Raw genomic sequence first — 57671 nt, 5'->3', positions numbered from 1 at the left:
CAATAATAAAGGCAACGGCCAGCCCGATAATGGCTGTTACTATTATAATCAGTGGCCATTTTTTCATAAGCCCGCCCTCCATAAGATATTTTTACCAAGCTTATAATCCATCACCCATATTTCATGAGGAGTGTTAGTCATCCAGATGAAAAACAAATATTTGTGATTTAAGCTTCGCGAATTAAAAGTTACACGACTGTCATCTAGTATAGGGTAGCGGGTAACATTGTGATATTGTGGAAAACCACATTATAAATAAGGTTTTCATTTATAATGCAAGTTTGGGCGGACAAACGGAAAGCGAAATTTATGCATAGAAGGCTTAAAAGCTTGGTGACCTTAAACGCTTTTCGCGTTATTTTTGCAGCGCTTCTTGCTTGGTCAATCTTGTCCAAGGCAAACGCACAAACTTACTATTTAGGTGTGTTGGCACCTCAAGGTGAGACTGCCGCGCAAAATCGCTGGCAGCCATGGCTCGATGAGCTCAATAATCAGTTGTCAGATGACACCGTGATATTGGTACCCTTAGCGCTGGAAAATTGGCAACAGCAAATTGGTGCCCAACAGTTTGCTTTGGTGCTTGGTCCTCAAGTACAGTTTATAAAAATGAATACCACGAGATGGCGCTGGTTGGCTACCCTCCAAGCAGATACTGCCCAATCGGACTTAATTGCTCCCGCGAATGACAATGCTCAAAGTTTTGATGCGCGCAAATATGAGAATCAGCTTTCTACCACTGTCATTCTCGCCAATGAATTTAATAAATTAAATGAGCGTGTATCACTAAAACAGCCTAGTGCGATGGAAGAAGTCGCTAGTGCACTATGGGTTGCCGCTGACAGCGATATTTATCGGCTGCAAGATTTACAGCAACGTAGTGTTGCTGCGGTTGATGCCGATGCATTTGGTGGTTATTTATTAGGAGCGCATTTATTACAGAAAAACGGCCTAGCACCCAATCGTTATCGAGTACAGTTTGTCGGTTATCCGATTGAGAATACTTTGCATACCTTGGCTAGCGGAAAAGTAGACGCTGCAATCGCGCCGCTTTGTTTAATGGAAGAGATGGCGCGGCAGGGTAAAATTAATGAAAGGCAGTACCGGTTGATTCATCCAGTCGCGACAGTATCAAGTTGTCAGTCTTCAACGGGAATATATCCAAATTGGACGTTAGCAGCGACAGAGCAAGCACCTGCCAATTTAATACGGCAAATCAATCAGAGTATTTCTGGTGTAGTACGACCAGTCAATGATAAAAACAGTTTAAGGCAACGCTGGCTACCACCAGAGTCTAGTACTGATGCTGAACGCATACTATATGAGATGAATCAGCATCCAGCGCAAAAGCCGCTTGGAGCACACATCGTAGATTGGATAAAGTCGCATCGATTGTGGATGGGTATGATCATTTTTATTATCGTGATATCGGCGATTAATTATGGCTGGATGAGCTGGCTGGCATGGCGGCAGCGTCAAAAGATACTGAAACAAAATAGTCTGATCCGAGGTTATGAACAGCAGTTGCGTCAAACAGAGCGCTTTGCTGTCATCGGCGAAATGAGTGGCTCAATCGCCCATGAGATTAATCAGCCACTAGCGACTATACAGAATTATGCGCAAGGGCTGTTGATACGTAGTCAGCAAGCAAACTCGCCTAAAAAGGCTGATGATATAGTGCCAAATGATAATGCACTGACAGACAATGCATTGCAGCAAATCGTTAATGAGACCGAGCGAGTCGCCGCTGTAGTAGCTAATATCCGAAGCTGGGCGGGCCAGTCGCAAGCCAATGAAGTCAAAGTCGATATCGCAGCAACGTACCAACAATGTATCTTGCTATTGGGTGAGCAAGCAGTAGGTATTCACTTTTGGCTAGCAAGTGATTATCAGCACTTAACTTTGCCAAATTTATTGCTAGATCAGTTACTGATAAATAGCGTAACTAATGCCGCGCAGCAAGGGGCGACCAATGTCCTGCTACGCTGTCAGGCAGAGGAGTATAATGATAAGCAATGGTTGGTATTGCATCTAAGCGATGATGCTGGCGGCTTTGACCAAGCCCAGCTTAAGGCGCGGCACCTACCAGAAATCCTGCCCAGTCAGTACGCTACCCAATCAACGAAAGCAGATGGACTAGGGTTGGGACTAATGATATGTCAGCGATTATGCAAGTCGCTTGGCGGTGTGATGCAGCTGAATAATGTGAACGTAGGTGATGAACTTGATAAAATTCATGCGATAGATGGCAAACATCTGCAGCGTTTCAAACGTATCCTAAATGGTAAAATCCAACTGACGCAGACCAGTACTGCCCACCAGCCTTTAAACTTCATAGGTGCACAAGTATCTTTTTATTTGCCTTTACCTGTAACGGATAGAGATGCTGATAGTGGCATGAGTCACAAGTATCTGAAATGAGGCACCTTGCTTTTTGAGATCCAACTGATATAGCCAATAAGGTAGTGTATGACCTCTGATCAAGTAGCAAGCACACATTCTGACAACGTATCTAATAAAGTACCGGAAATACTCCCTGAGCAGTTAATAATTCATATCATCGATGATGAAGAAAGCGTTCGTACCTCGTGTGACTTTCTAATTAGTAGTTTGGGAATGCCGACTCGAGTATGGTCGAGTGCCACGGTGTTCTTGCAGCAAGTAGATATTCATAGACCCGCAGTGATTGTCAGTGACTTGATGATGCCTGAGATGAGTGGTCAATCCTTACAAGCAAATCTTGACAAGTGCGGTAGCCCTATGGCGCTCATTGCGTTAACCGGTAATGGCGAGATTGCTGATGCAGTCAATATGCTTAAACAAGGGGCAGCCGATTATCTAGAGAAGCCTATCAAGAGCAGCCGCTTACAAGAGGCCATAGCATATGCTCAACAGCTAACTATTAAACGTGCTAAGCGTTACGAGATTCGCCATCTATACATGCAGCTGACTGATAAAGAAAAGCTGGTAGCCAATGAATTGTTAGGGGGTAATCTGAATAAGAATATAGCTGATCATTTAGATATATCAGTTCGCACGGTAGAAGTGCATCGCTCACAAGTCATGAAAAAAATGCAATCACAGCATGTCAGTGAGTTGATTCAAAAATTAGTTATGCTTGAGTCTTAACAGTTAGTAAAAAATTGATGCTTAACCATTTTGCCTGACAATAAAAAACGCCTGTTATTAGACAGGCGTTTTGCACTCTCTGTTTTCATTTTAAGGCAGTGAGTTTATATGAGCTAGCTCAAAATCAAGCTGTCATCTTCAACTTTTTCACCGCGAGTTTGTTCAAACATGTCGAGCAAATCATGCACGGTCATGCCGCGACGAGCTTCACCAGCCACGTCTAGTACGACTTGGCCTTGATGTAGCATAACGGTACGCGTGCCATGTGCCAAAGCCTGCTGCATCGAGTGTGTGACCATCATGGTGGTAAGCCCATTGTCCGTGACAATCTTATCGGTTAACTCTAAAACAAAAGCGGCTGTTTTAGGGTCAAGTGCCGCAGTGTGTTCATCAAGCAATAAAATCTTGGAGGGTTGCAATGATGCCATCAGCAAACTAACCGCTTGACGCTGTCCACCGGATAATAACCCCATACGGTCAGTCAGACGATTTTCTAGTCCTAACTTTAGGACGGACAACTTTTCTCGAAATAAGTCACGGTTACTCTGGTTTAGGGCAAAGCTTAAACCACGCTTGCTGCCGCGTTTATAGGCCAGAGCCATGTTTTCTTCGATAGTGAGCGCCTCACACGTGCCAGCCATTGGATCTTGGAACACACGCGCCACCCAATGAGCACGCTGATGGGCACTTTTTTTGGTGACATCAATACCATTTAACAAGATTGAGCCACTGTCGACACGCGTGGTACCACTGACCGCATTTAAAAAAGTCGACTTACCAGCACCATTGGTACCGATTACAGTCACAAACTCACCATCCGCAATGTTCAGATCGATACCGCGTAGGGCAGGGTTTTCAATGGGTGTGCCAGGATTAAAGGTCAACCGTAAATCTGTGGCTTGCATCATAATAACTATTCCTTATGTTTGCCTCAAGCTTGGTGAGCACAGTCGCTGTTTACGACGTTGTTGTTCGTTAACGTTGAGATCGTAATTTGCGGCTCAAAATCTCGTTTTTGGCTTTGGGTAACACCAACGCTAATACCACTAGCAAGGCGGTAATCAAGTTCAAATCTTGCGGGCCAAAGCCAATACTGCGTAGCGTATCGCTTGACAGAGCCACCTGAATGAATAGCTTGTATAACACGGCACCCACGACCACGGCAAAGGTAATCAGCCAAATTCGCTTGGCAGGAATGATGGTCTCACCGATGATGACGGCTGCCAGACCAATGACAATCGTACCGATACCGATTGAAATATCGGCGCCGCCTTGAGTCTGGACAAACAGCGCACCCGCTAGCGCAATCAAACCGTTCGAAACAGCCATACCGACGATGGTCATCCATGAGGTATGGATACCTTGTGCCTGTGCCATTCTTAAGTTTGAGCCGGTAGCACGCATGGATAAGCCCGTTTCGGTACTATAAAACCAGTCTAAAAACAACATGGCAAGTAGCACGACCGTACCAATGATAAGACAGCGCATCCAATAGCCGTTGCCATCGGTTACCAAGGTACTAAAGACCGTTGTTTCACCCAGCAATGGCAAGTTTGGCGCACCCATGATGCGTAAGTTGACAGAATACAATGCTACCATCACCAAAATACTGGCAAGGAGTTGCAAAATACCAAGTTTGACGTGTAGCCATGCAGTAACGATACCGGCGACTGCCCCTGCTAGCATACCAAAGGCACATGCCAACCATGGGTTGATACCAGCAATGATAGAAATACCAGCGACTGCGCCGCCTAATGGGAAACTACCATCAGCGGTTAAGTCGGGAAAGTCGAGCGTGCGAAATGAGATCAGCACACCAAGTGCGACTAGGCCATAAATCAGACCACTTTCAAGCGCACCAAAAAAAGCAATTAAGGACATAAGAGATCAGTAAGTCATAACCAAGCGTTTAGTAAATAACTGTCTATCCATAGTGTAAGTGAGCGGTACATACCTCCGTTATTTTACCTATGGTTTGTCAGTCAATGTTAGCTAAACGGCTAAGCGGTGAATTTAACAGATTAAGCAATCTGCGGTTAGGGTAAACCAAAACATGTCACGATGAACAACGATCATAAGCCACCTTGGTTCAAAGCTTCGATTCAAAAATTTATCAATCTAAAATACGTCAATACTTTATACTTAACCAGTGTCTTATCAGCAATGAGCCACCGTAAAGTAGTAAATAACTCTCGCTTAAATAAGAAGCCCAGCCTACTGATTCATAGCTGGGTTTCTTAGGTTAAACACTTGGGCTCATAGCGAAAAGCTAAATGACGCATAATGATAAATTGGTCAAAACAGTCGTTTATCGGGTGACTGCTATGATAAGACAACTATAAAAGTGCGTTATTCTACCACTTCTTTTGCTTTATCGATAACCGCTTGTGACAAAGTAATGCCTTGTTCTTTGGCGTGTGTTGGGCTGACATATAGATCGAGGTTTTGTGGGGTATAGACAGGGATAGCGCCTGCTTTTTCACCGTTTAAGATACGCACAACGATTTTGCCAGTTTCGCGGCCAAGATCGTAGTAGTTTACCCCCAATGCCGCAATTGCACCACGCTCAACTGAGCTGGTATCTGAGGCAATGAGTGGAATCTTACTTTCTTTAGCAATTTGATATAGCGACTCATAAGCGGAAACCACGTTGTTATCGGTCGAGGTGTAGATCATATCGACTTTACCTTCAAGGCTACGTGCTGCCATCGCGATATCATTACTACGCTGCGCAGGTGCCTCATGCACATTGATACCTAGTGGCGTCAGTTTCTCTTTGAGGTTTTGTAAAGTGATGGTTGAGTTTACTTCACCTGGACTATAGACATAACCGACGTTCTTTAAATCTGGAATGATTTGACGCATCAATTCGATTTGTGGCTCATAGGGTAGTGCGTCTGATGCCCCCGTCACATTGGTACCAGAACCATCTAGTTTAGGTACTAGCTTGGCTGCGACTGGATCAGTGACGGCTGAGAATACCAACGGAATACTGCTAGTAGAAGCGGCGACAGACTGGGCCGATGGGGTTGCAATAGCGACGATAACATCGGGTGCATCGGCAACGAATTGTTTGGCAATCTGGCCAGCAGTGGCCGTGTTACCCTGTGCACTTTGGAAGTTAACCGTTAAGTTTTCACCATCTTTAAAGCCGGCCTCATTTAACTCATCGATGACACCTTTGCGTACATCATCAAGCGCTGGATGTTCAACGATAGCGGTGATGGCAACGGTCTTCATATCAGTTGCGGCATCGCCAGTTGCACTGTCCGTGGTACTCGCATCTTGTGCTGACTGGTTACAACCTGTCAAGAGGGCGGTACAAACGCCGCCTAACAATAGCGCCTTACTAAAATTGAAACGACCAAAAAGATTTTGATACAACATGGGTCTCACTCCTGAAAACAATAATGTGTCCGTACATTATTTAATAGATGGATAAAAGGTAAAGCGCGCCATATAGATGGCCAAATATTTTGTGTTAGTACTGTTTGTCAGTACTACTTGTTAGAGCTATTTATCCGCACTCTGTGCTTGTTTGTCGACATTGATGGCATTTTTTAACAGGTCATCTGACAAGCTCACCCCTTGTTCAGCCGCGTGTTTTGGGCTTGCGTATAAGGTGAGGGTATTCATCACTTCAGGCTTAATCGTGTTTACCGCCTCGCCACTTAACACCCGATAAACCATTTTGCCTGTGGTACGACCAAAGTCATAATCGTTGACACCAAGTGCAGCAGTGGCACCGCGTCTGACACTAAACTCATCTGAGGCGATGATTGGAATATCAAGCTCGTTTGCGGCACCAGCCATCGCTTCAAATGCTGATACCACGTTATTGTCTAACGAGGTATAAATAACATCGGCGCGTCCTGCAAGGCTACGAGTCGCCATGGCAACGTCAGTGGGGCGATTGGCGGTGACGTCTAGTATTTTTAGGCCACGTGCGGGTGCGGCTTTCTTAAGTTGATTGAGCACCACAACCGAGTTGACCTCACCTGGGCTATAGACGTAACCAATCGTCTTGGCATTGGGCACAATTTTTTGAATATTGTCTAACTGTGGCTCGATCGGTAACTCGCTAGACAAACCTGTCACATTGGACTGGATAGGCACGTCATTTTCATCGATAAGCTTTGCTGCTACCGGGTCTGAGATGGCGGTATAAATAACAGGAACCATCTTAGTTGATGCGACAACAGACTGCGCAGATGGCGTCGAGATTGCGACGATAGCATCTGGGTTGTCACCGGCAAACTGTTTTGCAATCTGACCCGCTGTCGCTGTGTTGCCTTGGGCGCTTTGGAAATTGACGGTGAGGTTTTGACCTTCAACATAGCCTTTATCAGCCAGCTCATCAATAATGCCGCGACGCATCTCATCTAATGAAGGATGTTCGACGATTTGCGTGATGGCCAATGTTTTGGCAGGCTTGTCAGTATCGGCAGCTGTATTTTCATCAGTCGTGGCAGCGGTGTCTGTGGTATTTGAACAGCCAATTAATCCAAGGGTGGCGCTGATAGCAGCACCGTATAGGCTCAAGCGTAAGGTAGAAGCAATAGTCATTATCAGGTTAACTCATAGGTTATATCCGTCTCAAAACCAAGCGCACGTTATTACTTACTCAGCCTAATTGTTGTAAGGCTTACGCTCGTTTTCGTTAACGTTGGTTCTTAAGAATGATATTGGAAAGTGCAGATTAGCCGAGTCAATGCTATGTTGATGCCAAGATAGCAGGCTAACAATAAAGTAATCGTTCCATCGATCATTATGGTCATATTATGACAGTAATGTAACTTATCGCAATAAAAAATTAAAGCGTATTCGTCATAGGGTGCATTAAGGCATGTGCTGAGGGTTTTATCAGAGAAGGTTTCACGGGTTTTGATCACAAAAAATGCCGCTTAAGGCGTGTTTTTATCTAATAAAACCGTCGTTCAAAAGCATACAAGCCAGCAACGCATTCATTACGTAGCCACTTTATAATTAACATAAGCTAATTTTCATTAAAAAGTAACGTTAAAGAGAGTCTAAAATTCATAGGATATCGATTTAATGAATGTTCGATAGACTCTGGTATTTAGCTAATCTTTCATAACCGAATATCCTAAGGATAACACCATGAACACTGCTAATTTTAAGTTATTAACCATTGCTGGTATTACGGCCGCCTCGTTGACTTGTTTGCCTGCTATGGCAAAAGACCATCATGGGCACAATGGCAATGGTCATGGAAATGCCAAAAACAAATCCGTTTATGTCGGTAATAACCATAGGGGCAATGCCTATCCGAGTATCAATGCTTATCGCAATGCTAGCCCTAATGCTTCATTTAAGCGTGATCTTGATAAATACGGCTATAGAGTAGTCGGCAATCTCGATAGAGATATCTATGATCGGTCAGTCATTTTAGATCGTTATGACGACCGCTATGTTCGTATTCGTACGCCAGAAAATAACATTGTGACGGTGATTAATGACACGTTGCAGATCATTGATATCTTGAGTAGATAAGGGTAAGGCTTTATTTTTATTCATTTTATAAATCAGGCACAAAAAAAACGGTCTGTTTAGACCGTTTTTTTATGGCGATAGTTTTATTCGTGTCTAGAGTCTACTGAATAATCATCCTATCATGACAGTATTGACCCCAACCTCATAGGGTTAGGCCAACGTATCACCAACTACGCAAGCATCCGGTAAGGTAACGACTGTTAAGCCAGTCTTTGGCTCGCCAGTTGACAATACCATTCCTTCTGAAACACCAAACTTCATCTTACGTGGGGCAAGATTGGTGACACAAATCACCTTTTTGCCTTGCAGTTGCTCAGGCTCATAAAACTTACGGATACCGCTAAATACATTACGTGGTTGGTCTTCGCCGACATCTAGGGTAAATTGTAATAGCTTATCAGCGCCTTCGACATGATTGCATGCTAAAACGTGTGCCACTTTCATCTCAACTTTGGCAAAATCTTCGATACCAATATAGTCTGTTTGCTCGGCACCTGTATTAGCCTCTGCTGTTGAAGACGTTTGATTTTTTGCATCTGGTTTGTGGCCTTCGCTAGGTACGGGCGTCTCTGTTTGCGTTAACGAGGCTTTTGAGTCTTCAACCATGGCCGTGACATCTTTTTCTTCGATACGCTGCATCAGTGGCTTGAACTTATTGATTTTATGTCCAAGCAGCCACTCATTACGGCTGGCAAAGCTTAAGTCATCAATGTTTAAGAATGCTTTGGCATTGGCCGTCAGTTCAGGCAGTACAGGCGCAAGATAGACCATCAACTGACGGAATATATTAATCGCCACCGAGCAGACGTCTTGGACTTCTTGCTCAGTGCCTTCCTGTTTAGCCAATGACCACGGTTTTTTAGCGTCGATATATTCGTTGGCTTTGTCCGCGCACTGCATGATTAAGCGCATGGCACGTGAGAATTCACGGTTTTCATAAGCGGCAGCAATCTCATCGCCCGTTTTGGTAATATCTTCTAACAGCTCAGACTCTACGCAAACATCCGAGAGTATACCGTCATATTTTTTCACCAAGAAACCAGCACTGCGACTGGCGATATTGACCACTTTACCGACCAAATCAGAGTTAACCTTTTGCATGAAGTCTTCTAAATCAAGGTTGATGTCTTCAACTTTGTCAGACAACTTGCTGGCAAAGTAATAACGCAAATATTCAGGATGCAAATGCTCAGCGTAAGTTTCAGCCTTGATAAAAGTGCCGCGTGATTTACTCATTTTTTCGCCGTTGACCATCAAGAAGCCGTGGGCAAAGACACCCGTTGGCGTGCGGAATTCACTACCCGCAAGCATGGCTGGCCAAAATAAAGCGTGGAAATAAACGATATCTTTACCAATGAAGTGATAAACCTCGGTTTTGTGCTCGTTTTCTTGCATCCAATAACGGTCGAAATCGAGCGCTTGCTCTGTCCCTTCGCGCTTATCGCACAGGTTTTTAAAGCTTGCCATGTAGCCAACTGGGGCATCAAGCCACACGTAAAAGTATTTATCTGGCTCATCGCTTGGGGTGTCTGGAATCTGGAAGCCAAAGTAGGGCGCATCGCGTGAGATATCCCAGCTGGCAAGTCCAGCATCAAACCACTCTTGTAGTTTGTTGGCGACCGACACTTGCAAGCGATTGTCACTGCGCGTCCAATCTTTTAAGAATTGCTCAAATTCAGGCAAGTCAAAGAAATAATGCTTAGAGGTTTTGAGGACAGGTGTGGCATCAGATAACGTTGAATGTGGGTCTTTTAGATCTGTTGCATCATAAGTGGTACCGCAAACTTCGCAATTATCACCGTACTGGTCTGGCGAGTCACATTCAGGGCAAGTGCCTTTGACAAAACGGTCGGCCAAAAACAACTGCTTTTCAGGGTCAAAAAGCTGCTCGACGTCTTTTGTACTAATGTGCCCTGCATTATTTAGACGACGATAAATCATCTCAGAGAATTGTTTGTTTTCCTCTGAGTGAGTGGTGTGATAGTTATCAAAGTTAATCAAAAACTTCGAAAAATCTGCTTCGTGAGAGGCTTTCACTGAGGCAATTTGCGCCTCTGGCGTTACGCCATTGGCTTCTGCTTTGAGCATGATTGCCGTACCGTGTGCATCATCCGCGCAGACATAAGTGACCTGATGACCTTGCGCTTTCATCGCGCGTACCCAAATGTCTGTCTGAATATACTCTACAAGATGCCCCAAATGGATATAGCCATTGGCGTAGGGCAGCGCACTGGTTACTAGAATCTCACGCACTTTTATCACCTATATTTTTATATAAACGGGTTGGTTATCTAACGTCTCAAGCGACTTATAGTCAACAGACGCGATATTATCAATATTAAAAACTTCTAAAAATAATAAAAATTTAAAAAGTGTGCCTATGATACCGTAATTCGACTAAATTTGTGATATTCCTTAGTAATTACTTCTCGTTTGTCAGGCGTCTTTTCACCATAAACAGTAGGCCTGCACCCCATTTGATGGTGATAGGTCAGACATAAAAAACCCACCAAGCTACTCGCTCAGTGGGACTTTTAGTTGCTCAGGACGCTTCGATAATGAAAAACGAAAGTCTCAATAGGCCTTAGAATGAACCAAACATCGTCCCTAAGAATGAACCAAACATCGTCCCTAAGGTAATAACGGCGACCACAGCGATGAGGGGAATCACCATCGTGACCATTGCTAAGTTTAAGTACGACTGCTTATGTGTTAAGCCGCAGATAGCCATACGTCAATGCAGCAGAACGGTTGAATGTGTTCTGTTAAGTATAAACTGATGGGGATACTGACTTCACATATGCTGTATTACTGCGCTGGCTCGTGCGTTCTTAATGTTATTCTCTAGTCGCTGCTAGAATAATATGCTAAGTTAGCATAAGTATCTAATATATGATATATCGATAGGGAGTGTATTGGTATAATGTCTAAAAACCATATGTTAGTAATGTATCAGTCAGCAATAACTTAGATAGCTAGTATCAGCGTCTTAAAAAAGCAAAGATCAATGATGATTAATAAACCTGGATAACAAAAAATAGACTTGCAAGGAGATAAGCATGAGTCGCTCAAAAGTATACAACAGCGCGGAAGCGGCGTTAAAAGATGTCGTTAGTGATGGCCAAACGCTCGCTATTGGCGGTTTTGGTCTGTGCGGTATTCCAGAAGCACTGATCGAAGCGCTGCGTGATAGTGGGGTTAAGGGCTTGACCTGTATCAGTAACAACGCGGGTGTCGATGGGTTCGGTTTAGGATTATTACTACAAACGCGCCAAATCAAAAAAATGATCTCCTCTTATGTAGGTGAGAACAAGGAGTTTGAGCGCCAATACTTGGCAGGCGAGCTAGACGTTGAGCTGACACCGCAAGGCACCTTGGCCGAAAAACTTCGTTCAGGCGGTGCTGGTATTCCAGCGTTTTATACCGCAACTGGCGTGGGCACCCTCGTCGCTGAAGGCAAAGAGACACGTGATTTTGATGGTCGCACTTATGTGCTTGAGCGTTCATTGCGTGCGGATGTGGCACTTATTAAAGCGCAAAAGGCCGATAAAGCCGGTAATTTGATGTTCAATAAAACCGCGCGTAACTTCAATCCAGACTGCGCGATGTCTGGCAAAATCACCATCGTTGAAGTAGAGGAAATCGTAGAGACGGGCACCCTTGATCCCGATGAGGTGCATCTGCCCGGTATTTTTGTACAACGTATTGTGTTAAACAGCAACCCTGAAAAACGCATCGAAAAAACCACCACTAAAACGGTAGAAGGTGCTTAAATCAGAGCGTTGTAGACGCTTAAGTGTATTTAAAAGTAATGGTCAGTTTTTGGATGGATGATAATTTAGATAGCTAATTGTTTACATAACTGACTATGTAAGTGAATAAAAATAGAATATCGTAAAAAATAAGGAAATCAACATGGCATGGACAAGAGAACAAATGGCACAGCGTGCCGCAAAAGAGCTACAAGACGGCTATTATGTCAATTTAGGGATTGGTCTACCAACGCTTGTGGCCAATTATATTCCTGAAGGCGTGGATGTCTGGCTACAATCAGAAAATGGCTTGCTAGGTATTGGCGAGTTTCCAACCGCAGAAAACGTCGATGCTGACTTGATTAATGCAGGTAAACAAACCGTAACAGCAGAGGCGGGTGCCAGTTATTTTAGTAGCTCAGAATCGTTTGCGATGATTCGCGGTGGACATGTCAACCTTGCGATACTAGGCGCAATGGAAGTCTCAGAAAACGGTGATCTTGCCAATTGGATGATTCCGAAAAAAATGGTCAAAGGCATGGGCGGTGCCATGGATTTGGTCGCTGGCGTACAGCGCGTCATTGTACTGATGGAGCAAGTCAATAAACATGGCGATCCAAAAATCCTTGCCAATTGTGAGCTACCATTGACCGGTAAAGGGGTGGTCGATCGTATTATCACTGAGCTTGCGGTATTAGATGTGACGGATAATGGGTTGACGTTGGTTGAGCTGGCGGATGGCGTTAGTTTTGATGAGCTGCAAGATAAAACACCAGTCAGCATTGCTCGCTAATTTTTACACGCCCATAATCTTAATCATTTTATACAGTAGCCGCACTATTTTAGCGGCTTATTTATCGACTGGCTTCACCATTTTTTAAATGATTAAACCCTCACTTTAGATCACTGTTAAGGAACGTACATGGCGACCCAATTACAACAGGATTTGTCAGAAAGAGTGGCCTTATTTTTAGCAGCGTTTCCAAGTAATGTCTTTACTGGCCAGTCTATCGTCGCCAGTCATGGTTGGTTTATGAATTAAAACGTGATCACTAAGCGGCTATGAGGGGTACAAAACCACACGCTCAATCCTACTGGCGTTGTGGTTTTTTTATGCCTGTAATTGAGCTACACTGTCACGATAAAAGGTTTGGACAAAAGGCTTATCTGCTACGGTATTGATCGATTCGCCTTACCATACCAATCCACTTATATAGGTAGTAACGGTAGCTATGTTTAACTTTATGAAGAAAAAATCCAATACAGCATCTGAAACGCCGCAACAGCGGGCTGAACGTGATAGTGCGGTCGATAAGGTGCTGCTTGGCTATGAAGTCGGCACCCTCAGTATCGCAACCATGGTCACAGGTTTAGAGCGGGATGGAGACCAGCTCACTCTAGATTTGCGCTTGCCACAAGGTAGCAATCCTGAAACCATTCAACAAGAGCTTGGTCAGCTTCTGCATCCGCACGGTATCAAAACCATCCATATGAATGTGCGTTTACCTGCCCCAGAGAAAGGCGCTGGCTCAACCTTACCAAAGCCAATGCCCGAAACGACTAATGCCATGGAAGCTCAGCCTAAATCATCATCAAGCGCTGATAATCATTCTAATGGTAACAATGCCGAGCCGCCAATCACCAAAGCCGCACCGACACAAGCATCATTAGCAGCGCATCCCCGTATTCGTCATATCATCGTGGTGGCGTCCGGCAAAGGCGGCGTTGGTAAGTCAACCACGACAGTCAATATTGCGTTGGCGTTACAAAAGCTTGGCAACCGTGTTGGTGTATTGGATGCCGACATTTATGGTCCGAGTATGCCAACCATGCTAGGCGTAGACAACGTCAAGCCTGAGCTGGAAAATGAGCAGTTTGTTCCTGTGAATGCCCATGGCATGGCGATGTTGTCGATTGGTAGCCTGCTCGATGGCGATAACACGCCGGTTGCATGGCGCGGTCCTAAAGCGACAGGCGCTTTGATGCAGCTATATAATCAAACCAACTGGCCGCAGCTAGACTATTTGGTGATTGATATGCCACCAGGGACAGGTGATATTCAACTGACATTAGCACAGCGAATTCCCGTCACTGGAGCCGTTATTGTCACAACACCGCAGCATGTGGCGTTACTCGATGCGCAAAAAGGTATCGAGATGTTTAATAAAACCAATATTCCTGTACTTGGGGTGGTTGAAAATATGGCGCTGCATACTTGTAGCAACTGTAATCATACCGAAGCGATTTTTGGTACGGGCGGCGGTGAGCGCATCGCTGAGCAATATCACGTGCCGTTATTAGGGCAATTGCCGTTAGCAAGTGGTATACGTGCGCAAGTAGATAAAGGGGAGCCAAGTGTATTGGCTGATGATGAGTTTGCCACTTATTATTTGGACATTGCTAAAAATATCGAAACCAACATTGATAAGTTCGCTAAGCCTGTCGATGATAAACGTATTTTTTGATAGTTGAGAAAACTGTTTATGGGGAATGCTTTTATACTGAGATGCTTACCTAAAAAGAGTGCTATGACTTTATCTGGTTATGAAAGATAGTGTTTGAAAAGCCTCCCCATAGACATATATCCGCTATTATCGAGTTTCTCAAATAGCCAGATAAGTGATTGAACTATCAAAAAACCGTTAACTGTTGATTGCTATGATAAAGATGGTCATAGCAATCAGCTTTAGAAAGTGCAAATGTGACACAAGCGTGTGGAGAGGGATTAACCAATTTGGAATTTAGGGTTATCACTGCCGCACTTTTGAGGGTTTTACACAGACGAGAAGAAAAGTAGTACTTACCACCGTGTACTGTCAAGGACAGATAGTGCGTTTAGGAAAATTTGGCTAGGATGCCGCAATGATGAACCAACACTATAGTGAGCAAACCGCGAAAGACAGTAAATCCGCTGTGCTCGAGCAACTTATCCAAAACGGCCAACCGGTTTTTGGCGTTTTCTCCCACGTTAAAAACATCAATTATCTCGATTATCACAGCCATCTTATCTCACAAAAGCCACTACCCACTTGGCGTAAAGCGTTAAAGGCCAATCAATTTTGTTTTATCCAGATCATCGAACCCCCTTATCGAATCTGCTTAGCGCTTGCGACTATTAAGCTTGCGACCAGTGCTTTTGTCTATATTTATAACGAGGATACTGAGCAACTAGAGATATGTGAAGCGCTACAGCCGTTGACTCTCCAGACACAGCTAGAAGGGGATTGTTATCAAGGGCGTATGGCATTTACTCATGCCAAACTGTCGATGACGTTGAGTTTTACGCCGTCGCAAGTCAGCGTTTTATTAGACAGTCACTGTATTGGCGTAAAGGCCACGCTTGTGCGACAAGCGCAGCCTTTAGTCGTATGTACACCAACTGGCAGGCGCGGCTGGACTTTCACGCAAAAGGAGCCACTGACAGCGCTATCTGGCCACTTATTCATTAAAGCGCATTCAAAATTTGCTGTTGAGGCGCAAGCCCAGCATATAGATTTTACGGCTAGTAGTGTCGCCAACCTAGATTGGACGCTTGGTTATATGCGCCACGAGACCAATTGGTTTTGGGCATGTATCAATCATTATTTGGCTGATGGTCGACATTTTGTGCTGAACCTAGCGATGGGGGTAAATGAGACGGGCGCAAGTGAAAATGCCTGTTGGCTTGATGGGCAGATATCCTACTTACCGCCTGTTATGTTTGTTCGTGACGAGTGTGAACCATCAGTAGGCCAGCAAGCTGCGTCTGCCCAAACGACAGAGACTAATGTCCCAAAACCTTGGCGGATATATCATCAAAACTTGGGTTGGAGCACGGTACATATTAACCTAACCTTTACGCCCATCAGAGCCTATAAAAAGACCGATAACTTCGGCGTGTTTGCCAGTATTTTTGAGCAGTGGATTGGGTTTTATAGTGGTGAGATACATCTAGGAGAAAAAGTGATTTCGCTTGATAAAGTGCTTGGGCTGGCGGAAGACCATTTTGCCAAATGGTGACTCATCAAGGATGGCTTACTCACAGTAGTAAGCACTTAAATAGTCGCTTTGATTTAAAGTGGGCGCTCCACTATAAATTAAGCCATCAATTCCGTATAATCGTCGCTATCAAAAAATCATCGCTATTCAATATTTGCTAAGGAACAAAAATGTCTATCAAATCTGACCGCTGGATTCGTAAAATGGCTGAAGAGCACGGCATGATTGAGCCATACGAGCCGGGTCAAGTACGCTTTAATGATGCAGGCGAGCGTTTGGTGAGCTACGGTACCTCAAGCTATGGTTATGACGTACGCTGCGCACCTGAATTTAAAGTCTTTACCAATGTGCATTCAGTCGTCGTTGATCCTAAAAACTTCGATGAAAAAAGTTTTATCGATATCGTCGGTGACGAGTGCATTATTCCACCAAACTCATTTGCATTAGCACGTACGATGGAGTATTTCCGTATTCCACGTGATGTATTGACCATCTGCCTTGGTAAGTCCACTTATGCGCGCTGCGGTATCATTGTCAACGTCACACCGCTTGAGCCTGAATGGGAAGGGCACGTCACTTTAGAGTTTAGTAATACCACCAATCTGCCAGCGCGTATTTATGCTGGTGAAGGGGTTGCACAGATGCTGTTTTTCCAAAGTGATGCGGACGATGTGTGTGAAACCAGCTATAAAGATCGCGGTGGTAAATACCAAGGTCAACGCGGCGTGACACTACCTAGAACTTAGTAACAGTTTTAACAGTCCAGTTCAGCTCAAACACCAGTAAAAAAGCCAGTCATACATGTGATATGACTGGCTTTTTTTACGACTCAATTTTTTATTTTAACACTTTTAAGCCCGCTTTATTATCGCGCTTAGGTTTAGACGTCGTATTGGTTTTCTTAGGAGCCGTGATCGAATCGTCTTCAGGCTGATAGTGATCATACTCTTTTGGATCAAAGAACATCCCTTGTGAGTTTTCTTTGGCGTAGATACCCATCACCGCAGTGAGTGGTACCCAAATCTCTTGTGAGACCCCACCAAAGCGGGCACTAAAATGTATATAGTCGTTTTCCATACTCATGTTGCCCGTTGCCCGACTGGCAATATTGAGAACGATGCGTCCATCTTGGACGTGTTCCGTTGGAATTTGTACATTCTCAGCAGTGGCATCAACCATCAGATATGGCGTGAGCGCATTGTCTTCTATCCATTGATATAACGCGCGTACCATATAAGGGCGGGTTGGGGTAATAGACGTGGTTTCGCTCATCTGATGATTTCCTATACGAATGGTTTTTAATGATTAAAAGATATTTGTTCAGCAGTCTACCGAACGTTCTGGGTAAAAGGGTGACATTTGCCCTCTATTTATTTGTATCTATTTTAAGGCAGCGAGTCATACTTGTCTAATTAACGCACGCTTTTTTGGAAGCTTGCACGCTCAAAGACACGTGTTTGATAGTCAAACAGTGGGCGACTAATCGCGCGCGGTAATTCGATGCCCATTTCTTCTAACCGCCATAAGAGGGGCGCTAATAGCACGTCACACCAGCCAAATTCGTCAGCCATAAAGTAAGGCTTGTGAGCAAATAGGGGCGATAAGGTAATCAAAGAGTCGCTCAGCTGCTTTTTAGCGACTGCTGCTTGGCTTTTATTAAAGCTGTCTGGATGCATGAGTAGACGCTTACCAAGGGCTAGCCAATCGTGCTGAATGCGCCAAGCCAACTGTCGAAACTGTGCCCGCTCTTGCGGGGTATCGGGCAGTAACTTATTTGTGTGGTAGCGCTCCTCAAGATACTCAAAAATCACGTTGATTTCATAGAGCGCAATTTCACGCTGCTGTAACACAGGTAGCGTGTGATAAGGGTTTAGCTCAGTCAAATCTTCAGGACGCTCAGAGTGCAAGCGTGACAAATAGTAAGCGAGCTTTTTTTCTTCAAGTAACAGGCGTACCACATGACTGTCGTAGCCGTCATCAGCGTATAAAATTAGCTGACTACTTGGAATGTCATTCGCATCAATCATGAAAGCCTAATGGTAATAGTGAAGACTGTCATCGTAAACAAAGTCGCCTTGTTTATCAAGGTAACGTACGTAAACATTGCTTGTGAGGACCTTATTTGTCTGGTTTTTAGCACTTGCTTTGATATCAAAGCACAAAAAAAGCACTACCGAAGTAGTGCTTAATATTGTATGGTTATTTTACGTTCTAAACACGACGTTATTTGACATCTTTCCAGAATTCTTTGTTCAATAAGTACACTGGAATCAGCAGTACTAATAAGAATAAGATCACAAAGAAACCGATTACTTGACGGTCATGACGTGCAGGCTCTGCCATCCATGCCATAAAGTTGACCAAGTCACCCACTTCAGACTCAAACTCTTCTGCACTCAATTCTTCTTGCATATTATGCAAGACATGAGGCATAGCAGCATTTGCTAGCACCAAGTTGTTAGAGCCCCAAGGACGGCTTGGGTCTTCATAAAACGACAGTAGGTAGGTGTATACCCAGTCATCACCGCGTAGTCTTGTCTCAAGTGACAAATCTGGCGGTGCCGCGCCAAACCAAGCGGCTTGGACATCAGGATCAATCTCAGCTGTGATATGGTCACCGATTTGATCGGTAGTGACCATCAGATACTTTTCAACCAATTCAGGCGGTATGTCCAAATCTTTGGCAATGCGCGAATGACGAACGTACTGTGCTGAGTGACAACCCGCACAGTAGTTCATAAAGATTTTTGCGCCGTTTTGTAGTGAGCCCTTATTGGTAAAATCAATAGGAGCAGTACTACAAGCCAAATGTTCTTCTACGCCCTCAGCATTAGTGAACGTACCACATCCGCCACCGCCAGCTGCCAGTGCAGTCCCAGCAGTCAACGTTAATGCCGCGCCTAAGCCTAGACCAGCTAGGGATTTAATTAGCGTGTTCATTAGTGACCTCCGGTAACGCGTTCTGGTGGCTGTTTACACTTCTCGATGGCAGTGTAGAACGGCATCAGTAAGAAGAACAAGAAATATAGAATGGTAAACACACGTGCCATGATAGTGGCGGTTGGTGTTGCAGGTGTTGCACCCAAGTATCCCAACACAACAAAGCTAATAGCAAAGACAGTCAGCGCGATCTTAGACAAGATGCCTTTGTAGCGAATAGAGCGTACAGGCGATCTATCAAGCCATGGAATCAAGAACAATACGGCAATAGCTGCACCCATCGCGATAACACCACCAAGCTTATCAGGAACCGCACGTAAGATGGCATAGAATGGCGTGTAGTACCATACTGGGGCAATATGCTCTGGTGTTTTTAGTGAGTTCGCTGTCTCAAAGTTTGGTGGCTCAAGGAAGAAGCCGCCGCCTTCGGGGAAGAAGAACACCACTGCAAAGAAGCAGATAAAGAATACGACGATACCCACCATGTCATGCACAGTATAGTACGGATGGAATTCGATACCATCTAATGGCACACCATTTTTGTCTTTTAGCTTCTTGATGTCGATACCATCTGGGTTGTTTGAACCCACATGATGCAACGCCACAATGTGCATAAATACCAAGCCCACAAGGACTAATGGAATCGCAACGACGTGCAGCGCAAAGAAGCGGTTTAGGGTAATACCTGAGATGATATAGTCACCACGTACCCACTCAGCAAGGCCATCACCGATTACAGGTAGAGCAGCAGGAAGGTTAAGAATAACCTGTGCACCCCAAAATGACATGTTGCCCCAAGGAAGCAGATAACCAAAGAAACCTTCAGCCATAAGCGCTAGGTAGATACCCATACCGATGAGCCAAATTAGCTCACGAGGTTTTTGGTATGAACCGTACAGCAGTGCTCTAAACATGTGTAGATACACCACGACGAAGAACGCAGATGCGCCAGTCGAGTGCATATAACGGATGAGCCAGCCACCTTTTACGTCACGCATGATATATTCAACAGACGCAAACGCCCCTTCGGCACTTGGGTTATACATCATCGTCAGCCATATACCGGTCACCAACTGGTTGACCAATACAATCATTGACAATACGCCAAAGAAGTACCAAAAGTTAAAGTTCTTTGGTGCATAGTACTTTGACATGTGGTATTCATAGGTTTCGGTCGCTGGGAAACGTGCGTCCACCCAATGCATTAACTTTTTACCCATACTCATATTAAGCCTCCCCAACCGTTAAGATGGTACCATCCATGCTATATTGTGGAATAGGTAAGTTAAGCGGTGCAGGAACGCCACTATAAACACGACCTGCTAAGTCATACTTAGAACCGTGACATGGGCAGAAAAATCCGCCATACCAGTCATTACCACCTAGATCAGCTGCGCCAACATCAGGACGGTAGTTTGGTGCGCAGCCCAAATGTGTACACACGCCTTCGACCACCAACACGGTTGGTTCTAAAGAGCGCGTAGGATTGGTACAGTATTCAGGTTGCACTGAGGCACTAGAATCAGGATCAGACAGTAGCGGCCTAACTGCATCAAGAGTGTCCAGCATATCATCGGTACGTTTAACCACATAAATGGGTTTACCGCGGTATTTGACAACAATCATCTGTCCGGCTTCGATAGCACCAATATCTTGGGTTACTGCAGCCCCTGCAGCCTCAGCTTTAGCGCTTGGGTACCAAGAACGGACAAAAGGGGTTGCCACAGCAGCTACCCCAGCTGCACCAATCGCGGCAGTTGAGGCAATAAGAACTCTACGGCGTTGTACATTAACGCCTTCGGCTTGGCTCATTAATACTTCCTCCAGGTGAATGAAATGGGATTATCCCACACTGGGTTTGTGGCTTAGAAAATATACAATATCAAGCCACTTTGGCTGTGCCTAATTTTGCTAATTGTTGCTATTCTAAGCTATTTCGGTGATAAAATAAATTATTGCGTTAAAAATAAAGCAACCTTTATAGGCCATATTATAAGGTTGAACACGGTAACCACAGCAAAACAGCTGGATTATCAATGTCTAACATCCGTTTTTTTTGTTGAGGATTGTAAACGCGATGACCTTATAATTAATAAGGATATTTAGCAATAGCGAATGATACTTGAAATTAAGGCAATGTTCACTAACTTTCAGTACCTAACTACTTTGTAATCCGCTATAAACCAATAATCACCCCTCTATACGATAGAGTGGTGATTATTGGCTGTCTTTCACGGCTTACTTAAAAAAATGAGAAACGAGCATTGAATACTGATATAAAGACAATAGTTTAGTTGTGGCTACTAACCCTCAAGCGTACTCCAACGCTCAAGTTTACTCATCATCTCTTCTTCAATAGCCAGTAATCGCGCGCTAGCGGCAGTGGCGGCATCAACGTCTTTGTTGAACCATGAGCCATCGGCCAGCTTCTCTTCTAGCTGCTTTTGCTCGGCTTCAAGCGCTGCAATCTCTTTGGGTAAGTTATCGAGTTCACGTTGCTCATTATAATTGAGTTTTTTGGCTGCTTTTGTAGGTTTAGCTGCTGTTGTTTTATGAGCCGTCTTGTTACTTGTGGCATTGTTAGCAGGCGCTTTGGCAGCGCGGGCGGCCTCTTCACGGTTTTTTTGCACCAAATATTCTTGGTAGCCGCCGACATACTCTTTCACAATACCTTTGCCGTCGTCATCTTGGTCAAACACCCAAGTAGAGGTGACCACGTTGTCCATAAAGGAGCGGTCATGACTGATGAGCAATATCGTGCCGTTAAAGCTGCTGACAGATTCTTCTAATAACTCAAGGGTGGCCATATCCAAATCGTTGGTCGGCTCATCTAGTACCAAAATGTTGGCAGGTTTTAGTAATTGCTTGGCAAGCAGTACGCGGTTACGCTCACCACCTGATAAAGCCTTGACCGGTGTGCGTGCCCGCTCTGGCGCAAACAGAAAGTCTTGCAAATAACTCATGATGTGGGTCTTGCGGCCACCGACTTCGACAAAGTCTGAGCCTTCTGAAACGTTTTGAGCCACACTGGCTTCAAGATCTAACTGGTCACGTAGCTGATCAAAGAATGCAATTTGCAAATTGGTACCGAGCTCAACATGACCAGTTTTGGTCACTTCAGCATCAGACATATCGAGTAGGGCTTTGATCAATGTGGTTTTACCAGCACCGTTTGGCCCCACAATACCAATCTTATCCCCACGCATAATCGTGGTGCTAAAATTATCAACCAAGACATTGCCATCGTATTCAAGATGCAGGTTTTTAACTTTACAGACCAGCTTACCGCTTTTTTCGCCTTCACCCATGGTGATATTGACATTACCCACTTGCTCACGGCGACCACTACGCTCTTCGCGCAAGGCTTTTAGTTCACGTACGCGGCCTTCGTTACGGGTGCGGCGTGCTTTGATACCTTGGCGAATCCATACTTCTTCTTGCGCCAGCTTTTTATCGAAGTTGGCGTTGTTTTTTTCTTCCGCCAGTAGTTGCTGCTCTTTTAGCTCTTGATAGCGCGCGTACCCTTTGGCGCCTTGAGTGACGTCGTAACTGGTCAATTGACCACGGTCGAGCTCAACGATACGGGTGGCCAATTTGTTCACAAACGCTCTATCATGGGTCACAAACAACAGAGTCAATCCTTGCCAGTCAAGTAAGAAGCGCTCTAGCCACTCGATACTCTCGACGTCCAAATGGTTGGTTGGCTCATCTAACAGTAGGACATCAGGTTTAGTAACCAAGGATCTGGCGAGTAGGACACGGCGCTTACGACCACCCGATAAAGAGGACAGGTCGTCTTCTGGGTCAAGTCCCATGGTCGTAATCAGGCGCCTAGCGTCACGCTCTAGATCCCAGCCATGCACCGCATCAATATCATGCTGTAGCGTTGCCATGTGCTCACAGGCATCCATGTCGCCATTGGCACAAAGATCAACTTGTTTATTATAGTTGATCAGCAAGTCAGCCGTCCGGCGACTGCCGCCCATAACGATGTCCAAGATGCGTCCGCTGGTTTCAGGAACATCTTGTTCTAACATCGCGACACGCATGCTGCTGTTGGTAATGATCTCGCCACTGTCAGGTTGCAATGAGCCATTAATCAGTTTAAATAAGGTGGATTTGCCTTCGCCGTTGCGGCCGATTAAGCACACACGCTCACCTGCATTGATAGCAAAATCAATACCATCAAGAACAGGTGCGACGCCAAAGGCTAAGTGAATATCTTTTAAATGTATCAGTGCCATAGAGTATCTTAAGCTTATATAATAGAGAGATAAGGGTTGTTGCAAAATTGCCAGCAGTATAACATGCCACCACGCAACAGTAGTGAACGTAAATGGTTTTATAAGCACTATTTATCGCTTCTATTGTTAGCCGCTGCTTTAGGGCTATCATCGTAGATGTATTACTACTGTTTAGGGGTTACCCATCTATATCATAAACAAACCTTGCTAGCCCTGTATTTACTAAATGTAGAGAAGAATATGAATCAATCTAACGCTCAAAACGACGCTTCGACCGGACAACATGACTTACAGACACAACACGTTATTGATCTACAAATGAGCATGGCACACCTTGAGCTGACAGTAGAGCGACTCGATGAGGTGATTGCGCGACAAGACAAAGACATTCAGACGCTACAACGACAGTTGCAGCTTATTTATAAGCAAGTTGAAAGCCAAGACACCGAAGGGGGGATTGCTCCATTTGATGTCATGGCCGATAGACCCCCTCACTACTAATGACTAAAAACGCCATCAGCCTAAGTTCTAGGTAAAAAAATCATATTTTTATTGTTAAATGAATGTACTGTCTGGTGACTGTTTGGTCATAATAAGGAAATAATGTATTTTTGCAGTTGTTTTACCGTTCGAAAATCTTTAATATCCTCCACCTCGGATACTGCTTACCCATAAAAATTGGGTAAACAGTAAAACAATGCGGATGTTTGGAGATATATAATGCGCGCCACTTTTCATTTAAAAACTCTCACAGTAGCTGTTGCTGCTCTTTCTGTTGCTAGCGTTGCTAGTGCTGCTGGTCTAGATCGTTCTGGTCAAGATATCACCGCATTCTTACAAGATGGCACCTATGCCGAAGCTGTCTATACTTATATCGATGCCGATGTAAGTGGTAAAGACTCGTCAGACAATAAAATTGATGATATCGCCGAGTCATATGATTTTTTCCGTTATGGCGTAAAAGCAGATATCAACGAAACTTTTAGCGTTGGTGTCTTATATGATGAGCCTTTTGGTGCAGCGGCTGACTATACTGGCGACATTGGCGACAATAATTTTATAGATGCAAATGGTGAAGGTACTAACGTAGAAGTACGTACTGAGAGCATTACCGGCATCCTCGGTGCCAAACTTGGTGAAAATAAGAGCTTCCAAGTATACGGCGGTCCAGTTGCTCAACGTGTAAAAGCTGATGTAAAGCTACGTGGTACTGCTTATGAAGCTGCTAATGGTTACACTACCCACATCAGTGCGGATCAAGATTACGGTTGGTTAGCAGGTGTTGCTTACAGCAAACCTGAAATTGCATTAAAAGCTGCGTTGACGTATCGTTCTGAGATTGAGCACAATGCCCCAGCAGCTGAAGTATATCCTTTTGTCGGTAACCTACCGCCTGCTTTAGGGCTTTCAGTAGATAGAAGTAGTACTATTGAAATCACTACCCCTGAGTCAGTAAACTTTGATTTCCAGACTGGCATTAATCCCACGACATTAGCAACGGCAAAAGTACGCTGGGTACCATGGAGCGACTTTGCGATCGTACCATCACTGTACAATGATGTTAGTAAGTTGTCGACAGAAGATGACGAAGGCTTGTCACTAGTAAGCTATGATAAAGACCAGTGGCAAGTTGAGCTAGGGTTGGCCAAGCGTTTAACGCCTGCACTAGCAGTAACAGGTAACGTCGGTTGGGACAGTGGTGCGGGCAATCCAGTGACTTCATTAGGTCCTATCGAAGGTTATTACAGTGCTGGCCTTGGTGCAAAATACAATGTGACTGAAAATTGGGCAGTATCTGCGGGCGGTAAATACCTATGGTTCGGTGATGCTAAAGGCCAAATCCCAACCAAAAACGTAGTCAGCAACTTTGAAGACAATGATGGTTTCGTACTGGGTATGAAGCTTTCTTATCAAGCGCAGTAATAGGTAAACCAGCTATGCTGTTGAGCTTATAGCTTATAGCTTATAGCTTAGCAGCGTTGAGAAGCGATCCTTAATGGGTCGCTTTTTTATTGCTTAAATTATACAAAACGTTTAAATACTAAAATATAGTGTGTTATTTGGCTTTTGTATTAGGTATAGCGAGATAGATCCGTCAAGTTATAAAAGAAAAGACCAGTATCTTGTTTACATATTATGTGTACTGTTCAGTCATATTTGGGAAATAAAGTGCTTTAATTGTTGTTTTAGTGTCAAAAAGGCATTAGTATTCAACTTAGGGAACGACTTTGATAGTCTCAATGCTGAGCATAGCAATGCTACGTGTTGATTATTAGAGTGGTAATACAACAAGGACCGTTGGAGATACACAATGCGCACTACCTTTCACTTAAAAACCCTTGCAGTGGCAATTGCCGCTCTTTCTGTCGCTAGCGTCACCAACGCTGCTGGTCTTGATCGTTCTGGTCAAGATATCACCGCATTCTTACAAGATGGCACCTATGCCGAAGCTGTCTATACCTATATCGATGCTGACGTAACGGGTGTAGATAATGATGGCAATAAGAGTGGTGATATCGCAGAGTCTTATGACTTCTTCCGCTATGGTGTTAAAACAGATCTAAATGACAAATTTAGTGTGGGCGTTCTATATGATGAGCCTTTTGGGGCAGCGGCTAAGTACAGTGGTGACAATAACTTTACAGGCGTTGCTGATATAACAGGAGCAGGAGCTATTCAACAAGTGGCTAACCGAGCCATTGAGAATACACAGGAAAAAATTGCTCAAGTTGAAGCACTACAAGCTGCAGATAATCCGAATGCAGGCGCTATCGATAGTCTTGTTTATCAGACAGCGTTACAAGGCTTAAATAGTACTTTAGAAAGATATCAAAATTTAGCTCAACAACCATCTTTGGATGAGTACAATAATATTATAAATAGTACTAACGAGACTCTGGCTAGCACGGAAGCGACTCTTGATGCGATAGGTTCGTTTTTGAGTGAGGAAGCTCTTCAAAATGCACGAGACCTTTTAGCTGCTAATCAAGGAGATGCTCAGGCTGCTGAAGCAGCCCGTGATGCAGTGCAGAATTTATTGAGTATTGATGAAGCAACTAATGTAGAAGTGCGCTCTAATACTCTTACACTGATTGGTGGCATGAAGTTTGGTGCTGAAAATCAGTTTCAAGTTTATGGTGGGCCAGTTGCTCAGCGCTTAGAAGCGGATGTTAGATTAAGAGGTAATGCCTATAAAGGTGCGGCTGGATACACTTCACATAGCGGACCAGATCAAGACTATGGTTGGTTAGCAGGTCTATCATATAGCAAGCCAGAAATTGCGTTAAAAGCTGCTTTGACATACCGTTCTGAGATTGATCACTCTTTAGAGTTGTATGAAAACTTTCCAGCACTGGCTATTCAAGGCGCAAACCCTATTAGCGTCAGTAATTTTGATGTAACTACCCCTGAATCATTTAACTTTGATTTTCAAACAGGTATCAATCCAACCACATTAGCAACGGCAAAAGTACGCTATGTACCATGGGGTGACTTCTCAATTAGACCAACTAAATATAGTGAAGTTTCAAACTTACCTCTAGTGGATTATAGTGATGATCAATGGCAGGTAGAGCTTGGATTAGGTAAACGGCTTGCTCCAAAGTTAGCAGTTTCAGGTTCTGTTGGTTGGGATAGTGGCGCTGGTAATCCAACCACATCACTCGGTCCGATCGAAGGGTACTACAGTGTCGGCCTTGGTGCCAAATATAACGTTACTGAAAACTGGGCAGTATCAGCTGGTGGTAAGTACTTGTGGTTCGGTGATGCTGAAGGATCATTGCCAGATGGTACAATTGTCTCTAATTTCGAAGACAATGATGGCTATGTTGCTGGTTTGAAGCTGTCTTATCAAGCGAAATAATCTCCTTATATAACTGTTAGATAATAAAAAAGCGACCTATAGCAGGTCGCTTTTTTAATGGGGTTCTAGTGCCGTAGTTACGATAAAACGCTGTATATAAAAGACAGTAATTCAACACCTTTATAGCGTGTGCTTTTACATGGAACCGCTAGATTTTGTCACTTTAAAGTTCACAGGCTCCATCTGTCTCTCAGTTCCTTGAGAGGTAGGTAGACCATTCGTTTGGTGTAAAGTGCGAGGTAGGTAGGTGTTGGTAAAATAAGGAAGTAATAGAGCCGCAGTTAAGTATTAAGTAAGGAGTCGTATCTAGTTCTACAGATACATGGAGGTTATTAATGAATGTTAAGGTACGGAGTAAGAGTCGTTTAAGCTTATAACTTATCAAGTCTGCATAGAGATAGTAAGTCACCTTCCATAAAAAACCTCGCCAACAATGACGAGGTTTTTTTATAGCGATAAGATAGGGTATCAACTTACTTGTTTAGGTTTAGCTCCATCTCTTTGTACTTAGCAGATACTGAAGGTTTTGGACCGCCAGTCATGATACTAACTGCAAAGATAGCAATGGTACTTAAGATAAAGCCTGGAACGATAGCGTATAACCAGCTATTAAGTGCCATACCATTCATCTCGAAAGGACCATAGATCCATAGGATAACAGTCAATGCACCAACGACCATACCGGCAACTGCGCCATTACGGTTCATACGGCGCCATGTGAGACTGAAAATCACCAACGGTCCGAAAGCTGCACCAAATCCTGCCCAAGCGTTAGACACCAAGTTCAGTACTGAGCTGTCTGGATTAGAAGCCAATAAAATAGCAACGAGTGCAACGATGATAACGGATATACGACCGACCAGTACTTGACGAGCTTCTGGTGCGTCTTTATCAAAGAATAACTTATAAACATCTTTGGTTAGAGAGCTTGATACCACCAACAGCTGCGATGAGATGGTACTCATAATGGCTGCCAAAATTGCCGCTAATAAGAAACCTGAAACCAATGGATGGAATAAGAATTGAGTAAAGACTAAAAAGATGGTCTCAGGATCATCTAGCGTCATGGCGGTTTTTTGTACGTAGGCGCGACCAGCAAAACCAGTCATCAGTGCACCAATCAGACTCACGATCATCCAGCTCATACCAATGTTACGTGCAGTAGGAACGTCTCTTACTGAGCGAATCGCCATAAAGCGTACGATAATATGCGGCTGACCAAAGTACCCTAGACCCCATGCCATTAATGAGACAATACCAAGAATACTCATACCACTAGTGATATTGAGCAAGCTTGGATCAATGTTTCTAACAGCTTCCGAAGTGGCTGAAACCCCGCCAAGATCCGTAAAGGCGACCACAGGTACGATTACCATGGCAAACAGCATGATAATACCCTGTACAAAGTCAGTCATTGATACGGCTAAGAAACCACCGAAGAGCGTATAAGCAACGACCACACCAGCAGTAACCCAAAGGCCGGTACTATAAGATAGGTTGAGCGAGCTTTCAAAGAGTTTACCACCACCTACTAAGCTTGCTGCCGTGTAGACGGTAAAGAATAGAATGATAACCACAGCAGAGATAACGCGCAGCATGTGCGATTTATCTTCGAAGCGGTTGGCGAAGTAATCAGGTAAAGTGATGGCGTTGTCAGCGACTTCGGTATAAACGCGAAGACGAGGTGCCACGATGATATAGTTTAAAAACGCACCAAGTGTCAAACCAAGCGCGATCCAGACACTAACCACACCGTCAGCATACATGTAACCCGGTAGGCCAAGCAGTAACCAACCTGACATATCTGATGCACCAGCCGAAAGGGCAGTGACAGCTGGGCCTAAATTACGCCCTCCTAACATATAGCCTTCAGTATCATTGGCTTGCTTAAAATACGCGTAAATGCCAATCCCAATCATCACTAAAAAATAGGCGCCAAGTGATATCAGCACGCCACTAGAAACTCCGTTCATATAATTGTCCTTAACCAACATCGTTGGCTGTAATTATTTTTAACTATAAAGATTAAGTTTTATCAGACGATGTCCCAAACAATATCTAAAGACGAAAAAAGCCATTAAGTAGGACATAATGGCTTGTTTCAGTATTTGCTGTTAGTTTTATATGATTGATGCTGTTCTAGGGCTAATATGAATAAGCAGGGGTGAGAAGCAACCGGAATCTCGCATTCCGTCTGTGCATTTTTATTGCTCGCATCTGCTAGTGATATCTCAATATAAGCCGCCTATATAACCAATCATTTAAAACCATTAAACCTACTGTCAACCATCATATCTTACTCGAAGTGTTCAATATATGACTATCAGTACTCTTATGGTAAAAATTTGTTATAAAAACAACGTCAGCCGTATTATAACGTATGACTGTCACAAATGCGAATGGCGTACTTTTCTGTTTGAGTAGCAGGCCCGCACGCCAAACGTCGCATTAGTTCCTATTCAATGGGGGCGAGTAAATCTAGTAACGCGGTCACACTGCTAGATTGAGTCAGCTTTGGATTGATGACCACGCCTAGATAGCGCTGCAACTCAATGTTATCCGCCATGTCAATACGTTCTAAATCCTGACTGATCATTGTCTGGGGCAACACCGACCAACCAAGCCCGACAGACACCAACATGCGAATCGACTCAAGTGGATTGGTGCTCATGGTGGCATAAGGCTTGAGATTATGCTTAGCGAATTCGGCCAACGTAATCTGACTGGTAAAGGTATTGGCAGATGGCAAAATAGCAGGGTAACGTGCCAATTGTTCTAAGGTCACATTGGACTTGGTCGCCAATGGTGAGAGCGTGCCCGTCATAAAGTAGAGCGGATCTGACCATAGCGTATGATAGGTCAAACGCTTATCATAAACAGGGGGCAGGGTAACAAAAGCCAATGATAAATCCCCGTCCAATACCGCTTTGTGTGCCTTTTCTGAATCGACAAAGTGCACTTCTAACTGCACGGCAGGATAAGTTTGAATAAAATGCTTAAGCACAGGCGCTAAATGGTGCAAACCAATGTGGTGACTGGTGCCGATGACTAATTTACCAGAGACAATATGTTGAGAGTGTTGTAGGTTGATTTTGAAATTCTCATAATCTTCTAACCAGCGCTTGGCATGCGGAAGCATTTCACTGGCAGCTTGGGTGGGCACAATCCCGCGACCTACCGTGTCAAACAAAGTAATGTTAAACTCATCTTCTAGGTTTTTGATGCGCTTACTGACCGCAGGCTGTGTGATAAACAGCTTTTCTGCAGCGCCTGAAATACTGCCTGTGTGCATGACAGTAACGAATGTCGTTAAGTTTGTGGTGTTCAAACGGATGTCCTTAGCTACTTAGCGAGCTATAAATAAAAGTTGGCTAACCTAATCACAATGTATTAGAAATAAAAGTTTGTATCTGGTTAAAAATCATCAATTATTATTATAGGATTAGCCTGCTATAATCACAAGACATCAGGGCGTATTGTGACATATTTATTCTATTATCTTGATAATTTGCCGTATAAAGCGCGTTCTGATAGCCCAATGTAGTAATAAAGGTAAAATGACAGGTAAGCGATGTGTCTGTTTTAAAATGACTGTTACGCTAAAAAAGCAGCTACTCTCAAACAGCAGTTTACATAAAGTGGCTCTAAAAGCGGTGCTAAATAGACATACATTTAAATAAGACGCTCGTTTACTAGTCAGCAAACGAAAAATTCAGTCGTCAGCAACTCATAAAGGATAGCAACATGGCCGGTCAAACGTTATATGACAAACTTTGGAACGCTCACGAAGTCACCAAACGTGATGATGGTTCGAGCCTGATTTATATTGATCGCCATCTGTTGCACGAAGTGACGAGTCCGCAAGCGTTTGAAGGCTTAGAGCTGGCTAATAGGGCGCCATGGCGTTTGTCTGCCAATATCGCAAGTCCCGATCATAACGTGCCAACGGTGACCAAAGAGCGTCTAGAAGGCGTACCTGGTATTAAAGATAAAGTGTCACGCTTGCAAGTGGTCACACTCGATGATAACTGTACCAAGTTTGATATTGCAGAATTTACCATCAACGATGCGCGTCAAGGTATCTTGCACGTTGTTGGTCCTGAGCAAGGCTTAGTGTTACCCGGCATGACGGTCGTTTGTGGGGATTCGCACACGGCGACCCACGGCGCACTTGGTTGTTTGGCACATGGTATTGGCACATCAGAGGTTGAGCACGTTTTGGCAACGCAGTGCTTGATTCAAAAAAAATCGAAAAACATGCAAATCCGTGTCACTGGTAAGCTTGGCGCTGGCGTGACACCAAAAGATGTGGTGCTCGCTATCATTGCAAAAATTGGCACGGCTGGCGGGACAGGGCATGCTATTGAGTTTGCAGGACAAGTGTTTGAAGACATGAGTATGGAGGGTCGCATGACCGTCTGTAACATGGCGATCGAAGCGGGTGCTCGCGTGGGTATGGTGGCCGTCGATGACACCACCATTGATTATGTCAAAGGTCGTCCTTATGCACCAAACGAATCACAGTGGCAGCAAGCGGAAGCTTACTGGCGCACCCTCTATTCAGATGATGATGCGGTGTTTGATACGGTGGTCGAGATTGATGGTAGTGAGATAGCGCCGCAAGTCTCTTGGGGTACATCGCCTGAAATGGTCGTGGATGTCACGCAGTCGGTTCCCACACCTGACCAAGCAGCTGATGAAGCGCAAGAAGAGGGCTGGTTGCGTGCTTATACATATATGGGTTTAGAAGCCGGTCAGAAAATTACTGATATTCAGCTTGATCGTATATTTATTGGGTCGTGCACCAACTCTCGTATTGAGGATTTGCGTGATGCGGCAGCCGTGATCAAAGGCCGTAAAGTTGCTGATAATGTCAAAGAAGCGATCGTCGTTGCTGGGTCTGGACAGGTAAAGCTACAAGCCGAAGCTGAAGGCTTAGACACTTTATTTACGGAGGCAGGGTTTGAGTGGCGTGAGCCTGGTTGCTCGATGTGTCTGGCAATGAATGCTGATAAGCTTGAGCCACAAGAGCACTGTGCCTCCACTTCTAACCGTAATTTTGAAGGTCGTCAAGGCAATGGCGGACGTACACATTTAGTGAGTCCCGCGATGGCCGCCGCCGCCGCGTTGGCTGGTCACTTTGTTGATGTAAGAACATTTTAAGACTGGGGCTTGGTCGCTAGTAATGACTAGTGACCACCTCTCATCAATAAAAAATAATGGACAGGACATTTTATGCAAGCTTATAACACTCAAACCGGGATCGTTTGCCCACTTGATCGCGCAAACGTCGATACCGATCAAATTATTGCAAAACAGTTTTTGAAATCTATTAAACGTACAGGCTTTGGCGTAAATCTGTTTGATGACTGGCGTTATCTCGATGAAGGGTATCCAGGTCAAGACAATAGCACACGCATTATCAATCCAGACTTTGTCTTAAACCAGCCGCGTTACCAAGGGGCGAGTATCTTACTGGCGCGCCGAAACTTTGGCTGTGGCTCTAGTCGTGAACATGCCCCTTGGGCCCTCTCAGAGTATGGCTTTCGTACGGTCATTGCGCCAAGCTTTGCTGATATTTTTTATAACAATTGCTTCAAAAACGGTATGCTCCCAATTGTATTGGATGAGGCCACTGTCGATATCTTAATGAAAGCCACGGTTGCCAATGAAGGCTATGAGCTTACCGCAGATCTTGAGCGTCAAGTGGTTATTACCCCAACGGGTGAAGAGTACGCGTTTGAAGTGGATGCTTTTCGCAAACATTGCCTATTAAATGGACTGGATGATATTGGCTTAACCTTGCAGCAAAGCGACGCTATTAAAAACTATGAGCATAAGATGATGCAAAAAACCCCGTGGATATTTAACGAAGTACGCGCATAAGTAGTGAATCGATAAGCTATTACTCAGAAAACTGCTGAACAGCGGCAATGCAGCGTTGAGTTATGAGGGTGAACTGGCTAAAATGAAGGATAGTTTTCTACAATATTTTATCATTTCTCTTATGAAGAGTAGCCACCACTATGAATAAAAAACGTTATGCTCTATGGACAGGTACAATTTTTGCTACGAGCTTGTTATTGTCAGGCTGTCAGCTATTAACTGGCTATCAGAAAATAGATGAGGCAGAAAGTGCTAAGAAGTGGGCAGGTAAAATCCATCCTATTGCTGGTGAAGTGAATATTGCCTGTGTGGGTACTTATCACTGCGAAATTGTACAGATAGATAAAACGCTTGTTATTGCCCCAGACACTCATGAACCCGTCAATTCGAGGATGCTGGTCAATGTACCAAGTGTCTATGCGGCCAAAAATACGGTAAAAGTACCAGCGAATATGAAAGTGGCTCCACTCGCCAATAAAAGTGCCATCAAAATAGTTCCATTAGCCGCGTCTGGGATGCCAGGTCTGACCAACTACTACGCGCGGGTCATGCCGGCAAAGCGCGAAGTCCACGTTAATTTCTATCCAGAAAACAACATCGGTTATGTTGAGCGTTTTGCGATGATTCATGACTTTGTTGAGGCGGGCACCTATCAGCTGCGTGCTTATCAAAAAAAATCTAGCGAGCGTTCTGGGAGTTTGCTAGAAACCGCTTCACCTGAGCCTCTCTGTATTGAGCTGCTGCAAGGTAGTAAAGTACAGCGCCGCTTCTGTAAGCAATTGGATACTGAGCATCAAGGTGAGTTTGTGGAAACCAGCATGATTTAGGCAGTGCCAGTCGTGTCTTATGTAAAAAAGCCAAAACAAAATAACTAGCGCATTAGAGTTTCAAACTTATTCGTACCCTCTAAGTTACAGTGTCTCTAATTAATAAAGTCTCTAATCAATATAAACCACCTATTCAAAAGGACCAGTATGGCAACGATTTTAACATTAGCAGGCGATGGTATCGGCCCTGAAATCATGACTCAAGCCATTGATGTGCTCGAAGCTGTCAACAAAAAATTTGCTTTAGGTTTGACCCTAGAATCGGGTTTGATTGGTGGTGTGGCCATTGATGCGACTGGTGAGCCTTTGCCTGATGAGACGTTGGCGCGCGCACGTGCAGCAGATGCGGTGTTACTGGGGGCCGTTGGTGGGCCTAAGTGGGATGGTATTGAACGTAGCAAACGTCCTGAGCGTGGCCTTTTGAAAATTCGTGGGGAGCTTGGGTTATTTGCCAACCTACGCGTGGCAAAGCTGTATCCGCAGCTTGCCAATGCCTCAAGTATCAAACCTGAGATCATTGAAGGCTTAGATTTGCTGATCGTACGTGAGCTGACAGGTGGTATTTATTTTGGTGAGCCACGTGGTATTCGCACGTTAGAAAATGGCGAGCAGCAAGGCTATAACACCATGGTGTATAGTACAAGCGAGATCAAACGTATCGGTAAGGTTGCATTTGAGCTGGCAAAAACGCGTGCCGAAGCCGCGGGTACGGCCGCAAAAGTTTGCTCAGTAGATAAAGCAAACGTCTTAGAGGTCACCGAGCTGTGGAAGCAGACGATGACCCAAATGCAGCAAGCGGACTATAGCGATGTAGCGCTGTCGCATATGTACGCGGATAACGCTTGTATGCAATTGATTAAAGACCCTAAACAGTTCGATGTTATGGTGACGGGCAATATGTTTGGTGACATCTTATCTGATGAAGCTGCGATGCTAACAGGCTCTATTGGTATGCTACCGTCAGCCAGCCTTGATGAAGCAGGTAAAGGCATGTATGAGCCATGCCATGGTTCGGCGCCTGATATTGCTGGACAAGATAAAGCCAATCCACTGGCCACTATTTTGTCTGTCGCCATGATGCTGCGTTATACGTTTAAGCAAGAAGCGGCCGCCCAAGTGATCGAGCAAGCGGTAAGTGATGTTTTAGATGATGGACTTCGTACTGTTGATATCTTAGATAGCAGTGAAGCTGGATTGAAGCAGGTAGGCTGTCAAGAAATGGGTCAAGCCGTGTTGGCCAAGCTGCTATAAACAAACCACTTCTCGTACAGCCGTATTTTTTATAGAATTTTTGCCATTCTCATTTTGTGATTGTTCCGCCCATAAGTTGCTAAGCAATTTATGGGTTTTTTATGGCGCTATTATTGGTGTTAGGACACTGATCTCAATGAAGAGAAAAATGGCTAATAGAATCTCGATTCTAACAATGCAGCGTAAATGATGAGCCATCATTAACAGAGACACTGTACAAGGCAGGTCTTTTTAACACAAAGCTGTTATATGCTCACACAGGGTTATGGCACCATAAGTATACTTGTAAAGGAACAAAAATTGATGGCTGCCTTAGAAGGTATCAGGGATGAAACGTCGGCTTTCAATAAACTTCATCATGAAAGGGTCAAAAATTCAAAATAACAAACCTTGATAACCTTAACAAAAAAAATAACGATTTTTATAAAAAATTAGGAGTGTGATATGTATCAATTAAAAAAAATGAGCACGGCGCTAGCTATGATTGGCGTCTCTACGGCTATGTTTATGGGGCAGAGCGTTGCCGCAACGACGGATAGCGCGAGTGTCGGTAATGCAACAGATACTACTCAAGATATCAGCCCCGTGACCAATGGCGTCAGTCAAAAGCTCAAAGGAGATAGCAAGGCGGTAACATCGCTAAACGAGTTACTTCCTACTATCAAGTATACGACAGATAACTTATCAACCGTGGCCAAAAAAGTAAATGACGCCACTTGGACCGCAGGGTCAGATGTAGACCGTAATGTTGGTACGAAATTGCAGGCGTTGTTGAATTGGCATCATAATGGTGCTGGACCTGTGGACGGCTATTGGGGCAAAAATACTCGTAAAGCAATGCAAGCGTTCCAAAAGGCAAATGGTCTAACTGTTACTGACACTCTAAACAATGAGACATGGCAAGCACTGACCAACAACGAAAAACTCGCGGGGCAGCCAGTGTTGGTAAATTATCAGCTGACTGATGCTGACGTGAATGTCACGACGACCACTATTCCTGCTAGTGCTGAAGCCAAAGCCAAACTTGATGGCATGTACTATGAAAGTATCCCAGAAGCATTAGCAGAAAAATTTCATCTCAGCGAGAAGTATTTAAAAGCCCTGAACCCTAACGCCAGTTTTACTGCGGGTGAGACGATCACTGTCTATAATCCCGGTAATCCTAATACTAAGCTTGTTAGCCGCATCGTTGCGGACAAGGCGACCCAAACATTATATGCCTACGGTGAAAATGGCAAATTAGTTGCCAGCTATCCGACGACAGTGGGTAGTACAGCAACCCCGTCGCCAACAGGAACCCACACCGTAGAAGTGAAAATTCATGAGCCTAACTATACGTACACAGCCGATGATGGAGAAAAATCTATCATACCTCCTGGTCCTAACAACCCAGTCGGATTGGTTTGGATTGGTCTTAGCAAGCCTTCCTATGGTATTCATGGTTCACCAGATCCCGCTCGCATTAGCCGTCAGGCCTCAGCGGGTTGCGTACGGTTGACCAATTGGGATGCATTAGCGCTTTTGGGCGTGATTAAGGATGATGCGACGGTTGAATTTAAATAAATCCTTGATCTTGAGGTGACGTTTTTATTCCAATAAACCGTAGCAACCAGACAAAAAAATACCGCTGAAATGAGCGGTATTTTTTATGGTAAAAAAGGAATTTTATTGAACACTAAAACATTGATAGGCAATAATGAGCAGATTAGCATTTTCATTATTATTATCAGTTAAACCACTCAAGCATTCATATCAGTAATAAAGAAGCTATTTAATAGTTAGTAGCTGGCTGTATTTACAAAAATGCTTTTATAACCATTTTAGTTAAGCAAAATTTAGTTTTTACCACGGTAAGTAATACGACCTTTAGACAGGTCATAAGGCGTCATTTCAACCTTAACCTTATCACCAGTCAAGATGCGGATATAATGCTTACGCATTTTACCAGAGATGTGCGCAATGATTTCGTGTCCGTTTTCTAAACGAACTTTAAATAAAGTATTAGGAAGGGTGTCGATGACTTCGCCTTCAAATTCAATAATATCGTCTTTTGCCATAATTTGTATCAATCATTTAAAAATAAGCCCATATTATACGTAAGTTAGCGGATTAAAGCAATACGAAACCTGGTTTTGACTTGACAGCCTGTAAGTGATATGTATATCAATCAGGTAAATTGAGCCAAACAGGGGTTAAAGGCGCGTCTGGCAACAGTTGTTGGAAGCGCTCAGGATAGTAAGCATTAATAAAGTATAAGCCGTCACCAGAAGCGGTAGGCGGTGCAATGGTACGGTCTTTTTTATTCAAAATATTCAAAAAATCGTCTGGTGCTAACTCATGCTTGCCAATGGCATGTAAGGTGCCCATTAAGTTGCGCACCATATGGTGTAAGAACCCATCTGCTTGAATGTCAAAAACGATAAACTGACCATGCGCAAAAAGCCTTGCGTGGCTGACGTTACGCACTGGCTGATTGGATTGGCAAGCCGCCGCCCGGTAACTACTAAAATCGTGAGTACCAACGATATCAGCCGCTGCCCGTTGCATTGCTGCTAAGTCGAGAGGTTCATAGATGTGCGTCACTTGATGATTGAGTATCGCCGGACGTTGCGTTTGATTGAGCGTAATATAGCGATAACGACGGGCAATAGCACCAAAGCGCGCATGAAAGTCAGCTGGCATCGGTTGTACCCAGCGTAGCGCGATATCGTCAGGTAGTAAGCTGTTGACGCCGCGCAACCAGTTGTGAGTGGGACGATACGCGTGAGTGGTGAAATGGGCAATCATATTGCTGGCATGCACGCTGGCATCGGTACGCCCAGCGGCGATGACCTCTACTGGCTCGTTGGCGACTTTACCAATAGCCGTCTCTAGTGCCTCTTGCACACCCAGCACCTCTCGTTGCCGCTGCCAGCCGTGGTAATGTGTGCCTAAAAATTCAATCGCAATCGCTAACGTGTAAGTTGGCGAACGTTCAGGTTTACTGATTTTAGTCTGGGACATTGGCGTTTCGGCGCTTATAAAGTGAGAATAATGAATGGTGGTTTACCGTTTTTTGATGGTCGTGCCAGTTTGATTGATACTGTTCAACCAGCGCTGTCTGCGCCTTGCTGGGGTGTCATAACGTAGTAGTAACCACAGTAACCGTGCATAAATAGCAGGAATGGTTAAACGACCACCAGCAATGACATGATGGTCATATTGCCAACTGCCAGCGGCATAGTTATCGCTAACACCCCCAAACGGGCATTGGCTGGCACATATCACCATGTGTCCTTTTTCATGAGCCAGCTCTAGCGTATCTGCCAAGGCTTTTGAATAAGGAATGTTACCAGCGCCAAAGCCTAATAGAATAATGCCACAGGGTTGCTGTGATAATAGGGCTTGGAGTTGTTGAGTGATGACCTCAACGTCATTCGGCAAACAGTATAAAGCATGAACGCGGGCATAGTGAGCGCGGCTTTGAATGCTACTTAATATTTCTTGCCGATCATCAAGCCAATGCTGCCGGCGGATATCTGAGAGGTTTTTTATATAACTATTGGCTGGATATGCTGCCCGAGCATGACCGGTAAATGCCATCAAATCATGACTGTGAATCTTTTGTACTGTCTGCGCAGGCCAAGCTTCACCGCCAAAACTTATCTTGACACCTGCCTCACCAGCCGCTGCTAGTTTTAGCGCCTCGTTAAGGTTGTCCCAAGCATCGCTATGGGCATCGATACTATAAGCATGTAGGTTCTCGCTGTCCAATAATGGGCGCATACTTCCGGTGACAACGACACAAATATCGCTACCTGCGAAGGCTTCTGCTAAAAATGCACCCAAATAACTTAAGGTATCAGTACCAGTGATGACCACAAAGCGCTTGTCACCTTGCGCATATGCTGTTAGCAGCAGCTGATAGAAGTGCGTAAAATCGCTAGGCGTCAGTTGACTACTGTCTTTAATCAGTGGGTTATCTAACCATGAAATTTTCGGCAAATTGATAGCATTATCTTGATCAGCCAAGAGTTTTTGTAACGTGGGTAAAAACACTTCTGCTGATAATGGCGCTAAGGGTCGCCCATAGCTACCAAAGGTGCCACCAGCATAAATCAGTTGAATGGGATCAGAGAGGGTCTTTGTCATAGCAGAAGAGGGCATAGTATAGTCTTGGTGCAATAAAAAAGTGTGAGAGAAAAAAGAGGCTAGTCATAATATAACGGTTGAACGCAAAAAAATCAGCAAGTATCCCACAATGATAGAATACCTGCTGTTGCGCGAGCGGGCGATTTACTACGCTGTACGCTCAAGTAATGCTTTGGCTTGATTTTGCTGTTCACTATTACCCTGAACCATCACTTCATTCAGCAAACGCTTGGCACTGTCATATTCGCCTAATTGTAGATACTGAGCCGCCAAGTCTAGCGTCACTTGATGACTGTCTAACGATTTCACAAAGTCAAAGTCTGCTGAAAAACGTGATGAGAAGTCTTCTGCTGTTTCCGCCTCTGCTTCAGTAGTAATGTCAGTGTTGATTTCAACCGGAGCATCTGGGGTGGCTGCTGTTGGTGAGTCAGACAGAGAGTCAAGATCGAAGTCATCGTCTATTAAAATGTGATCATCAAATAACAACGGAGCAGTTGGTGTGGTACTAGACTCTTCATCAAGCGCAATTTCTAGGTCATCATCGAGTTGTAAGTCATCATCGAGGGACAGTTCTGCAAGTTTACCATTCTCAATATCGTTGTCTTCAAGTTTACTCTCTTCAACATCAGCGTCTTCAAGAATAAAACCATCACTATCGCTACTGTCATCTGCAAACACAGGATTTTCGTTTTCTAATACTGTCTCTGGGCTATTTGTTTCGTCTAAACTGTCTAAAGATAAAGTAAAGTCATTGTCATCTGCTTGAGTGGTATCAAGCGCCAATGCTTCAGCGGCAGGTTGTTCCGTTTCTTTATCGACATCGCTCGCTAAATCGTCAAAGTCTAAAATAAATTCTTCATTATCTAGCGACAACTCTTCAGCCGCACTATCAGGGCTATTTGGATGGACAGGGGACTCTGTCAGTGTCGTGCTTTCTTCAGATGCGTCAAAACTAAAATCAAAGTCACTAATGTCAGTGTCTTCGCTGGTGATAGCGTCATCCGTGGTGGAGACATCACGGCTAGCATCGTTTGTGTTATCTAGGTCTGTACTATCTAAGTCTGTACTATCTAACGATGTGACAGGAGAGACGCTAGTAGTGTTGGGTTCATCGAAGTCATTTTCAAAATCGCTCAGACTAAGGTCAAAGTCGTCTGCTTCATTTTCACTGGCAGCGTTATCCTCATGCAAATCATTTGAAAGTGTGGGGGTGGCGCTAGGCGCGTCTATCAAAGTACCACTATTTTCGTCAGCGACTGGACTGCTCGCTAAATCAAACTCAATACTTTCAAAGTTGGGGTTATCTTCTATTGGCACCTCTTGTGTCACTGCTTGATGCTGCTCTTCAAAAAATAGGGCCTTTAGCTCATCGGCTCGTGCGATGCTGGTTGCATCGTTCTGAGTTTTGATAGCGTCATACACGTGTTGAAAGTTTTCTGGCTCATTGGTAGTAGCGTATACACTAAGTAGCTTCAGCGACAACTGGCTGTCATGCGGCTTTTCGTTAAGGCCACGATTGAGCGTTTCTATCGCTTTGTCATAGCGCTGTTGATCTATAAAGCGTTGGGCAATGGTAATATGGTCGAATTTTTTGTCATCACCTTTACTGCTTTGGGCAGGAGTATTATGATCCGTTTTAGCCGTTGCAGTTGGCGTAGCTACTTTCCTGCCTGACGGTGGTACTGAAGGTTTCTGCGCTTTTTGTTTGCGCAGTACCAAACCCGCGACTAATAAGATAAGCACCAATCCGGCGATGATATATAGCATATTGTCCATAGTTACTCCCACGCCTATGATCATGGCACACTGTGTTGATCAGTCAGGCAATTATTGATTGCGTAGTTTTTTAAGACGAGCTTGTAGCTCAGCCAGTTTTTGGTTTTGTAGTTGAATCTTTTTAGTGTAGCTATCCAGTGCACTACTGGTTTTTGACAAGCGCTGAGCTTGTGACGCGGCAGTTTGTCTTGAGGCTTTAAGCGTGGCCAATATATCTGTGCTGACACCGTTGCCTGTTGTCGCTGCTGATTTTTCTTGTGTTCCATCTGCACGGCCATCACTACCAGGCGCTAGCACTGAAAACTGTGCTTTTGGTAATGTTTGTGTTTTAGTGGTCGTTGGTTTATCAGAACGTTTGGCCGCTTTTGTCGTCTCAGACGATATGTTGGAGGGTGACTTGGCGGATTTTTTTGGCACAAGTGGATTCGTTCTGCGACTATACAGTCGTTGCGCACTGATAGCAGCTTCTAGGTCTTTTTGTGAGGGTATGACGTCGTAACTAGGTAAGTGTAGTTTGGCATCTGCTTTTAATTGATCCGCATCTTTATTGATAAAAGCGTCCGGATTTTGTGATTGAATCTGTTTCATCACTGTTTGGATATCTAGATTGTTTTCTTGCGCGATTTTCTGTGCTATAACCCATAGACTATCGTTGCGTTGCACCTGATACTGGGCGGTAGTGCTATTAGCTGCGACGGTGTTAGTACTACTACTGCTATGGACTACGTTAGGCGTTGCCGCTTCAACGGTACTGGCAGGTACATTACTGGCTGAAACGGTCTTTAGAGTATTTGCTTCGCTGTGTTCTGGGGCTGAAAGAGTAGGCGTAGTAGTGACCATGCCCTTCTCTGATTGACCACTGGGCTGTATTTGACGCGTGACTTGTATATTTAACACGTCCAAGGGTTTGTTAGTAGTGACTGTAGTAGGCGTATTACTGTCCTTCACTAACGCTTCACCACGGATTGTGGCCGCGTCATTTACATCGGTTTTGTTACCCGTCTGATTATGAGCTGCACGCTGAACAGAGTTGCTGTCGGTATTATTAGTACCATTATTAGTACGAATGGTCACAGCACTGTTGTCTGAGTTTAAGCGGGCATCAGCTAAGCGGCCGCTATCTAAACGACTAGGGGCGTAAGCCAGGTGGTTGCTTTGTGGGGTAGCGGTCACAGTAGGGGTTTGAATGCTAGAGGCTTGTCTACTAGGCGCTGATATGAGTGGCGGCGGTGCCCCTTCTCGAACGGTCAAGGGTTTAGCCACACTGGCAGAAACGCTTGGCAAGTTGGGTTTTTTGGCGCCTGTCACAATATGTTTTGTCGTGTCAATCGGTAGGCTATCACTAAGTGGCATCAGTAAAGTCTTAGGGACGACATTGCGCTGACCATTATCGTTTATGGCCAACACCACATCAGCAAAAGGTTTAGACACAGGCTTTGAGGTACTAATAAATACTTGACCACTGGTCGCCGAGGTAGGCGTAAAGCGTATCGTCATGGAGTCCGTTGGGGTAAGTCCCATTTGCTGATAAATGACTGGGCTTGCCAAACTGGCGGAAAAGTCTGCTGCTTGTATGCCAGTGACCATAATACTCGCAGTGAGGGGCTCATGTTGAGCAGAGGTCACAACCGTCTTGCCAATCGTAGCAGCTTGTGTGCTCGACATGAGAGCGACGTAGCCCACCGAACAGAGAAGTGTCATTGATATCGCGCGATATACAGGAGTCAAGCGATGAGATAAATGACAAGACATGAGCCGCCCTTTAGGAGATGAAGATAAGTTATCTTTGCTGTTATAACAAAATAGTGTTTAGTTTACCAGTTTATTTCATAACTGTTGGGCACACCATAAAAAATGTCTTTATCGTGTTCAGTCAGATTTTTTATCAAGCAGCATCGCATCACCGTAGCTAAAGAATCGATACTGGTTTTTGATGGCATGCTGATAAGCCTGTTCAATAGCCGCTTTACCCGAAAACGCCGACACCAGCATTAACAGAGTTGATTTGGGTAAGTGAAAATTGGTCAACAAGCGATCTATGACCCCAAACTTAAACCCTGGATAAATAAATATATCCGTATCCCCTGACCAGCTAGAAAGGGCTTGTCCATCACTGGCGGTTTTTTGATACGCCGTTTCGAGAACGCGCGTGACGGTCGTGCCAACAGCAATGACTTTTTTGCCATTTGCATGCGTTTGATTAATAAGCTCGGCAGTGGCTTGCGGCAGATGGGCATATTCGCTATGCATGGTGTGATTGAGTAGGTTGTCTGTTTTCACAGGAGCAAACGTACCAGCGCCAACGTGTAGCGTCACAAAAGCCGTATTCACACCTTTTGCCGTAAGCTTACTGAGTACGGATTCATCAAAGTGTAAGCTTGCGGTAGGGGCCGCCACACTCGCAAGCTTGGTTGGATCGTGAAAGACCGTTTGGTAGCGGGTATTGTCTGTCTCATCAGCGTGGCGCTCAAAATAAGGCGGAATAGGCAACTCACCATAGAGCTCTAAATGCGGTAAAATAGGTGCCTCAAACGCTAGGATAAATAAGTTATCTTGACGGCCAACCATCACCGCATTCATATGACCATCGGCAAGGTGCAGGCGTTGGCCAAGCTTGGGTGCTTTACTGGCTTTGACATGACAAAGGGCAAAGTGCTCTCGATTGACGGGTGTCTCGTTTGTTGTTTCTAGGTGCAGCGTCGCTGTATCCAAGTCTGACATATCAACCAAACGCTCAATCAGTATTTCAACCTTACCGCCAGTGTCTTTTTGGCCAAACAAACGCGCTTTCATTACCTTGGTATCATTAAATACGATTAAGTCACCCTCATTTAATAAGTCCGGCAACTCAGCAAACAAGCGATCTTCGACTTGGGTAGGGTTTTTTTGTGCACTGGAGGGCAAATACAGAAGTTTTGAAGCAGAACGCTGTGACAGCGGATAGCGAGCAATCAAGCTATCTGGTAGCTCATAATCGTAGTCATCGACGCTCAGATAACTCAAAGTGTCATTATTTTTATCGGAATCAATCATTGCGCTAGTATCAGTATCTACAGAGTGAGAGTTGGTCATAATCAGTCTTTAAATGAATGTAAATTTTGGCGTAATTGTAGCAGAAATGAGGCTATGAAAGGACAGTTTAATAGAAACGCAGACGCATAAAAACGCTCTGTATTTTTTAAATAGCCTAAGTAAACTTCAATAATAATCAGCAAAGTTCTATAAAAAAATTATGGACTACATTACTCAAATAAATTTAACTGCGGCCGTAACTGGGCAGCTGGTGCTAATGATGAGAAGGTAACGCCGACGAGGCGAATAGGCAGCTCGCGTGGAATGTCTAAAAACAGCTTATCTAACCAATAATGTGCGGATTCAGCACTGTCAAAAGCAGTCGATAGGGTGTGTGAGCGCGTAATTTGAGTAAAGTCTGCATATTTGACTTTTAACGTAATGGTGTAGGCAATGAGCTGTTTTTTTTGCATCTGATGAAACGCATCTTTGTTTTGTTCATAAATCTGGACTCGCAGTTCATCATCATTGTGTAAATTGTCTTTGAATGTGGTCTCCGAACCAACAGACTTATACGTACGTTCAGGTTTTACCGCACGCTCATCACGGCCATGAGCAATATCATGATAGAACTGTCCGCGCTTGCCAAACTCCTGCACCAATACCGCAGCTGGCGTGTGCTTAAGATCAGCGCCACTCTTCACGCCCATCGCGTGTAAACGCTTGGCAGTGGCCTTGCCAATACCGTGAAAGCGCTCGATAGGTAGCGTACTGATAAAGGCGTCAGCATCTGTTGGCGTGATCACGGCTATGCCATTGGGTTTATTGATATCCGAGGCGATTTTGGCCAACATCTTGTTAAATGATACCCCAGCCGAAGCCGTTAAACCTGTGTGCGCTAGGATTTGCGCCCTTAGCCAATTGGCCATTAACGTCGCTGAACCTTGATGAACTTGCAAGCCAGTGACATCCAAGTAAGCCTCATCTAATGACAAGGGTTCCACAAGAGGCGTTAAGTCGTACATGATCTCACGAATTTTGCTGCTGACGGCTCGATAAACTTCAAAACGCGGACGTACAAAGATGACCGCTGGACAACGTTTGCGTGCCTCATAACAGGACATAGCGGAACGGACACCAAATTGCCGTACCTCATAACTGGCCGCTGCGACCACACCGCGACCATTCGGATCGCCCCCAACAACCAATGGCTTACCACGCAACTCAGGAAAGTCACGCTGTTCAACACTGGCGTAAAAAGCATCCATATCGATATGAATAATCTTACGAAGGCTCGGATTTGTAGAAGCTGTCATAACTGTTATCTTATCTGACTTCACCGCTTGACGTCAGTATCAATCGTTAGTGGAATAAAAATGCCATTTATGCAGAATACTACATTTATTAAATTTGGTTTTTCTTCGCTACCTTTTATCACGACAATTTAACCGTCTGTCATGAATATTTTAGGTAAATGTTACAGTTTTGACGCTGGTGTTCTACACTAGAATCTCCAACGTAATCAATCACGGGGGAACGATAAACAGTGTCTTCTTTGCCTCTTTATAAATAAAAAAAGACACTGCTTATGGCTCGTACCAAACATGAAAAAGGTGTTTGGTAATATTAACGCTTTAAAACTGCATAGTTTTCAAGGTGTTTAAAAGAATTAAGGAGCTAAAGATGAATAATGAACTAAAAGGGAGCGATTTAACGCGAGCGATGCTAGCAGGCGGACATAAACAAATATGGTGTGCGGTCTGTGATGAAAGTGATGAGCAAGCCATGATGGATCACTATGATAATGATTTTACTGCTTATATCGTGTCATTTCATGACGGATACTTTCACTGCCGTGCTGGTACACCATGGAGCTTTGCCGTCCCCATAAAAATTAGTGCTGTCACGCAACACGAAATAGAGATGTAAGCACCACGACAAATACGACTGACACAAAAAAACCTCCAAAAGAGGAGGCTAGATTGTTTTAGTATTGGTACCAGTGGTCGGACTCGAACCGACACGCTTTTAAAGGCAACGGATTTTGAATCCTTTGGCTATCTCAAATAACTAGATATACTTAACGATAATAAGCAATGAGTAGAAATAAAATATAATTATAAACAATGACTTAGGGTTAAATTGACTATATTTAGCTATAACTAAAAAGATGTAACAATATTTTTCAAGTATCAAATAAGTATCAAAATTACTTTTAAAAATTGGTTTGTTTAACTGGTTTTAGATCTAGTCGTTAATTTCAATATGATGAAGCGCATTTATGTAACGGACTGCGATTCAGTTAAGAGTACCAAAAAAGTTATCAGCAGATTATGCAAAATATTTGAGACCATCCCAGATTCTGTGTAACTGCCATTTAGATTAAATGCTTACTGATACGATCATCAAACATAATCATAAAGCGATTCAAAGCAGACGTCCAGTTACGGATTGGCATCGACCATTTTTTGGATGCCTGCTGGGTGGCTAAGTACACCACTTTAAATGCAGCCTGATCAGACGGGAACACCTTACGCTTATTCACCGCTGTCCGAATCACACTGTTTAGCGACTCAATAGCATTGGTGGTATATATGACTTTTCTGATGTCTTTAGGGTACTCGAAGAATACCGTTAAGCCCTCCCAGTTATTACGCCAAGACTTGACCACATGTGGGTACTCTTTGTCCCATACTTCATCAAAGTGCTCAAGGTTAGCCTCTGCTATCTCAAGCGTATCAGCGCCGTAGATGGCCTTTAAATCGGCGGCTACTGCTTTTTTATCCGTCCAGGGTACAAATTTCATCGAGTAGCGCACCATGTGTACGATACACAGCTGAACCTGAGCATTGGGATAAACCGTATTGATGGCATCAGGAAAGCCCTTTAAGCCATCAACACAGGCAATGAGGATGTCTTGTACCCCGCGGTTTTGCAATTCAGTGAGAACACCAAGCCAGAACTTAGCGCCTTCATTCTCTGATAACCACATACCAAGCAGCTCTTTCTTACCGTTAAGAGCAACGCCTAGGGCTAGATAGATAGCCTTGTTGATGATCTGCTTGTCTTGACGTATCTTCACGACAATACAGTCTAGATAGACGATAGGATAGACACTGCTTAACGGCCGGTTCTGCCAAGCGGTGATGTCCTCTAAGATGTTGTCAGTGACTCTTGAAACCAGGGTGCTTGAGATGTCGACATCGTAGAGCTCTTTGATACTCTCTACAATCTCAGTGGTGGTTTGACCCTTGGCGTATGAGCGAGGATAAGCAAGTGTGTGGGGCACACTTGCCCGAAGCGCAAGACGGAAGGCTATGCCTGTAGTGAAATATGATCTTGTCATCAAGGCCGCTAATACGGGTTTGATGCTTACGTACTAAAGCAGGTTCAAAGTCGCCATCACGGTCTCTTGGGGTGGATATCTCAAGATCGCCTGTGTCACTGCGGACGGTCTTTTTAGTGTGGCCGTTGCGCTTATTGGGCTTATCCGCCTTCTCATGCTTAGGGTAGCCGAGATGGTCTTCCATCTCAGCTTCTAGGGCGGTATCAATAAACGATTGCATGAGCTGCTTTTGGAAGTCTTTGATGTCATCGAAGCTGTTCATACTACTAGCCATCTGCTCGGCCAGTTTCTTGATGTCAGTTTGCTTGGTCATTGCTTATTCTCCGGTTAATGGATTATAAGCAGTTACACAGTTTTTAGGAAACTCCCAAATATTAAATTATATAGATTGTAACAATCAAACTTTGACTCAACTATCTATCCTTAATTATTACATTGAATGCTCAGCATATCGAATCAGTTGCCATACATTTATTTGCGGCTTAGCCGATAAGCTCTCTAGCACATAATTATTTATTCTATGTTAGATACAAACAGTCGTTAGTAGTCCAGATACATTTAATGTCACTGACCTATTCCTTATTCGAGCGATTGTCATTAAACTAATAATTTAGCGCGTTTAGATAGTCGAGGTTATTATTTGCTTATGCTTCCTAAAGGCGCAGATGACCTTTTTCTAATATTTAGCACTCTTCACAAGTAGCTTTGAGATCGTGTTAAGACATTTCTTTACCAAGGATCCATATTAGTCCAAGCATACACGTAACCGAGAACCTCTAAGCTATCTGTTTTGGATTTAGAAATTTTCTCATCTGGATATTCCTTGTTCTTACATTGTAGTAGCAGACCACCATCAGACTGACTAAATAGTGCTCTTACCCCGTAAAAACTATTACTTCTTATTAAGTAAAATTTGCCATTTTTTATAGTGCGTTTAGTTAAATCTACTGAGCACTGTGCACCAATAGTGATTATCGGATGCATACTATGGTCTTCTTGATTATAGAATAGAGTCTTACTTAAGTTACTGTTCGTCCGTTCAGCAATTTCAGACTGTGACCTTAACGATTGTTCTACATGTTTAAAGTTTTCTATAAATTTAATTAAAGTAGGATATGTCTCTATCTGTTTTAAAATTAACTTATTTTCAATAAAATCATCCGCTCTTTCCTCCCATTCTAGCCGCTCTTCATACTCTTCTATTTCACGCTCTTGTTCAGCAGAAAGCTCATATCGTTTTTCAAATTCTTCATGCTCACTAAAAACCTTATTCTCAAACTCTTCTTTTAGAAACCTAATACTATACGGAAGGCTAGGATCTAAACCGAGCTCTGTAATGTAATGATCCCTCCTACTTTCTTCGTAAGCGTTCATATAGTCCATAGCGTCGTCAATATCTGCGTATGAACTATAAGGGTATTCACCATTTAATAACCAATACTCTGATTCACCTAAAACTTGAGAAAGTCTGAGTAGGTATTCGCCGCTGGGTTTGGCTTTACCAGCTAACCATTTTGATATGCTTCCTTTAGAAACCCCCGTAGTTTTAACAATATCTACTTGTTTAAGTCCTTTCTCCTCCATGCACTTTTTAATTCTATTAGCCATCTGTTTTAGATCTTCACTCACAAATTTCCCCTTATTCATAAAAAGTTTCTTGTGTTTATTTTATCACGAGAAACTTTCAAAAGAAACAGCATAAAATAGTTATTTCTTAGGTTGTAAATCCTTATGCTCTGATAATCATAGATGTTACATTACTTAACAATAATAAATTTAGTTTCGATTGATTTTTTAAGTTTCGAGGGTAAACTATAATTACTAATATTTAGAAGTAATAATCTATTAATCTATATTGACAAGGAAAGAAATTATGTATCGCAAAAAAACTTGGTCAGAATATACAGATGATGAAAAAGAGGTGTTAAGACAAAAAGTTATCGAAGCTGCTCCAGAAACTCCTTTTCCACCTGAATTCGCCGCCGCTTACATCGGCAAATCATTGCACACATTGCAGCATATGCGCTGTCACCAATCCCAAGCTATTACATATAGTAAAGCGGGCAGACATGTTCTATATCGTAAAAGACATCTAGATGAGTATCTTGATAACTGTGAACAATCATCTACAAGCAGTTATTAGATATGCAATCGATTTATAAAAATATAAGTTTAAGAGGTTGAAAATGGAGTTTTTTAGAAAATATCCGATAACTTTCAATAGCTTATAGTTAAAATCATTAGATCAGGCTAGGTGGAAATATGAGTAATCTACTGATAAACGAACCGCCATTACAAGTATTGCCCTCACTTGCCAATAAGATAGGGCTTAATGAAGCGATTGTTTTGCAACAAGTACATTACTGGCTTGCTCACGCTAAGACAAAATATGATGGGAAAATGTGGATTTACAAAACGTTTGAACGATGGCGTGAGCAAGATTTTAAGTTTTGGAGTAAAAGAACAATTGAGCGTATATTTAAAAATTTAACTGACATGGGTTTACTATTAGTAGAAAAACTAGCGGACAACAAACAAAACCGAGTTAATTTTTATACGATTAATTATGAAGAATTAAATAGGGTTAGCGCAGACTTAGGTAACAAACCGCTTGAAATTACTGAAAATAAACATAACGACAAATTGTCTAAATCCAATACGACAGATTGTCGTGATGGATTACGACAGATTAACGATCCTGATAACGGCAACTTGGCATCATCTATCATGACGACAGATTGTCGTGATGTTAAAGAGAATAAAGAAGAGACTATTAAAGAAAATACAGAAGAAAGCGTTGTCGCTTCTTTTTATGATTTTGATAGTCAATACGAAATATACAAAGCACATTTACAGGCGGCAGGTGTATTACCCCTATCTGGATTCATCAATGAGCAAGAATTAAGATTAGAACTTTATGGTTTTCATTCATACTGGTTTGAAAAAAATCTTAGTGAGTCGGTACGCATTGCTAAGCTAGTCAACCTATTTCAGAAAATGGATAAAAAGCGAATCAACAAATTTAAAACCAACCTTGATGAGCATACTCCATTACACCCTAGTCATATACCTGTTGAAACAATCTCAACAGCCAAAAAACAGCATGATCCTGAAAGAATAGCCGCCATGATTACTGCCGCTGAAGCGAAAACTGAGAGGAAATAATGAGTAATTTATACAACCATAGTCTCGAGCAATCTATAATCTCTACGCTTATCTCAACTGATAATTCATATCAGAAAGTTGCGGGAAAAATAAAAGCAAACGACTTTTATTCAGAAGCGCATCAACTAATATTTGAGTCTGTCGAGTCATTGGTTGCATCTGGAAAGCCATACGACACAGTAATGATTATCGATAAGTTATTAGCTAATAAGAGAAACAAATCTGTCATCGAATATATATCGAATGAACTGCTAATAGCTGCATCATCAATTTTTAATCTTGAAAGCTACATAGAGCGCTTAATTGATTTATCGCAACGTAGAAAAATCAGTGAATGTTATGAGAGAGCAAAACTTAAAATTGCTAACTTTGATTTAGCGCCTATCGATTCTTGGAGCTTAACGGCTGAAGATGTTAATGCAGTAATGCAGGGAACAGTCAGTGAGGGTTACTCAAGCATTGACCAACTTATAGAAAACTTTGTAGAGGATCTAAAACACAATGCCACTGTAGGCGTTGCACCAAACATTAAAACAGGGTTAGTAGAGCTCGATAATAAAACAATGATTATGAATGGCGAGATGGTTGTTATTGCAGCTCGTCCCTCAATGGGTAAAACCACTTTAGGACAGACCATCGCTATAAACATTTCTCAAAATGAAGACGGTGTTGTTGTTTTCTTTAGCCTTGAGATGCCAAAAGCTAGCATTGTTAAGCGTTTAGTAAGCAGTATGGCTAACATACATATGAGCAAAGTGTTTAGCGGACAAAATCTAGATACACAGGATTGGGAAGGTATCATGAGTAACAAAAAGCGCATCGAGGCGTTACCGATGATTATCGATGACCGTAGTGGCATCACTACAGGACAGATGCGAGCCACATTAAACCGCATACGCCAAAAACACGGCAGAATATCGGCAATCATAGTAGATTACATTCAGTTGATTCGGGCTACTAATCTAAAAGACAATCGAGAAGGGCAGATTAGAGACATATCGTCAGCTTTAAAAGGATTCGCTAAAGAATTTGATTGTCCAATGCTTGCGCTATCGCAGCTTAATCGTAGTTTAGAAAATCGCGATAACAAACGTCCGATTATGAGCGATTTACGAGATTCAGGCTCTATTGAGCAAGATGCTGATCATATCATCTTTATTTATCGTGAAGAGGTTTATAACGAAAAGTCAGTTCAAAAAGGCATTGCTGATTTGATTATTGGCAAACAGCGTAACGGCTCGATTGGTACTGTTAAAGTTAAGTTCAAGGGAGAATACAGTCGTTTCGCTGATTTCGCTTCAAGCTAGTGCTATGAAAATTCGTTTTAACCTGTTTGTGATTAGTTCTGAAAATGATGAGGGATATATTACTTTATCAACAAGCACTCAAATTTATGGCTGAAGAGACAGGAATAATAAATCAAAATTATGGAATGAAGTCAACAATGGGAACTACAAGCTTAAAACCAACTCAGAAGCTAGTAAATTTTAATAAAACTAAACTGCTTATTCATCCTCAAGCTGAATCTGCTTTGTCTATTTGGCAAAGACTCAGATTTATTACATCTTCTATAAATATTGAATATTTAGATAGTTTTTACTGCCCGCCTATTAGATTGACTAAAAATAGCTGTAATACATTATTTTTTATCAACGATTTTAAGAGAATTGATGAGATATTAAGACTGCAAAGTACGGACAGTTATCTATGTCTCATCACACCAGAAAGTATTAACGATATTCAGATGTTGGCATGGGCTGAAGTTGTAAAGTTAGTATTTACAAAAGATATCCATCATCCGCAGTTGTTTAAAGCACTCAAGCAGAAGGCTCCAAAATCTATTATATGTAAATTGATGGGCATTGATAGTCTAACAATCGATAATTATTGCTTTTTCGCTGGTATAGCTAAAACAAATTTTGAGTACCAACAGACTAAGATATCAATTGAAGATGGCTTGGTAGGTCTACCACTGAGTATGAACTGGTTGGGGAACTAACTATGATAAATATTAACAAGGATAAGTTAGAAGAGGTACTAGGTAAGCTAGTGCCTGCTACCTCTCCAGCCAATCTAAAGATACAGAGCCTTGTTATTTGTATTGTGAGATTAAAGCCAAACCTTGCTCTAAACATTGACTTTATTCCTGAATCATTAGAGGTGGTTTTTACGGTCAATGAATGCGATGGTATAGCAGATAAAATTGTCAAAGCTAAAAAGATAGAAGAATGGGCTGTCTCATATATGCTTGTACTGTTTTATAAAAGATATGGAGCAGTAGATAGTAGAAGCAATGCTTGGCAGTTTATGAGTGTTTATCTGCAGATTATTTTAAGGCTCACACTGCGAGAGGATAAGCACTTTGATAAAGTGAATCAGCTGGGTGTACGCGTTAGGATGGGGTTGAAAGCACATAACCCTCAGTCTGAGATCCTTAATGAGCTCATTCATATACATGCTCAGCAAGATACATTGGCTAGCGTACTTGGTGGTATTCGTGTATATGAAGCTATAACAAAGCAGTCTGAGGCTTCAGGGAAAGTCATTAATAAAAAGCTGGCAGGAAAAATTGGTCGTATCCGACTAGCTTACGAGGTCGTAGCAGAAGATAAAGCTTTTATAGGTAGAGCCTACTCAAAAACGAATAGTATAGATGTCGTTAATCCAGGCTTAGATAAAATTTACTTTGAAAGTGACAATGAGCCACTTAGAGCTACAGCATTCGGTATCGATCACCAGAATGATAATGTATCGTACGATGAAAACCTTGCAGATGATGATCCAGAAAAGCTTTTAGATAATGACTTCAAGCCCTCTAAAAATACAGCCAAGTCTTCAGAGCTTCAGCAATGGAAGCTTAGAAATAACTACCGTCATGCAAGGCGTAATGGGTTTGGTTTTCCGACCCGCTTACGTCAGTTAAGTTTAGTCAGTATTCAAATGCTATTTGATAGGCTCTGGCAGCTTTTGATGGTCTCAGGTGGTAACAGTCGTTCTAGTTATACTATTGTTTTGATTTCACTTATTAGTGGTCGTAGGGTTCAAGAGATTATTGATGAGCTAGGCCTAGATAAGGGTCAACGCTCTTGGTTAAGTTATAAGAATGGAGCTAATGGAGGCTATCATGCTTTGAGTATTATAGTAAATGTCACTACAAACCGCAGAAGCCATTTACTACAACATCGGCAAAGCTATGATAATGAGTTTAGTTTGCCACTTCCTTATGAACTCCAAACTATCATAGAAAACTCAACTCCCATCGAACAGACTCAGGTAAGAGAGAGTTTAAAAGACCTACAATATCAGCTCGACCTGCCAGCTTTAAGCTATCAGCATATTGAGTCGGCACTATATAGCATCATACAAAATGAATTAAACGAGCCATTACATGCTGATTTAATAACAGCAGTTGATGTTAAACATAGCTCGTCTCTTTACTATACAAGCATTAGCACAGAAAGCTTAAATGATACCTATTTTCGAGCCATATCTTTAATGTCAAAGATGTGTGGTACGGATGTTCAAAAGCAACTATTTTCTAAAAATTTACCCATAACTAATAAGCCCCATATCGGTAGTGATATGGCTTTAAATAGGGGTGTTTGCCAAAAGTTTTTTGAACAGTTAGCAGATGCCGTTGAAAGCTTCAATGAGCGACTTATTAGGGACCTAAGTATTAAACAAGATCGTTATATTGAACAATTTAATACTTATAGTATTTGGCTGTGGCATATCATTATGATCCAGACGGGCATTAGGCCTGTCGTACATGCCCCAGGTTTATTAAACCAATTTGATTTTCGAGCTAGACTATTTTGGGTCTCAGACAAAGAAGAGCGTCAAGGACAGAGCCAAGGTAGGCTTATTCCACTAAGTCAGTTCTTAATAATAGCCATTCAAAATTATATAAAGTATATAAAGCAGTTTGCAGCACTACACAACGTTATTTACCCCTCTGTGCAATTTCCAATAGACGATATTCTAAACTCTCGCCAGCCTTTAATTCAGCTTTTTAGTAAGAATCCCAGAGGCTTTTCCAGTATTGCACCCAGTAAAGTACGTTATCAGTTAAAGAGTTTTTTTAGTCATCAAGATAACTGGCTTCGACATCAACTGCGTACTTTGCTGACTAATAGAGCACCTGAGCACTTAATACGCGCCTTATATGGTCATGAACAGCCTGACCAGGAGGCGATGCATCCAATGTCATCACTGTCGATTAACAAAATTAAGAGCTTACATAACTACCTTGATGAGGTTGCATGTGAGCTTAATTTAAAACAGGTTGAGGTAAGAATACATGGCTAATTTAGTTGCGCATAAATTAAGGGCACAAAATCGTAATAGCTCTCATCAAGATATTAAAGATGAAGCAAAGAGCCTTGTTGAGTCTTATATGAGCGTTAATCCACTCAAGCAAACGATAGAGCTATCTGATTATTATCAGGATATAAACACTATTTTGGAGAATGCTTTTGATACACCGCTTAGTTTTCAGCTGGCACGTCAGGGCTTTTTAGAAGCTATCCGCACATACAACCGAAAGCATAATACTTATTTAGATGAGCCAGTAGTTCCTATTTTAGCAGAGCGTGATACGTTAAACATTGGATATGAGTGGTTTGTACAGGGTTCTCAAGTGAGCCTAGCTGTTCAAGATATGATTGAGATATGGCAAAGGAAGAGGAGGTTTAGTAACAGTGACTTAATTGAATCAGCGATATTTTGTAGTATCGTCTATGGCGGTATTAATGATATAGCGGTATTAAAGTCTTTATACCACTGGATGCTAGGCAGTCGAGATGTCTATAGATTAGATTTTCCAAAAAATGAAAGCGCAGAGGCCATTCAAAGCTTAGCGGTAATTTTGTTGACTGTTAAAGATGATAGTTATGGCTGTTATAAAACAGGTAGCGATGGGTTAATTGACACTGCTGATAGTAAGTTAAATAGATACATTGAATATATCCCTGACGATATGACATTGTGCTTCTTATACGCGCTAAAAAATAAGAATGTTAAGCGTGAGAGTATTAAGGCTTTTGATACCTTGATTAATGACATTAGCAAGAAACTGAAGCTCAAGAATAAAGACAGGACAAAGCCAGAGTATTCGAAGCTAATTAAATATGCAAACTACCACTGGAGGCAGTTAGAAGGATCTAATCTTGATAATACTTTATCTACTATTAAGCAAGGCAAGGTTAAAACAATAGGTCTGCATAAAGACAAACTGAGTAACTACAATCGAGAGTCAATTAATAAGAGTCCTAAGCCATTACAGTGGCATGAGTTGTTTGAGGTAGTCACTGCCCAAGGCTCTACTGATAGCAACAAGAGGAGTAGCTACCCTGCATTTAGTAAAAATTTGATTAGAGAAATTCAGGAAGCACTTAAAGATACTAGAGCAGGATCCATTAGATATATCGAGCAGCTGCAAAATGAATTTCCTCAACCAAATGCACAGCGTATATTAGGATGGGTGCGTCATTTATTAAATGATAAAAGCATAAACCAAGAGAGCATAGCTAAGTACGTAGGCTGTATAGGACGTGATTGGCTGATGCTAACAATGGATGAGGATATAGAAGAGTGGGGTAGTGAAGAGTATGAGACTATCTACGAGCAAATCATTCAAAGCAAAGTTAAGGATGGCCGGACAAATTCTGTTATAAAAAAAGATTCTGATCTCATCGGTGAGCTGGTAGGTCAGAATAAATTTTCATATTTGAATAAGCTAAAAGATACTCAGAAGTTTACCTATGGCCGTTTGCGTACTTTCCATGATTATCAGCGTGACTATTACGACGCACCTTACGTTTATTTTCCTTGGGGTAGTAACCGTCAGGTCGTAAAAGCGAACATCATATCTCCTCGAATTTATCGTGCGATGAAAGCGCACATTAATAGCTCCACGCTAGAGGATGAACAAAAAAGACTGTGCTTGGTTGTTTTGAGCTTAGCTTACCGGTCAGGACTGCGTATAAATGAGCTCATTGGCATCAAGGTGTCTGATATCGCTGATATATGTGTTAGCAATGATGATTTAAGAGTAGAAGATCCTAAAATATGGCTAAGACCTAACCGTTATCGACGGTTAAAGAGCAGTAGTGCTAGTCGTGTTATACCACTAGGATGTCTATTAAAACAAGATGAAAAAAAGTTGTTTATTGAACATTATCATTACCAGAAACGTTTAAAAAGAACGTATTTATTTTCACAAGGCTCAGGTAAGCAGCCACTGCCAAGCACGTTTTTTAGTAATATGATAAAAGTAATCTGGGATAGATTACTTGGGGAGCATGATTTTACTTTTCATAGCTTTAGGCATACAGCAATAAGCCATTTAGCTTTGGTATTACGCAAGTCTCCGCTAGTAGCTGTAATGACTGATTATGAGTTAGGTGAGTGTAATGCGATTAGTAAGAGTATTGTTGGCTACCATCAAGAGCAAGGTGCTTGGTTTGGACTGGCAGGCTTTGCAGGGCACTTAACATGTGACACCACATTTGAGCATTATATTCATACTGCCTATCTGCTGGCAGGTGTTCAACTCAGTGAGTCAAAATTAAGACTGCCACTTATAGTCTTGCAGGCGGTAACGGGTCTTAACTATAATTCAGTGTATAGAAAAAACACCTCAGCTTACGAGCCAGCGACTAAGCAAGTGCAGTTATGGAAACTAAGGTCGTACTTAGTTGGGAAAGTGAGCTTTAATAAACAGTCTTTATTTGAGTCTGATGATATAAAAAATATACACTTGCCAGCAGTGATTAGTGAAGATCAAACTAGCGCTAACGCAGAAAAAGATTCTATTTTTATTCACTCTAAATATTTTGATGTGATCGGATTTTTAGAAGA

General features: G+C 43.0%; 45 protein-coding genes and 2 pseudogenes (2 of these 47 only partly in view). 23 read left to right on the top strand and 24 right to left on the bottom strand.

Annotation, left to right across the window (positions count from 1 at the left end; translation table 11 throughout):
* Window positions 1-67 carry the start of a cytochrome c gene (locus JFC06_RS04730; RefSeq protein ID WP_227670117.1) on the bottom strand. The gene continues 1310 nt to the left of window position 1, outside the view, so the window shows 67 of its 1377 coding nt (coding positions 1-67); its start codon is at window positions 65-67; the stop codon falls past the left edge of the window.
* 266 nt (window positions 68-333) lie between these two features.
* On the opposite strand from JFC06_RS04730, the gene JFC06_RS04725 reads away from it, so the two are divergent.
* Entirely contained in the window at window positions 334-2418 is a 2085-nt protein-coding gene (locus JFC06_RS04725) for a PhnD/SsuA/transferrin family substrate-binding protein (RefSeq protein ID WP_227670138.1), read from the top strand.
* A 48-nt stretch (window positions 2419-2466) separates the two neighbouring features.
* The gene (locus tag JFC06_RS04720) at window positions 2467-3126 is read left to right on the top strand and encodes a response regulator transcription factor (RefSeq protein ID WP_198334143.1); all 660 of its coding nucleotides are present in this window, start codon (window positions 2467-2469) and stop codon (window positions 3124-3126) included.
* A gap of 113 nt (window positions 3127-3239) precedes the next feature.
* Here the strand turns inward: JFC06_RS04720 and JFC06_RS04715 are convergent, their stop codons facing one another.
* The 4 genes from JFC06_RS04715 to JFC06_RS04700 all read right to left on the bottom strand — a co-directional run bounded on the left by JFC06_RS04715 (window position 3240) and on the right by JFC06_RS04700 (window position 7692).
* Window positions 3240-4034 carry an ABC transporter ATP-binding protein gene (locus JFC06_RS04715; protein WP_193006650.1) on the bottom strand — a complete coding sequence of 265 codons (795 nt, stop codon included), beginning with the start codon at window positions 4032-4034 and terminating at the stop codon, window positions 3240-3242.
* Between the two features lie 67 nt (window positions 4035-4101).
* Window positions 4102-5007, bottom strand: a complete 906-nt coding sequence (locus tag JFC06_RS04710) for an ABC transporter permease (protein WP_193006651.1) — start codon at window positions 5005-5007, stop codon at window positions 4102-4104.
* Between the two features lie 468 nt (window positions 5008-5475).
* Window positions 5476-6513 carry an ABC transporter substrate-binding protein gene (locus tag JFC06_RS04705; RefSeq protein ID WP_193006652.1) on the bottom strand — a complete coding sequence of 346 codons (1038 nt, stop codon included), beginning with the start codon at window positions 6511-6513 and terminating at the stop codon, window positions 5476-5478.
* A 126-nt stretch (window positions 6514-6639) separates the two neighbouring features.
* Window positions 6640-7692 carry an ABC transporter substrate-binding protein gene (locus tag JFC06_RS04700; protein ID WP_198334142.1) on the bottom strand — a complete coding sequence of 351 codons (1053 nt, stop codon included), beginning with the start codon at window positions 7690-7692 and terminating at the stop codon, window positions 6640-6642.
* A 555-nt stretch (window positions 7693-8247) separates the two neighbouring features.
* On the opposite strand from JFC06_RS04700, the gene JFC06_RS04695 reads away from it, so the two are divergent.
* Window positions 8248-8640 (top strand): hypothetical protein, encoded by a 393-nt coding sequence (locus JFC06_RS04695; protein ID WP_198334141.1) that lies wholly within the window; start codon window positions 8248-8250, stop codon window positions 8638-8640.
* Between the two features lie 150 nt (window positions 8641-8790).
* On the opposite strand, the gene metG is transcribed toward JFC06_RS04695, so the two are convergent.
* Window positions 8791-10902, bottom strand: coding sequence for a methionine--tRNA ligase (gene metG, locus JFC06_RS04690; protein WP_198334140.1), 2112 nt, complete (start codon window positions 10900-10902; stop codon window positions 8791-8793).
* A gap of 322 nt (window positions 10903-11224) precedes the next feature.
* Window positions 11225-11371: pseudogene (locus tag JFC06_RS04685) on the bottom strand (hypothetical protein); the annotation flags it as partial.
* A 328-nt stretch (window positions 11372-11699) separates the two neighbouring features.
* Between JFC06_RS04685 and JFC06_RS04680 the strand changes: the two are divergent.
* The 5 genes from JFC06_RS04680 to dcd all read left to right on the top strand — a co-directional run bounded on the left by JFC06_RS04680 (window position 11700) and on the right by dcd (window position 17116).
* Entirely contained in the window at window positions 11700-12413 is a 714-nt protein-coding gene (locus JFC06_RS04680; RefSeq protein WP_198334139.1) for a CoA transferase subunit A, read from the top strand.
* Between the two features lie 142 nt (window positions 12414-12555).
* Window positions 12556-13185: a CoA transferase subunit B gene (locus tag JFC06_RS04675; RefSeq protein WP_198334138.1), complete on the top strand. Its 630-nt coding sequence runs from the start codon at window positions 12556-12558 to the stop codon at window positions 13183-13185.
* A 439-nt stretch (window positions 13186-13624) separates the two neighbouring features.
* The gene (gene apbC / locus JFC06_RS04665; protein ID WP_198334137.1) at window positions 13625-14857 is read left to right on the top strand and encodes an iron-sulfur cluster carrier protein ApbC; all 1233 of its coding nucleotides are present in this window, start codon (window positions 13625-13627) and stop codon (window positions 14855-14857) included.
* A gap of 397 nt (window positions 14858-15254) precedes the next feature.
* Entirely contained in the window at window positions 15255-16391 is a 1137-nt protein-coding gene (locus JFC06_RS04660; RefSeq protein ID WP_198334136.1) for a DUF2804 domain-containing protein, read from the top strand.
* A gap of 149 nt (window positions 16392-16540) precedes the next feature.
* Window positions 16541-17116, top strand: a complete 576-nt coding sequence (gene dcd, locus JFC06_RS04655) for a dCTP deaminase (protein ID WP_149489812.1) — start codon at window positions 16541-16543, stop codon at window positions 17114-17116.
* A 91-nt stretch (window positions 17117-17207) separates the two neighbouring features.
* On the opposite strand, the gene JFC06_RS04650 is transcribed toward dcd, so the two are convergent.
* From JFC06_RS04650 to JFC06_RS04625, 6 genes are all read right to left on the bottom strand, one after another.
* The gene (locus JFC06_RS04650; RefSeq protein WP_198334135.1) at window positions 17208-17642 is read right to left on the bottom strand and encodes a ClpXP protease specificity-enhancing factor; all 435 of its coding nucleotides are present in this window, start codon (window positions 17640-17642) and stop codon (window positions 17208-17210) included.
* Window positions 17643-17782: 140 nt separating this feature from the next.
* A complete protein-coding gene (locus JFC06_RS04645) occupies window positions 17783-18397 on the bottom strand; it encodes a glutathione S-transferase N-terminal domain-containing protein (RefSeq protein WP_193006660.1) in 615 nt (204 codons plus the stop codon).
* 196 nt (window positions 18398-18593) lie between these two features.
* Entirely contained in the window at window positions 18594-19310 is a 717-nt protein-coding gene (locus JFC06_RS04640; RefSeq protein WP_193006661.1) for a cytochrome c1, read from the bottom strand.
* Complete coding sequence (locus JFC06_RS04635; RefSeq protein WP_198334153.1) at window positions 19310-20515, bottom strand: cytochrome b; 1206 nt, start codon at window positions 20513-20515, stop codon at window positions 19310-19312. The genes JFC06_RS04640 and JFC06_RS04635 overlap by 1 nt, the downstream gene beginning before the upstream one ends.
* A gap of 22 nt (window positions 20516-20537) precedes the next feature.
* Complete coding sequence (gene petA / locus JFC06_RS04630; RefSeq protein ID WP_198334134.1) at window positions 20538-21122, bottom strand: ubiquinol-cytochrome c reductase iron-sulfur subunit; 585 nt, start codon at window positions 21120-21122, stop codon at window positions 20538-20540.
* 491 nt (window positions 21123-21613) lie between these two features.
* Window positions 21614-23554 (bottom strand): ATP-binding cassette domain-containing protein, encoded by a 1941-nt coding sequence (locus tag JFC06_RS04625; protein WP_198334133.1) that lies wholly within the window; start codon window positions 23552-23554, stop codon window positions 21614-21616.
* A 240-nt stretch (window positions 23555-23794) separates the two neighbouring features.
* Between JFC06_RS04625 and JFC06_RS04620 the strand changes: the two genes are divergently transcribed.
* The 3 genes from JFC06_RS04620 (at window position 23795) to JFC06_RS04610 (ending at window position 27416) form a co-directional block, all read left to right on the top strand.
* Window positions 23795-24055, top strand: a complete 261-nt coding sequence (locus JFC06_RS04620) for a SlyX family protein (protein ID WP_193006664.1) — start codon at window positions 23795-23797, stop codon at window positions 24053-24055.
* A 219-nt stretch (window positions 24056-24274) separates the two neighbouring features.
* Window positions 24275-25477 carry an OmpP1/FadL family transporter gene (locus JFC06_RS04615; RefSeq protein ID WP_198334132.1) on the top strand — a complete coding sequence of 401 codons (1203 nt, stop codon included), beginning with the start codon at window positions 24275-24277 and terminating at the stop codon, window positions 25475-25477.
* Between the two features lie 388 nt (window positions 25478-25865).
* Entirely contained in the window at window positions 25866-27416 is a 1551-nt protein-coding gene (locus tag JFC06_RS04610; RefSeq protein ID WP_198334131.1) for a hypothetical protein, read from the top strand.
* A gap of 473 nt (window positions 27417-27889) precedes the next feature.
* Here the strand turns inward: JFC06_RS04610 and putP are convergent, their stop codons facing one another.
* Together putP and JFC06_RS04600 are read right to left on the bottom strand one after the other, a co-directional pair.
* Complete coding sequence (gene putP / locus JFC06_RS04605; protein WP_198334130.1) at window positions 27890-29389, bottom strand: sodium/proline symporter PutP; 1500 nt, start codon at window positions 29387-29389, stop codon at window positions 27890-27892.
* Between the two features lie 482 nt (window positions 29390-29871).
* Window positions 29872-30744, bottom strand: a complete 873-nt coding sequence (locus tag JFC06_RS04600) for a LysR family transcriptional regulator (RefSeq protein WP_193006668.1) — start codon at window positions 30742-30744, stop codon at window positions 29872-29874.
* Window positions 30745-31160: 416 nt separating this feature from the next.
* Between JFC06_RS04600 and leuC the strand changes: the two genes are divergently transcribed.
* The 5 genes from leuC to JFC06_RS04575 all read left to right on the top strand — a co-directional run bounded on the left by leuC (window position 31161) and on the right by JFC06_RS04575 (window position 36943).
* Complete coding sequence (gene leuC / locus JFC06_RS04595) at window positions 31161-32579, top strand: 3-isopropylmalate dehydratase large subunit (RefSeq protein WP_198334129.1); 1419 nt, start codon at window positions 31161-31163, stop codon at window positions 32577-32579.
* A 72-nt stretch (window positions 32580-32651) separates the two neighbouring features.
* Window positions 32652-33302: a 3-isopropylmalate dehydratase small subunit gene (gene leuD / locus JFC06_RS04590; RefSeq protein WP_198334128.1), complete on the top strand. Its 651-nt coding sequence runs from the start codon at window positions 32652-32654 to the stop codon at window positions 33300-33302.
* 140 nt (window positions 33303-33442) lie between these two features.
* Window positions 33443-34129, top strand: a complete 687-nt coding sequence (locus tag JFC06_RS04585; protein ID WP_193006671.1) for a hypothetical protein — start codon at window positions 33443-33445, stop codon at window positions 34127-34129.
* Window positions 34130-34276: 147 nt separating this feature from the next.
* On the top strand, window positions 34277-35380 hold the full coding sequence (gene leuB, locus JFC06_RS04580; protein WP_198334127.1) for a 3-isopropylmalate dehydrogenase: 1104 nt from the start codon (window positions 34277-34279) through the stop codon (window positions 35378-35380).
* A gap of 444 nt (window positions 35381-35824) precedes the next feature.
* A complete protein-coding gene (locus JFC06_RS04575) occupies window positions 35825-36943 on the top strand; it encodes a L,D-transpeptidase family protein (RefSeq protein ID WP_198334126.1) in 1119 nt (372 codons plus the stop codon).
* A gap of 272 nt (window positions 36944-37215) precedes the next feature.
* Here JFC06_RS04575 and infA read toward each other — a convergent pair whose 3' ends face one another.
* The 7 genes from infA to dinB form a co-directional block, all read right to left on the bottom strand.
* The gene (gene infA / locus JFC06_RS04570) at window positions 37216-37437 is read right to left on the bottom strand and encodes a translation initiation factor IF-1 (protein WP_021814850.1); all 222 of its coding nucleotides are present in this window, start codon (window positions 37435-37437) and stop codon (window positions 37216-37218) included.
* Between the two features lie 106 nt (window positions 37438-37543).
* Entirely contained in the window at window positions 37544-38383 is an 840-nt protein-coding gene (gene truA, locus JFC06_RS04565; protein WP_198334125.1) for a tRNA pseudouridine(38-40) synthase TruA, read from the bottom strand.
* A 42-nt stretch (window positions 38384-38425) separates the two neighbouring features.
* A complete protein-coding gene (locus tag JFC06_RS04560) occupies window positions 38426-39526 on the bottom strand; it encodes an asparaginase (RefSeq protein ID WP_226949556.1) in 1101 nt (366 codons plus the stop codon).
* A gap of 132 nt (window positions 39527-39658) precedes the next feature.
* Complete coding sequence (locus JFC06_RS04555; RefSeq protein ID WP_198334124.1) at window positions 39659-41287, bottom strand: FimV/HubP family polar landmark protein; 1629 nt, start codon at window positions 41285-41287, stop codon at window positions 39659-39661.
* A gap of 51 nt (window positions 41288-41338) precedes the next feature.
* Entirely contained in the window at window positions 41339-42952 is a 1614-nt protein-coding gene (locus tag JFC06_RS04550; protein ID WP_227685564.1) for a type IV pilus assembly protein FimV, read from the bottom strand.
* Window positions 42953-43156: 204 nt separating this feature from the next.
* On the bottom strand, window positions 43157-44320 hold the full coding sequence (queA, locus tag JFC06_RS04545) for a tRNA preQ1(34) S-adenosylmethionine ribosyltransferase-isomerase QueA (RefSeq protein ID WP_406947929.1): 1164 nt from the start codon (window positions 44318-44320) through the stop codon (window positions 43157-43159).
* A gap of 209 nt (window positions 44321-44529) precedes the next feature.
* Window positions 44530-45615, bottom strand: a complete 1086-nt coding sequence (gene dinB, locus JFC06_RS04540; protein WP_193006678.1) for a DNA polymerase IV — start codon at window positions 45613-45615, stop codon at window positions 44530-44532.
* A gap of 367 nt (window positions 45616-45982) precedes the next feature.
* Between dinB and JFC06_RS04535 the strand changes: the two genes are divergently transcribed.
* Entirely contained in the window at window positions 45983-46228 is a 246-nt protein-coding gene (locus JFC06_RS04535) for a hypothetical protein (RefSeq protein WP_193006679.1), read from the top strand.
* Window positions 46229-46676: 448 nt separating this feature from the next.
* Here the strand turns inward: JFC06_RS04535 and JFC06_RS04530 are convergent.
* Together JFC06_RS04530 and JFC06_RS04525 are read right to left on the bottom strand one after the other, a co-directional pair.
* Window positions 46677-47958, bottom strand: a pseudogene (locus JFC06_RS04530) (IS256 family transposase).
* A 416-nt stretch (window positions 47959-48374) separates the two neighbouring features.
* The gene (locus JFC06_RS04525) at window positions 48375-49274 is read right to left on the bottom strand and encodes an XRE family transcriptional regulator (RefSeq protein WP_198334121.1); all 900 of its coding nucleotides are present in this window, start codon (window positions 49272-49274) and stop codon (window positions 48375-48377) included.
* Window positions 49275-49518: 244 nt separating this feature from the next.
* Here JFC06_RS04525 and JFC06_RS04520 point away from each other — a divergent pair, with 244 nt between their 5' ends.
* The 6 genes from JFC06_RS04520 to JFC06_RS04495 form a co-directional block, all read left to right on the top strand.
* Window positions 49519-49788 (top strand): MerR family transcriptional regulator, encoded by a 270-nt coding sequence (locus JFC06_RS04520; protein ID WP_198334120.1) that lies wholly within the window; start codon window positions 49519-49521, stop codon window positions 49786-49788.
* 119 nt (window positions 49789-49907) lie between these two features.
* On the top strand, window positions 49908-50810 hold the full coding sequence (locus JFC06_RS04515) for a hypothetical protein (RefSeq protein WP_198334119.1): 903 nt from the start codon (window positions 49908-49910) through the stop codon (window positions 50808-50810).
* The gene (dnaB, locus tag JFC06_RS04510; protein ID WP_198334118.1) at window positions 50810-52117 is read left to right on the top strand and encodes a replicative DNA helicase; all 1308 of its coding nucleotides are present in this window, start codon (window positions 50810-50812) and stop codon (window positions 52115-52117) included. Before JFC06_RS04515 ends, dnaB begins: the two co-directional genes overlap by 1 nt.
* A gap of 86 nt (window positions 52118-52203) precedes the next feature.
* The gene (locus JFC06_RS04505; protein WP_198334117.1) at window positions 52204-52809 is read left to right on the top strand and encodes a hypothetical protein; all 606 of its coding nucleotides are present in this window, start codon (window positions 52204-52206) and stop codon (window positions 52807-52809) included.
* A gap of 2 nt (window positions 52810-52811) precedes the next feature.
* Window positions 52812-55118, top strand: coding sequence for a hypothetical protein (locus JFC06_RS04500; protein WP_198334116.1), 2307 nt, complete (start codon window positions 52812-52814; stop codon window positions 55116-55118).
* Window positions 55111-57671, top strand: the 5' portion of a protein-coding gene (locus JFC06_RS04495) for a site-specific integrase (protein WP_198334115.1). 595 nt of this gene lie beyond the right edge of the window; only the first 2561 of its 3156 coding nucleotides appear in the window; it begins with the start codon at window positions 55111-55113; its stop codon lies beyond the right edge, outside the window. The genes JFC06_RS04500 and JFC06_RS04495 overlap by 8 nt, the downstream gene beginning before the upstream one ends.

The sequence above is a fragment of the Psychrobacter namhaensis genome (genome assembly GCF_016107545.1).
In the GTDB taxonomy this organism is placed as follows: domain Bacteria; phylum Pseudomonadota; class Gammaproteobacteria; order Pseudomonadales; family Moraxellaceae; genus Psychrobacter; species Psychrobacter namhaensis.
The sequence above is the reverse complement of the archived record's forward strand: the minus strand, read 5'-3'. Positions and strand labels throughout refer to the sequence as shown.

Coding starts and splice junctions, on each gene's coding strand:
- JFC06_RS04575 (WP_198334126.1), top strand. CDS start 35,825: ATGTATCAATTAAAAAAAATGAGCACGGCGCTAGCTATGATTGGCGTC.
- JFC06_RS04700 (WP_198334142.1), bottom strand. CDS start 7,692: ATGACTATTGCTTCTACCTTACGCTTGAGCCTATACGGTGCTGCTATC.
- JFC06_RS04715 (WP_193006650.1), bottom strand. CDS start 4,034: ATGATGCAAGCCACAGATTTACGGTTGACCTTTAATCCTGGCACACCC.
- JFC06_RS04660 (WP_198334136.1), top strand. CDS start 15,255: ATGATGAACCAACACTATAGTGAGCAAACCGCGAAAGACAGTAAATCC.
- JFC06_RS04615 (WP_198334132.1), top strand. CDS start 24,275: ATGCGCGCCACTTTTCATTTAAAAACTCTCACAGTAGCTGTTGCTGCT.
- infA (WP_021814850.1), bottom strand. CDS start 37,437: ATGGCAAAAGACGATATTATTGAATTTGAAGGCGAAGTCATCGACACC.
- leuC (WP_198334129.1), top strand. CDS start 31,161: ATGGCCGGTCAAACGTTATATGACAAACTTTGGAACGCTCACGAAGTC.
- queA (WP_406947929.1), bottom strand. CDS start 44,320: ATGATTGATTCCGATAAAAATAATGACACTTTGAGTTATCTGAGCGTC.
- JFC06_RS04585 (WP_193006671.1), top strand. CDS start 33,443: ATGAATAAAAAACGTTATGCTCTATGGACAGGTACAATTTTTGCTACG.
- JFC06_RS04710 (WP_193006651.1), bottom strand. CDS start 5,007: ATGTCCTTAATTGCTTTTTTTGGTGCGCTTGAAAGTGGTCTGATTTAT.
- JFC06_RS04640 (WP_193006661.1), bottom strand. CDS start 19,310: ATGAACACGCTAATTAAATCCCTAGCTGGTCTAGGCTTAGGCGCGGCA.
- JFC06_RS04505 (WP_198334117.1), top strand. CDS start 52,204: ATGGCTGAAGAGACAGGAATAATAAATCAAAATTATGGAATGAAGTCA.
- JFC06_RS04500 (WP_198334116.1), top strand. CDS start 52,812: ATGATAAATATTAACAAGGATAAGTTAGAAGAGGTACTAGGTAAGCTA.
- JFC06_RS04695 (WP_198334141.1), top strand. CDS start 8,248: ATGAACACTGCTAATTTTAAGTTATTAACCATTGCTGGTATTACGGCC.
- JFC06_RS04705 (WP_193006652.1), bottom strand. CDS start 6,513: ATGTTGTATCAAAATCTTTTTGGTCGTTTCAATTTTAGTAAGGCGCTA.
- leuD (WP_198334128.1), top strand. CDS start 32,652: ATGCAAGCTTATAACACTCAAACCGGGATCGTTTGCCCACTTGATCGC.
- JFC06_RS04625 (WP_198334133.1), bottom strand. CDS start 23,554: ATGGCACTGATACATTTAAAAGATATTCACTTAGCCTTTGGCGTCGCA.
- JFC06_RS04515 (WP_198334119.1), top strand. CDS start 49,908: ATGAGTAATCTACTGATAAACGAACCGCCATTACAAGTATTGCCCTCA.
- dinB (WP_193006678.1), bottom strand. CDS start 45,615: ATGACAGCTTCTACAAATCCGAGCCTTCGTAAGATTATTCATATCGAT.
- JFC06_RS04550 (WP_227685564.1), bottom strand. CDS start 42,952: ATGTCGAGCACACAAGCTGCTACGATTGGCAAGACGGTTGTGACCTCT.
- truA (WP_198334125.1), bottom strand. CDS start 38,383: ATGTCCCAGACTAAAATCAGTAAACCTGAACGTTCGCCAACTTACACG.
- JFC06_RS04645 (WP_193006660.1), bottom strand. CDS start 18,397: ATGATTGATGCGAATGACATTCCAAGTAGTCAGCTAATTTTATACGCT.
- JFC06_RS04560 (WP_226949556.1), bottom strand. CDS start 39,526: ATGCCCTCTTCTGCTATGACAAAGACCCTCTCTGATCCCATTCAACTG.
- petA (WP_198334134.1), bottom strand. CDS start 21,122: ATGAGCCAAGCCGAAGGCGTTAATGTACAACGCCGTAGAGTTCTTATT.
- apbC (WP_198334137.1), top strand. CDS start 13,625: ATGTTTAACTTTATGAAGAAAAAATCCAATACAGCATCTGAAACGCCG.
- leuB (WP_198334127.1), top strand. CDS start 34,277: ATGGCAACGATTTTAACATTAGCAGGCGATGGTATCGGCCCTGAAATC.
- JFC06_RS04520 (WP_198334120.1), top strand. CDS start 49,519: ATGTATCGCAAAAAAACTTGGTCAGAATATACAGATGATGAAAAAGAG.
- JFC06_RS04535 (WP_193006679.1), top strand. CDS start 45,983: ATGAATAATGAACTAAAAGGGAGCGATTTAACGCGAGCGATGCTAGCA.
- JFC06_RS04650 (WP_198334135.1), bottom strand. CDS start 17,642: ATGAGCGAAACCACGTCTATTACCCCAACCCGCCCTTATATGGTACGC.
- JFC06_RS04680 (WP_198334139.1), top strand. CDS start 11,700: ATGAGTCGCTCAAAAGTATACAACAGCGCGGAAGCGGCGTTAAAAGAT.
- dnaB (WP_198334118.1), top strand. CDS start 50,810: ATGAGTAATTTATACAACCATAGTCTCGAGCAATCTATAATCTCTACG.
- JFC06_RS04635 (WP_198334153.1), bottom strand. CDS start 20,515: ATGCATTGGGTGGACGCACGTTTCCCAGCGACCGAAACCTATGAATAC.
- JFC06_RS04555 (WP_198334124.1), bottom strand. CDS start 41,287: ATGGACAATATGCTATATATCATCGCCGGATTGGTGCTTATCTTATTA.
- putP (WP_198334130.1), bottom strand. CDS start 29,389: ATGAACGGAGTTTCTAGTGGCGTGCTGATATCACTTGGCGCCTATTTT.
- JFC06_RS04720 (WP_198334143.1), top strand. CDS start 2,467: ATGACCTCTGATCAAGTAGCAAGCACACATTCTGACAACGTATCTAAT.
- JFC06_RS04610 (WP_198334131.1), top strand. CDS start 25,866: ATGCGCACTACCTTTCACTTAAAAACCCTTGCAGTGGCAATTGCCGCT.
- JFC06_RS04675 (WP_198334138.1), top strand. CDS start 12,556: ATGGCATGGACAAGAGAACAAATGGCACAGCGTGCCGCAAAAGAGCTA.
- JFC06_RS04620 (WP_193006664.1), top strand. CDS start 23,795: ATGAATCAATCTAACGCTCAAAACGACGCTTCGACCGGACAACATGAC.
- dcd (WP_149489812.1), top strand. CDS start 16,541: ATGTCTATCAAATCTGACCGCTGGATTCGTAAAATGGCTGAAGAGCAC.